Source organism: Chitinophaga ginsengisoli, assembly GCF_003014595.1.
In the GTDB taxonomy this organism is placed as follows: Bacteria; Bacteroidota; Bacteroidia; order Chitinophagales; family Chitinophagaceae; genus Chitinophaga; species Chitinophaga ginsengisoli.
The window spans coordinates 461,371-519,041 of the sequence record NZ_PYGK01000005.1 but is presented as its reverse complement, the minus strand read 5'-3'; the positions used below and the strand labels follow the sequence as shown (position 1 = coordinate 519,041).

52 protein-coding genes (2 of these 52 only partly in view) are annotated in these 57,671 nt (G+C 43.0%); 18 read left to right on the top strand and 34 right to left on the bottom strand.

What is annotated here, in order from left to right; genetic code table 11:
- From CLV42_RS15715 to CLV42_RS15690, 5 genes are all read left to right on the top strand, one after another.
- Positions 1–412: the 3' portion of a DUF2147 domain-containing protein gene (locus CLV42_RS15715; protein WP_106602864.1), read on the top strand. Its footprint begins 23 nt before the window's first position; 412 of the gene's 435 nt are visible here — the last part of the coding sequence; its start codon lies off the left edge, out of view; its stop codon occupies positions 410–412.
- A 219-nt stretch (positions 413–631) separates the two neighbouring features.
- Positions 632–988: a hypothetical protein gene (locus CLV42_RS15705; protein WP_106602862.1), complete on the top strand. Its 357-nt coding sequence runs from the start codon at positions 632–634 to the stop codon at positions 986–988.
- A gap of 8 nt (positions 989–996) precedes the next feature.
- Positions 997–1,905, top strand: a complete 909-nt coding sequence (locus CLV42_RS15700; protein WP_106602861.1) for a helix-turn-helix domain-containing protein — start codon at positions 997–999, stop codon at positions 1,903–1,905.
- 162 nt (positions 1,906–2,067) lie between these two features.
- A complete protein-coding gene (locus tag CLV42_RS15695; protein WP_106602860.1) occupies positions 2,068–2,637 on the top strand; it encodes a Crp/Fnr family transcriptional regulator in 570 nt (189 codons plus the stop codon).
- Between the two features lie 79 nt (positions 2,638–2,716).
- The gene (locus tag CLV42_RS15690) at positions 2,717–3,577 is read left to right on the top strand and encodes an SDR family oxidoreductase (RefSeq protein ID WP_106602859.1); all 861 of its coding nucleotides are present in this window, start codon (positions 2,717–2,719) and stop codon (positions 3,575–3,577) included.
- A 91-nt stretch (positions 3,578–3,668) separates the two neighbouring features.
- On the opposite strand, the gene CLV42_RS15685 is transcribed toward CLV42_RS15690, so the two are convergent.
- On the bottom strand, positions 3,669–7,325 hold the full coding sequence (locus CLV42_RS15685; protein WP_106602858.1) for an ABC transporter permease/M1 family aminopeptidase: 3,657 nt from the start codon (positions 7,323–7,325) through the stop codon (positions 3,669–3,671).
- Entirely contained in the window at positions 7,318–8,199 is an 882-nt protein-coding gene (locus CLV42_RS15680) for an ABC transporter ATP-binding protein (RefSeq protein WP_106602857.1), read from the bottom strand. The genes CLV42_RS15685 and CLV42_RS15680 overlap by 8 nt, the downstream gene beginning before the upstream one ends.
- A 202-nt stretch (positions 8,200–8,401) precedes the next feature.
- Here CLV42_RS15680 and CLV42_RS15675 point away from each other — a divergent pair, with 202 nt between their 5' ends.
- Together CLV42_RS15675 and CLV42_RS15670 are read left to right on the top strand one after the other, a co-directional pair.
- A complete protein-coding gene (locus tag CLV42_RS15675; protein WP_106602856.1) occupies positions 8,402–9,436 on the top strand; it encodes a sensor histidine kinase in 1,035 nt (344 codons plus the stop codon).
- Complete coding sequence (locus CLV42_RS15670) at positions 9,436–10,140, top strand: LytR/AlgR family response regulator transcription factor (protein ID WP_106602855.1); 705 nt, start codon at positions 9,436–9,438, stop codon at positions 10,138–10,140. Before CLV42_RS15675 ends, CLV42_RS15670 begins: the two co-directional genes overlap by 1 nt.
- Before the next feature lie 114 nt (positions 10,141–10,254).
- Here CLV42_RS15670 and CLV42_RS15665 read toward each other — a convergent pair whose 3' ends face one another.
- The 11 genes from CLV42_RS15665 to CLV42_RS15610 form a co-directional block, all read right to left on the bottom strand.
- Complete coding sequence (locus CLV42_RS15665) at positions 10,255–10,500, bottom strand: hypothetical protein (protein WP_106602854.1); 246 nt, start codon at positions 10,498–10,500, stop codon at positions 10,255–10,257.
- Between the two features lie 135 nt (positions 10,501–10,635).
- The gene (locus CLV42_RS15660; protein ID WP_106602853.1) at positions 10,636–11,457 is read right to left on the bottom strand and encodes an alpha/beta fold hydrolase; all 822 of its coding nucleotides are present in this window, start codon (positions 11,455–11,457) and stop codon (positions 10,636–10,638) included.
- Between the two features lie 63 nt (positions 11,458–11,520).
- A complete protein-coding gene (locus CLV42_RS15655; RefSeq protein WP_106602852.1) occupies positions 11,521–12,210 on the bottom strand; it encodes a YoaK family protein in 690 nt (229 codons plus the stop codon).
- A 30-nt stretch (positions 12,211–12,240) separates the two neighbouring features.
- Positions 12,241–12,714 (bottom strand): Dps family protein, encoded by a 474-nt coding sequence (locus CLV42_RS15650; RefSeq protein ID WP_106602851.1) that lies wholly within the window; start codon positions 12,712–12,714, stop codon positions 12,241–12,243.
- Positions 12,715–12,772: 58 nt separating this feature from the next.
- Positions 12,773–14,674, bottom strand: coding sequence for an amidohydrolase (locus CLV42_RS15645; protein ID WP_106602850.1), 1,902 nt, complete (start codon positions 14,672–14,674; stop codon positions 12,773–12,775).
- A gap of 16 nt (positions 14,675–14,690) precedes the next feature.
- Positions 14,691–15,452, bottom strand: a complete 762-nt coding sequence (locus CLV42_RS15640) for a M17 family peptidase N-terminal domain-containing protein (protein ID WP_106602849.1) — start codon at positions 15,450–15,452, stop codon at positions 14,691–14,693.
- Between the two features lie 21 nt (positions 15,453–15,473).
- The gene (locus CLV42_RS15635; RefSeq protein WP_106602848.1) at positions 15,474–16,844 is read right to left on the bottom strand and encodes an alginate export family protein; all 1,371 of its coding nucleotides are present in this window, start codon (positions 16,842–16,844) and stop codon (positions 15,474–15,476) included.
- Positions 16,841–17,278 carry a DoxX family protein gene (locus tag CLV42_RS15630; protein ID WP_106602847.1) on the bottom strand — a complete coding sequence of 146 codons (438 nt, stop codon included), beginning with the start codon at positions 17,276–17,278 and terminating at the stop codon, positions 16,841–16,843. The genes CLV42_RS15635 and CLV42_RS15630 overlap by 4 nt, the downstream gene beginning before the upstream one ends.
- Positions 17,279–17,293: 15 nt before the next feature.
- A complete protein-coding gene (locus tag CLV42_RS15625) occupies positions 17,294–19,060 on the bottom strand; it encodes an amidohydrolase (RefSeq protein WP_106602846.1) in 1,767 nt (588 codons plus the stop codon).
- 102 nt (positions 19,061–19,162) lie between these two features.
- Positions 19,163–19,795 carry a hydrolase gene (locus CLV42_RS15620; protein ID WP_106602845.1) on the bottom strand — a complete coding sequence of 211 codons (633 nt, stop codon included), beginning with the start codon at positions 19,793–19,795 and terminating at the stop codon, positions 19,163–19,165.
- 344 nt (positions 19,796–20,139) lie between these two features.
- Positions 20,140–21,036: a helix-turn-helix domain-containing protein gene (locus tag CLV42_RS15610; RefSeq protein ID WP_106602844.1), complete on the bottom strand. Its 897-nt coding sequence runs from the start codon at positions 21,034–21,036 to the stop codon at positions 20,140–20,142.
- 142 nt (positions 21,037–21,178) lie between these two features.
- On the opposite strand from CLV42_RS15610, the gene CLV42_RS15605 reads away from it, so the two are divergent.
- A complete protein-coding gene (locus CLV42_RS15605) occupies positions 21,179–22,162 on the top strand; it encodes an aldo/keto reductase (protein ID WP_106602843.1) in 984 nt (327 codons plus the stop codon).
- Between the two features lie 144 nt (positions 22,163–22,306).
- On the opposite strand, the gene CLV42_RS15600 is transcribed toward CLV42_RS15605, so the two are convergent.
- The 4 genes from CLV42_RS15600 to CLV42_RS15585 form a co-directional block, all read right to left on the bottom strand.
- Positions 22,307–23,026, bottom strand: coding sequence for an SDR family oxidoreductase (locus tag CLV42_RS15600; RefSeq protein ID WP_245901667.1), 720 nt, complete (start codon positions 23,024–23,026; stop codon positions 22,307–22,309).
- Between the two features lie 64 nt (positions 23,027–23,090).
- Positions 23,091–23,480, bottom strand: a complete 390-nt coding sequence (locus tag CLV42_RS15595; RefSeq protein WP_106602841.1) for a helix-turn-helix domain-containing protein — start codon at positions 23,478–23,480, stop codon at positions 23,091–23,093.
- A 378-nt stretch (positions 23,481–23,858) separates the two neighbouring features.
- Positions 23,859–24,398 carry a hypothetical protein gene (locus CLV42_RS15590; RefSeq protein WP_106602840.1) on the bottom strand — a complete coding sequence of 180 codons (540 nt, stop codon included), beginning with the start codon at positions 24,396–24,398 and terminating at the stop codon, positions 23,859–23,861.
- Positions 24,399–24,736: 338 nt separating this feature from the next.
- On the bottom strand, positions 24,737–25,093 hold the full coding sequence (locus CLV42_RS15585; protein WP_106602839.1) for a winged helix-turn-helix transcriptional regulator: 357 nt from the start codon (positions 25,091–25,093) through the stop codon (positions 24,737–24,739).
- A 162-nt stretch (positions 25,094–25,255) separates the two neighbouring features.
- Between CLV42_RS15585 and CLV42_RS15580 the strand changes: the two genes are divergently transcribed.
- On the top strand, positions 25,256–26,053 hold the full coding sequence (locus tag CLV42_RS15580) for an SDR family oxidoreductase (protein WP_106602838.1): 798 nt from the start codon (positions 25,256–25,258) through the stop codon (positions 26,051–26,053).
- Positions 26,054–26,335: 282 nt separating this feature from the next.
- Here CLV42_RS15580 and CLV42_RS15575 read toward each other — a convergent pair whose 3' ends face one another.
- From CLV42_RS15575 to CLV42_RS15515, 13 genes are all read right to left on the bottom strand, one after another.
- Positions 26,336–27,889, bottom strand: coding sequence for a family 43 glycosylhydrolase (locus CLV42_RS15575; RefSeq protein WP_106602837.1), 1,554 nt, complete (start codon positions 27,887–27,889; stop codon positions 26,336–26,338).
- Positions 27,890–28,430: 541 nt separating this feature from the next.
- Positions 28,431–29,159, bottom strand: a complete 729-nt coding sequence (locus CLV42_RS15570; protein ID WP_106602836.1) for a LytR/AlgR family response regulator transcription factor — start codon at positions 29,157–29,159, stop codon at positions 28,431–28,433.
- A 25-nt stretch (positions 29,160–29,184) separates the two neighbouring features.
- The gene (locus CLV42_RS15565) at positions 29,185–30,288 is read right to left on the bottom strand and encodes a sensor histidine kinase (protein WP_106602835.1); all 1,104 of its coding nucleotides are present in this window, start codon (positions 30,286–30,288) and stop codon (positions 29,185–29,187) included.
- Entirely contained in the window at positions 30,275–33,349 is a 3,075-nt protein-coding gene (locus CLV42_RS15560; RefSeq protein WP_106602834.1) for a lantibiotic dehydratase, read from the bottom strand. Before CLV42_RS15560 ends, CLV42_RS15565 begins: the two co-directional genes overlap by 14 nt.
- A gap of 109 nt (positions 33,350–33,458) precedes the next feature.
- Positions 33,459–34,193, bottom strand: a complete 735-nt coding sequence (locus tag CLV42_RS15555) for a putative HlyD family type I secretion protein (protein ID WP_106602833.1) — start codon at positions 34,191–34,193, stop codon at positions 33,459–33,461.
- Positions 34,194–34,204: 11 nt separating this feature from the next.
- Positions 34,205–36,505, bottom strand: a complete 2,301-nt coding sequence (locus tag CLV42_RS15550; RefSeq protein ID WP_106602832.1) for a peptidase domain-containing ABC transporter — start codon at positions 36,503–36,505, stop codon at positions 34,205–34,207.
- 42 nt (positions 36,506–36,547) lie between these two features.
- Positions 36,548–36,751, bottom strand: coding sequence for a hypothetical protein (locus CLV42_RS15545; protein WP_106602831.1), 204 nt, complete (start codon positions 36,749–36,751; stop codon positions 36,548–36,550).
- Positions 36,752–36,757: 6 nt separating this feature from the next.
- Positions 36,758–36,961: a hypothetical protein gene (locus tag CLV42_RS15540; RefSeq protein WP_106602830.1), complete on the bottom strand. Its 204-nt coding sequence runs from the start codon at positions 36,959–36,961 to the stop codon at positions 36,758–36,760.
- Between the two features lie 35 nt (positions 36,962–36,996).
- Positions 36,997–37,839: a hypothetical protein gene (locus CLV42_RS15535; protein WP_106602829.1), complete on the bottom strand. Its 843-nt coding sequence runs from the start codon at positions 37,837–37,839 to the stop codon at positions 36,997–36,999.
- Positions 37,820–39,145: a radical SAM/SPASM domain-containing protein gene (locus CLV42_RS15530; protein ID WP_106602828.1), complete on the bottom strand. Its 1,326-nt coding sequence runs from the start codon at positions 39,143–39,145 to the stop codon at positions 37,820–37,822. Before CLV42_RS15530 ends, CLV42_RS15535 begins: the two co-directional genes overlap by 20 nt.
- 176 nt (positions 39,146–39,321) lie before the next feature.
- Complete coding sequence (locus CLV42_RS15525) at positions 39,322–39,513, bottom strand: hypothetical protein (protein WP_146154392.1); 192 nt, start codon at positions 39,511–39,513, stop codon at positions 39,322–39,324.
- A 157-nt stretch (positions 39,514–39,670) separates the two neighbouring features.
- Positions 39,671–39,853 carry a hypothetical protein gene (locus tag CLV42_RS15520; protein WP_106602826.1) on the bottom strand — a complete coding sequence of 61 codons (183 nt, stop codon included), beginning with the start codon at positions 39,851–39,853 and terminating at the stop codon, positions 39,671–39,673.
- Between the two features lie 74 nt (positions 39,854–39,927).
- Positions 39,928–42,321, bottom strand: coding sequence for a TonB-dependent receptor (locus tag CLV42_RS15515; RefSeq protein ID WP_211303460.1), 2,394 nt, complete (start codon positions 42,319–42,321; stop codon positions 39,928–39,930).
- Positions 42,322–42,797: 476 nt separating this feature from the next.
- Here CLV42_RS15515 and CLV42_RS15510 point away from each other — a divergent pair, with 476 nt between their 5' ends.
- Positions 42,798–43,424, top strand: coding sequence for a hypothetical protein (locus tag CLV42_RS15510; protein ID WP_146154391.1), 627 nt, complete (start codon positions 42,798–42,800; stop codon positions 43,422–43,424).
- Between the two features lie 54 nt (positions 43,425–43,478).
- On the opposite strand, the gene CLV42_RS15505 is transcribed toward CLV42_RS15510, so the two are convergent.
- Both CLV42_RS15505 and CLV42_RS33940 read right to left on the bottom strand, forming a co-directional pair.
- Complete coding sequence (locus tag CLV42_RS15505; RefSeq protein WP_245901666.1) at positions 43,479–44,603, bottom strand: multinuclear nonheme iron-dependent oxidase; 1,125 nt, start codon at positions 44,601–44,603, stop codon at positions 43,479–43,481.
- 38 nt (positions 44,604–44,641) lie between these two features.
- A complete protein-coding gene (locus CLV42_RS33940; protein ID WP_170117528.1) occupies positions 44,642–44,797 on the bottom strand; it encodes a chryseobasin-related MNIO class RiPP peptide in 156 nt (51 codons plus the stop codon).
- 365 nt (positions 44,798–45,162) lie between these two features.
- Here CLV42_RS33940 and CLV42_RS15500 point away from each other — a divergent pair, with 365 nt between their 5' ends.
- The 3 genes from CLV42_RS15500 (at position 45,163) to CLV42_RS15485 (ending at position 47,962) form a co-directional block, all read left to right on the top strand.
- Positions 45,163–45,444, top strand: a complete 282-nt coding sequence (locus CLV42_RS15500; protein ID WP_106602823.1) for an RNA recognition motif domain-containing protein — start codon at positions 45,163–45,165, stop codon at positions 45,442–45,444.
- A gap of 460 nt (positions 45,445–45,904) precedes the next feature.
- Positions 45,905–46,231 (top strand): hypothetical protein, encoded by a 327-nt coding sequence (locus CLV42_RS15490; protein WP_106602821.1) that lies wholly within the window; start codon positions 45,905–45,907, stop codon positions 46,229–46,231.
- A 225-nt stretch (positions 46,232–46,456) separates the two neighbouring features.
- Complete coding sequence (locus CLV42_RS15485; RefSeq protein WP_106602820.1) at positions 46,457–47,962, top strand: M61 family metallopeptidase; 1,506 nt, start codon at positions 46,457–46,459, stop codon at positions 47,960–47,962.
- A gap of 81 nt (positions 47,963–48,043) precedes the next feature.
- Here the strand turns inward: CLV42_RS15485 and CLV42_RS15480 are convergent, their stop codons facing one another.
- Complete coding sequence (locus CLV42_RS15480; protein WP_106602819.1) at positions 48,044–49,471, bottom strand: alpha-L-fucosidase; 1,428 nt, start codon at positions 49,469–49,471, stop codon at positions 48,044–48,046.
- Positions 49,472–50,175: 704 nt separating this feature from the next.
- The gene (locus CLV42_RS15470) at positions 50,176–50,715 is read right to left on the bottom strand and encodes a DinB family protein (RefSeq protein WP_106602895.1); all 540 of its coding nucleotides are present in this window, start codon (positions 50,713–50,715) and stop codon (positions 50,176–50,178) included.
- 287 nt (positions 50,716–51,002) lie between these two features.
- On the opposite strand from CLV42_RS15470, the gene CLV42_RS15465 reads away from it, so the two are divergent.
- The 5 genes from CLV42_RS15465 to CLV42_RS15445 form a co-directional block, all read left to right on the top strand.
- Positions 51,003–51,980 (top strand): lipase family protein, encoded by a 978-nt coding sequence (locus CLV42_RS15465; RefSeq protein ID WP_106602818.1) that lies wholly within the window; start codon positions 51,003–51,005, stop codon positions 51,978–51,980.
- 175 nt (positions 51,981–52,155) lie between these two features.
- Positions 52,156–52,755 (top strand): RNA polymerase sigma factor, encoded by a 600-nt coding sequence (locus CLV42_RS15460; RefSeq protein ID WP_106602817.1) that lies wholly within the window; start codon positions 52,156–52,158, stop codon positions 52,753–52,755.
- A gap of 80 nt (positions 52,756–52,835) precedes the next feature.
- Positions 52,836–53,996, top strand: coding sequence for a FecR family protein (locus CLV42_RS15455; protein WP_106602816.1), 1,161 nt, complete (start codon positions 52,836–52,838; stop codon positions 53,994–53,996).
- Positions 53,997–54,215: 219 nt separating this feature from the next.
- The gene (locus tag CLV42_RS15450) at positions 54,216–57,494 is read left to right on the top strand and encodes a SusC/RagA family TonB-linked outer membrane protein (RefSeq protein WP_245901665.1); all 3,279 of its coding nucleotides are present in this window, start codon (positions 54,216–54,218) and stop codon (positions 57,492–57,494) included.
- A gap of 18 nt (positions 57,495–57,512) precedes the next feature.
- Positions 57,513–57,671, top strand: partial view of a RagB/SusD family nutrient uptake outer membrane protein gene (locus tag CLV42_RS15445; protein WP_106602815.1) — the start only. Its footprint extends 1,557 nt past the window's final position; only the first 159 of its 1,716 coding nucleotides appear in the window; the start codon lies at positions 57,513–57,515; its stop codon lies off the right edge, out of view.

Genomic DNA, 57,671 nt, shown 5'->3' with positions numbered 1-57,671 from the left:
GTTTATGCTGCTGTTATCATTGGCTTCTTTCGCGCAGCAACTACCTGCAGACCAAATCACAGGGGTGTGGCAATGTGATGATTACAAGATCGAGGTGTTCAAAGCAGGCAACACTTACTCGGCCAAACTCTTATGGTCGAAAGAGATGTTTGAAGCAGATGGCAAAACGTCAAAGAAGGACGTTAAAAATCCTAATGAAAAACTCCGGAGCAGGTCCGTGCAAGGCCTTACGCATATCACCGATCTTGTCTATATGGAAGGCGAATACGTGGACGGCAAGTTGTATAGTGTACAGGATGGAAACATGTATAGTTTCAAAGGTAAACTGAAACGTCCTAATGAACTCGAAACCCGGGGCTACAAAGGTATACCATTGATGGGCAAATCATTTAAATGGAAAAGAGTTCAGTAAATTATAAAAACAATACTCATGAAAGATAATAAAGACACGCTGTCGAGATTTTGGTTCGTCATTTCCAATGCCCTTCCCCCTATAGGATTCTTCCTTTATTTCAGACACAGAAAGACGTATCCAAATAAGGCCAAAAGAGCTTTAACAAGCGCAATGATCGGCGTGCCGATAGCGATACTTGGAGGTTACATCATGAACACCTTTGTGCTTAATTAAACCATGGTAAAAAATATTATTTCAGCCCTGCTACTACTCATTTCGGTGACGCTCAGTTTTAAACATGCCTGGGATACCGTACATTACAAAAACAATCCGGAGTCCGTTAAGATGATGGAAAGTTTAGGGATCAGCGAAGCGTTCATTCCATATCTGGCTTTTGTAGCCATAACGGTCGGCGTACTCTTGCTCATCCCTGGCACCTTTTTCCTGGGCAATATGCTAAATGCGATCCTGATCGTTATCATCATGGGGCTGGCACTGCGAGTGGGAAATTACCGCATGGCGTTGATAGAGATCCCGTTTTTAGTCTTGCCATTAGTTATGATATGGCTAAAGTATCCTTTTAAATTCAAATAACTTTCAATATGGCAAACAGCAAACCCTACCGGATCACCTCCATAACGGAAATACACCGTTTGATGGGACTTCCTAAACCCCATCACCCACTGATCAGCATTGTTGACCTGAAAGGCCTGAGAAATGATACTGGTATAGAGGCTGTCATATTCGACCTGTATGTGATATCAATGAAAAGAGGATGTGACGGCTTACATTACGGGCAACAGAAATACGATTTTGACGAAGGGCTTATGGCCTTTATATCTCCCGGCCAGATCCTGCGTGGCGAAGAGAATGGTGTACCTCCGGACCTGGATGGCTGGATGCTTTTCGTACACCCTGACTTTCTTTGGAACACATCGCTTGCTACCAGGATCAAGCGATACGAATACTTTAGCTACGCCACCAATGAAGCGCTGTTCCTCTCGGATAAGGAAGAAATAGTGATCAATGACCTGGTTAAAAATATTAAAACTGAATATTATTCCAACATTGATAAGTTCAGTCAGGACATTATTATCTCACACCTGGAAACCTTGCTGAATTATGCCAAACGTTTTTACCAGCGTCAGTTCATCACCCGAAAGATCACCAACCACCAGGTACTAAACCAGGTGGAAGAGATCTTAACAACCTATTTGAACGACGAAGCCCTGCTTTCTGAGGGGCTGCCAAGCGTACAATACTTTGCCGATGCTTTGAACATATCCTCCAAGTATTTAAGTAGCCTGTTGAAACAACTGACCGGCCAGACGATGCAACAGATCATCCACGATAAACTGATCGAAAAGGCTAAAGAAAAATTATCTACGACGAGGATGTCCGTAAGTGAGATCGCCTATCAACTTGGTTTCGAGCATCCACAGTCGTTCAATAAATTATTTAAAAGCAAGACTAAGCAAAGCCCATTGGATTTCCGGCAGTCCTTCGACTGAAATGCTCATTCAACTTAGAACAGTACGAAAGCAAAGATCGCAATTCCGTCGGTGTGCAACAGTGCAATCCAAATGCCGTTTGTATGGACCGCCTGTATCCGCCTCACCTCATTTTTTACCATATGATAAATGAATGCCCATGCTATGTTCTATCTTTAAGTAATGGAAGCGCTTATAAATCTTATCCTGCAATTTGGTGACCTGAACAAACAGCAGATCGAGTTTTTGCTGAGCAAGGTTGAAATGCTCGAATTCAAAAAAGACGACTACCTGTCGGAAGCCGGGAAGGTGCCCCGTTATGTGGCCTTCGTATTGGAAGGCGTGTTCCGCTTTTGTTATTATAACTACAAGGGTGAAGAGATAACCAATTATTTTGTGGACGAAGGCAATTTTGTAGTCGATAATCAAAAGTTCGAATCGCAGATCGTGGCGTCCGAATATGTACAGGCCGTTACCGATTGCAAAGTACTTGTTTTTAACAAAAAGAATTGGGACGAGATATCCAACACCATTGTGGGCTGGGAAATGATGAAGGCCAACATGGTAAGAAAGTGCCTTACGCTGGCTATGGAGCGGCGCAGTCCGCTGGTTTCAGAAGATGCCACCACGCGTTATCTGTCGTTCATTGAGGCGTTCCCTAACCTCATCAACCGCATCCCACTTTCGTACGTTGCCTCGTACCTGGGCATTACCCAGCAATCGCTAAGCCGTATACGCCGTAATATCCGTTAACGGCGCTTTTTACCATTTGGTAAATGTTTTCCTGTTGCTATTTTCAACATTTGCTTATTCATTTAAATAACTAAAAAAGATGAGCAAAAAGATTGTATTGATAACAGGAACAAATAGTGGTTTTGGCTGGCTTACCGCCCATACTGTGGCTGCCTTAGGGCACCACGTGTACGCTACGATGCGTGAAACCAAAGGGCGTAATGCCGATAAAGCCCAGGCCCTTGCAGCCGTGGAGAACGTGACCGTTTTGGACGTTACCCTGACCGACGACGAGAGCGTGAAGCAGGCCGTTGAAACCATTTTGGCCAAAGAAGGCGCTATTGATGTGCTGGTGAACAATGCCGGTTACGGCATGACTGGTGTAGCCGAGAGCTTTACCACGGCCGATGTGCACACCACTTTTGATATCAACGTTTATGCCCCCTGGCGACTGATCAAAGAAGTGTTGCCTGCCATGCGTAAACAGGCCGAAGGACTGATCATTAACGTAACCAGCGGCTTTGGGCGGGTATCGTTCCCATTCGCTACCATTTATGCGGCCTCGAAATTTGCGCTGGAAGGAATAAGCGAAGGCCTGCATTACGAAGTAAAACGTCTAGGCATTGATGTGGCACTTGTGGAGCCGGGTGCTTTCCCTACCGAAATGCAGCAAAAGAACAACCCGGCATCTGATCAGGGTGTGTTTGAGGGGTACAGTGCCATTGCCCATATACCCAACAAAATGATAGCAGCGGTGGGCGGAGAGATGCAAGCTAAAAACCCTAACCCGCAGGATGTTGCCGACGCTATTGTAAAACTTATCGGCACACCAAAAGGCACCCGGCCATTACGCACCGTGGTCGACCCCATAACCGGACAATATATTGAAGCCGCCAACCAGGCTGTAGCCGAACAATTTGCCAATGGATTAACGGTGTTCGGCATGAGTGAGTTATTGTAAGTGGAATGGATTTAATGTGAACGGCAGTAGCGTGGGCTACTGCCGTTTTTTGTTTCTGGCTGTTGGAGTATTGTATAAAAGACATTATCGACTATAGACCAGACGCTGAATAAGTGATCGTTTTCAAATTATCATTTCCATTCCGGTCCATCAAAATGGCAAAGGGGTCAATACCTGCATATGCTGGCTTACCATTGACAAAAAAAGCAAGTGTATGTTGTCCTGCACACAGCTTATAGGTTTTTAAATAAACAGGATTGGTTTGCCAGCGGCCATTTTTATCTAGACTATTGTTGCCGAAAACACCAATAGCAATCATGTCGTTCATATGTTTTGCAGGCACATCGTTGCCGTTGCTGCTGATGTGGCTTTTAGCACAGTTCACCGTTACCATGACTTTGTATATGTTTTTATTTGCTGTTGGAACTGCATTTGCCCGGATGATCTTGTTATCATAAAAGGTGATGTTTTGCCAGTTATCGACCAAGTAATATTTCAGGGAATCCGGCACCCGTTTTTGCAGATAATAAAGGAGATCATTGTTTCCTGCAAAGGGCGGCCTGGTTTTTAATGCATAGGCGTTTTTGAAATCCCGCAGTGCCGCATTGATACTGTCTTCACCTATCAGACATTTCAGGCCGTATAAAACCACGCCGGCTTTGCCGTCCAGGTAAGGCTGGTTGATGCCGGCCAGCGGCTGTTCGCGTTCTTCAAGTCGCGTCCGGCGGAATAAATACTCACCTATCTGGTCACGCAGAATGTCGCGCATATTCTGCGGCCCATATTTTTTTTCTACCAGCATCAGGGCACTATAAGCAGATAAGCCCTGCGAAATTATTAATGACCCCAGCGTGTTGTTAGGCGCCACCTGGAAGCGCCACCATTGCTGCGCTAGCGCCCGGGCAGTGGTGAAATAGCAATAATCGAACTGGTTGGGGTTATTAAAACCTGCGTTCCAGCCAAAATCTTCGTTATAGCCTGTTAAAGTCGTAAAACTTGTCATCTTACTTTGATAAATGCTAGTTTCCGTCAGACGGATCACTCCAAACGGGTAGCGCCCGAAGGTTTTGCTAAAATAATGAAGGCCATCTTTATAAGCTGCCAGAAAACGATGAATGTTGGTGTTATGCTGGGAAAGATAATAGATTGCAATATCAACCGGGTGATTCAGCATCGCTGTATCATGCAGGATCGCATACCTGGCAGAAATAATTGTAAAGGGCATGTAGGTACCGGGATTACTTTGGCAATAATGAAAATAAGTACGCCCATGCCGGTGCCATTGTTTTTGCAGTTGACCAGGAGCGATGGCTGTTTGATCACTATCTGTACTTACCGTTATATCCAGATTAAACAAATAAGCGGTAGGGCCGGCTCTTAGCGTGTTGAATCCCGCAGGATCATTTTGCGCGAACACTGCATTGCTTTTTTCCGGTAAATGGTTCTTCTTTCTCTCAAAGGGATCAGCCAGTTCATCGCCCGGATCATACCCCAGATTCGGGAGTCCGCCATTGAAGCACGTGCCGTTATGCAGTATATCCTGCGCATACACATCGTTTTGGAAGCCTGTGTACATGGTTGTTGAACTAACTTCCAGTTGCAGTGAATCCCCGGGAACCAGCGGCCGGGCAAAACGGTAAAGACGAAATTCGGCGGGTTCACTTTCAGGGCGGAACAAGTTGAATGCACCGCGATGGTAATTTAATGGATAAGTAAAAGCGATTGGCTTGCCATGTAATTTGACGCTGAAAGCGGCCAGTTTTTCGCCATCAACCAATAACTGTGTTATAGGTTTGTCTGTCTTATTGGCAATTGTAACCCAGGCCCTGGTGAATGCCTGCTGCCTGCCCGGGTACAGATCAACAAAAAGTCTGATGGAAGTTATTTTGGGCAACGGCAGGCGGGCTAAGGGTTTTAAAGTTTTTTCGTACATCACCTGCCGTGCTTCGGTTTCGTTAGCAGTGAGGTAATTATTCAGATAGCTGATGTTGTAGTAAATAAAGCCTCCAACGCATAGGAAAGCAATAAACAAAACAACTGTTATTAAACTTATTTTGGCACTGAACCGCTGTGATACTAATGTAAGCCGTTCTTTAAAGGAACTGGTTACTCCACGATAAAAGAATAACGCAGCCAATACAATTAGCAATGCTGCACAGATCAGCCAATAAAAATTAAACCAGGCAATGGGTTTGAGCATATGACCGAGGCCATCCATTTCGGATATTTGATATCCTGGTGTGTACGAATACAACAACAAATGGTAATTCAGCATACCTGAGCGCTGCAGGAAAAACAATCCCACCCATATCAAACCTGCAATGGCATGTGCTGCGAATTTATGGTTAACCAATACATGTACAACATAACAAAAAACGACCATCTGCAGCATACGCGGGATCAGCAGTATAAACAATTCCTCAGCATAGCTATAATAATCAAACTGATGAAACCCTTTTGTGATCTGTACGAACAATGCACCAAAGGCAGGCATTAAAGCGATACCGGTGCCTAATAGCAACAGGGTAACTAATTTAGCACCACCCAATACCCAGTTAGGCGGCGGCAGGGCATCGTTGATGGCAGCAAAGCGGGTAGCCCGTTCCCGATAAAGGATCTCGCCGGTATAGAACAGGATAAAAATAAAGAAGTAAAAGGGAAAGGTATCGTTGAAAATGCTGAACAACAAAACCGTACGTGGAAGTTCAGGCACGCCAAAGGGCGCAACACCCAGCCAGAAAGAAAATAGCAGGAAGAACAGGCCACTGGCTAATATGATCCAGAAATAATGATCACGAAGCAGGTTTGTTAGTTCTATCCTGATTAATTTCAACAGGATCCTGCGATTGTCAACTGCTGAAAATCGGATACCTGCGCTTGATACCAGGCTGGCCGGTACTAATGCAGGCGCATCATCCTCCATCACTTTGCCTCCTTTAAACCTGAAAAACGACTCGAACTTAAATTGGCCATAGGCAAATAACAATATTCCCAGGCCCAGTAAAGTCCATATTATCCTGTTGATAAAAAAATTCCCATTAACAGTAATGACCGAAGTGTTTTTTTGCAGTGAGCTGGCGTTATGCGATTGTAACAGCACCCCATTGATGGTAAAAGGGTCTGCCAGGTCAACCACCGTGCCACTGTGGTCATTAAACAGGAAAAAGAAGGAAAGAAAATAGGTCAGGAATAAAATCACCCCACCACTGTAGATCACTTTTACATTACGGGTAAGCGCTACCAGTCCAAAAAATAAAGAGGAAGTAAATAACAAATTGGGTACAGTGATGCAAAAGAAAGGTTGAAGAAAATAACTCAAATGATCAGGACCGTATTGATGGCTATCCTTCCAACCGGCCAGCGGACCTAATTTAGTACCCAAATATATTCCTCCGGGAATAGCGCCGGCGATAAAGAGCATGCAAAGGAGAGCTCCAAGATAACGGCCCCAGAAATAACCCGCCGGGGTGACCGGGTAAGTGAGGTAATAATCTTTGGTGCGGTATTCAATATCCCGGTAAAGAGGAAGGCCCATGACCGATGAACCGGCTACTGAAATAACCATGCTCATTACGGCGCACCATAACGCAATCGCGTATGGCGCGTTAATATGCTCCTTTTCCGTTAATGGTAAGGAACCGGTAGCAAAGGTGAATATGGTAAATAGCAGTATTGCCAAAAAATATATATAAAGCGTTGGCCTGCGGAACTGGCAGCCGATCTCGAATTGCCAAATCTTATTAAACATTGCTTATTGGTTTAGTGATTTGGGAAAAATATACATCTTCAAGGCCAGGCGCAGCTGTCACGAATTCCCGTCCGGGCTCTTGGTCCTGCACAACGCGAATATGCAGTTTACCGTTTTTCAGCTGTGTGGAAACAACGTTCAATGCCGACTCGTAACGCCTCAAATCGCCTACACTGATAACCTTGCTGTATACCCTACCCCGCATGCCTGCTATGGCCTCTTCCGGGCTTCCCGCATAAATGATCTTACCTTCTTTAATGATGGCAAAACTGGAACATAGCGTGCTTACATCTTCAACGATATGCGTGGAAAGGATCACAATGATATTTTCCCCCAGCAGGCTAAGCAGGTTGTAAAAACGGTTTCTTTCCATAGGATCAAGGCCTGCGGTAGGTTCATCAACGATCAGCAGTTTGGGGTTCCCGATCAATGCCTGCGCAATGCCAAAACGCTGCTTCATGCCCCCTGAAAATGTTCCCAGGTATTTTTTCCTGTCCTGGTAAAGGTTCACCTGTACCAATAAAGCTTCTATCTGTTCCTTGCGCTCTGCAGCATTTCCCAGGCCTTTCAGTCGGGCGATGTGATCCAGCATATGCAGTGCTGATATTTTAGGATAAACGCCAAAGTCCTGTGGCAAATAACCCAGTAGTTGCCGCACAGCAGTTTTGTTTTTTAACACGTCAAGGTTGTCCAGGCTGATGCTACCGCTGTCTGCTTGCTGCAAGGTGGCAATGATACGCATCAGGGAAGATTTACCGGCACCGTTTGGCCCTAACAAACCAAACAGACCATGGCGAATCGTCAGCGAAACGTTCTTTAACGCCTGGACACCGTTGGGATAGGTTTTAGTGAGATTACTGATAGTTAGTTTCATATATTCGGCTTTTAGCAGCACAAATATTTGTTTGGAGAAGTGTAGCAGCAAGCAATAAGGGCAGACGACCGGTTAGGCAAATTGAACAGACAAAAAAACCTGACGAAAATTTAGACACCGTTTTTAAGCTATACGACCGGGTAAATCTGCATTTCAAAATGCCATAGCTAAAGTTTAGGCTTAATTTGACGATATTTATCCTATGAAATTATCAGCATTATATCCGGATGCATTTTTTGAAAAAGGCAAACGGATGCACCTGTTCTTCTTGCTGACTTTATTTTTCCTGTTGGTAGTTATACTGCTGATAAGCCGGACTTTAAGTTATATCGCCACCGGCCTGTTTTGCTATGCCTTTACCTTATGCGCGATTTATGCCGGCCGCTGGATCTGCAAAAAATGGTTAGCAAGCAACAAATGGAGCCATTTAATCTTCGCCGTTGTGAATGCGCTGGTCGGATTTACGCTGGTTGGAACAGCCGGTTTTGTATATCTTTTTAATCCCGGGATGCCAATCAACCACATCCTGGAATCGGCGATCAATATTTCCGTACTGAGTTTCTTCTTACTTTTTTCGGGGTTCTTTATAACGATCACCCGCAGCGCCCTTCGGGAGAAAATGAATGGCCTGGTGTTAGCGGAACAAAAAAAGGAAAGTGAACTGAACTTGCTCCGTTCGCAGGTAAGTCCGCATTTTTTATTCAATACTTTGCATAACATGTACAGCCTTTCAGTTAACCGGCCAGCCCAATTGCCGCCCCTGTTGCTTCAATTATCAGAGCTGTTGCGCTATTCGGTTTATGAAGCTGACCAGCCACTTGTTACCCTTCAGGAAGAAATGGCTTACATCCGCAATTATATTGCCCTGGAAAATATCAGGCTGGCTGACCGGCTGAAATTAACCGTAAATATGGATGATAATCCCGACGATATCAAAATAGTACCCATGTTGCTGATCGTATTCGTTGAGAATGCATTTAAACACGCTCGCAACACGAGCGAACAGCAGATCTATATAAACATCCACCTGAAAGTAAGGGGCAACACGATTTACTTTATGGCAGAAAATAGCTGTAGTAACCACTCCAATGAAGATGGCGCCGGGAAACGTAATTCCGGCCTTGGGATAGCAAATGTGATTAAACGCCTTGAACTACTTTATCCGGACGCTTACGGACTAAAACAAAACCGTACCAACAATCTGTTTAAAGTGGAACTTTGGCTTAAAGAAAAATAATGGAACCGATCAATTGCCTTATTATTGATGATGAACCGCTGGCCAGGGACCTGCTGGTTAACTATTGCAGCCTGCTTCCGACCTTATGCGTAGCGGGAATTTGCGGGAACGCGTTGGATGCTAAAAAACTGTTACAGGAACAAAAGATTGACCTGATATTTCTGGATATCAATATGCCGATGCTGGATGGCATTGGATTTTTAAAAACAGTTACTAACCGTCCGGAAGTGATCATGACCACTGCCTATAAAGAATACGCGGTTAACGCCTTTGACCTGGCTGTTTGTGATTACCTCGTGAAACCCTTTTCCCTGGAGCGATTTATCATCTCGGTAAACAGGGCCGAGGCGAGGCTGAATAGTACAAAGGGAATAGTTCAAAAAGACACGAACCGTGACAATTTCATTTTTCTTAAAACAGACGGAAAGATTTACAGGATCGAATTCGACACATTATTGTTCGCAGAAGCGAATGGCAATTATACCCGGGTTGTTACGCTTACCAATACACTAACGCTGACGATGCCATTCTCCGGCCTGGAAAAACTACTACCGGTAAACCGGTTCATAAAAATACACCGGTCGTTTATCGTTAATAAGGCAAAAATAGTAAGTATTGAAGGCAACCGGGTTTTTATAAACCAGCATGAGATCCCTATCGGCAGAAATTATAGGGACGATTTCTTAAACCGATTAGAGATTTGACCAATATCCAAATAAAAATCCCTTCAAATTCAATCATTTGAAGGGTTCATGTTCCAGTCGGGGCAACCGGACAAATTTCTAACCTGTTAATCCAGGATTTAAAGGAGTACTCCTTTACTGCTTAATTTTTGTATCTACATAAAACTCTATGTAACTTTTGAAATCTTTTGAAATTTCTTCCAAAGCTCCATTTTCGTCTCCATTAAAAAACATAACTACTAATTCATTTTCCTCATTTACTACGAACAGGAAATAATTTGCGTCAGAATCACCTTGTTGAAATACTATTGCTCTTTCCAATAAATTTAATGTCTTTAAATTTCGATAATCATCTCTGACTATTTCTTTTAAATCAGCCATTACTGATAATGCATAATTTGGATGGAAAAAACTGTTTGTCTTATACCCGGTTTTTGGATTTTACATAAGCAGTTTAATGGCCGCAGGCAGCAGATAAATGCCCGCGGCCAATATTTTGATTAAAGACGCCTCCTCTTAAGACCTGATGAAGTCAAGGATATCCCTGTTAATAGTTGCCGCTTCCGTCGTGGGCATTCCATGCGGGAAACCTGGATAAGTGATTATCTTACCATGTTTGAGCAGCTTGATGGCTTTCAAAGCCGTAATTTGGTAGGGAACAATCTGGTCATCCTCCCCGTGCAGTACCAATACCGGGATATCAACCGTTTTCAGGTCTTCTGTGAAGTCGGTTTCGGAGAAGGCTTTTATACATTCATAATGAGCTAGTATACTCCCCATCATACCTTGCCGCCACCAGTTTTCGCGTACACCTTCTTTAACAGTAGCGCCTTCCCGGTTATAGCCATAAAACGGCAATGGAAAGTCCTTGAAATATTGTGGCCTGTTTGTGGCCGTTTGCAGGCGAATCTCGTCAAAAATACCCATTGGGACTCCGTCAGGGTTATTTGCATTTTGTACCATGACAGGTGTAACGGCGCTTACTAATACGGCTTTTGCGGCCCGGCCCTTGCCATACCTGTTAATATAGCGTATCACCTCGCCACCTCCGGTGGAGTGACCTACATGCACCGCGTTCTTCAAATCCAGGGCTTCGACCAGCTGAGCAACATCCGACGCGTATGTTTCCATTTCATGACCGGACGAAGATTGTGTGGAACGTCCATGACCTCTTCTGTCATGCGCAATTACTCTGAAGCCCTGCTGAAGAAAGAATATCATTTGTGCATCCCAGTCATCGCTGGAAAGAGGCCAGCCATGATGAAAGACAATTGGTTGACCGGTGCCCCAGTCTTTGTAATAAAGCTCAGTTCCGTCTTTTAGTTTTAATGTACTCATGTTTTTTTATTATTTAAATGTTTAAAAAATATGCTATCCAAAAGTTAATATGTCTTGCGCTCATTAGTCCATTTTCTGGGCGGCCGATTCACCCTGCAAATAACACAGTACAATGGCTGCACCGGGTAAAATAACAGCGCTAAGCCCCACCCATTTAGCAAGGACGGCCCCTAAAATACAGCCGCCAAGAAATCCGCCAATGGTAATTAATTGATTGCGGGAATTTATAGAAGAAATAGCTGCTTTATCCCCCCTTCTTAGCAAGAAAGTGCACAAGTCTAATGAAATTTGGGTCACATTCCCAGTCATCATTGTCGTCGGGCCATAAGTCTCCTTGCCAAATAACTTCCCAAACGCGTTTTGCAGTCCCATTGCAAAAACGGTTGTCATTACAATCAGGTAAACGCTTATCTTTTCATTGACGCCAGGCATTGCTGAAATGAGCATAGCGGTTATTCCACAACAGACCAATATAATTCCTTCTATAAGGAGTATTTTGTATTTTCTACCGGTCTTTTCCGCGAGCCAGCCGCCCACCATTACAGCCAGAACAAATACAGGAAAAGAGATCAGTTTGATCCAGGACTCAGTACTGCTGCCGCCCGAGGCAACCTGCGCCGCAAAAACAATAAAGTTTCCGGTAACATGCGCCGAGAATATCGCATCACCGGCAACAAAGGTTGCTGTATCACAGAATCCAGCTACAGCCGCTAGTAAAAAGGTAACCCAGCCAATACTATGTTTCTGCTCCATTATAATATTTATTTTTTTTACACAGACATATTATTCAAGATGCGCCCTGAGCATCCAGGCCATTTTTTCATGGGTTTCCATCAACCCGGTGATATAATCGCTTGTCCCTGCGTCGTGTAAAGCAGTAACATAACCATTAATATTTTCCCGCAGATGAATTAAGATGCTTTCATGGTCTCCCAGTAATTCCTTTATATAACCCATTGAATCATTTTTTTCCCTGGATTGTTCCGTGAGGTGCGTCAGCGCAAGAAACTCTTTGAGTGTAGCAGGCGGAAAATGTCCCAGGGTCCTGATCCGCTCGGCAACGTCGTCAACAATTTCTTCCAGCTGATTATACTGGGATTCAAAAAATAAATGTTTGCTATGGAAATCAGGACCGGTAACACACCAGTGCGCCTTTCGTGTTTTTGTATATAGTACAAATTCGTCGGCCAGAATCTTACCAAGCGAGTGGGCCACTTCGGCCAGGAATTCCTGTTTAATTCCTATAGTTGTCTTCATAATTATTAGTTGAAAAAATGATTAACGATAAAAGTATTATTTCACTCATACATTCCTTTTAAAAAGCGAAACAGGAACATCCGAAAACACCCCAGAAAGCAGTGTAATTATTAACCGGGATATTGCTCGACCGCGCACGTTCATGCGCGTGGCCATGAACATCACAACTGCCTGCGCAACAGTGTACATGTGCAGCAGGCGATGCAACGGGCCCCCGCTCATCCTGATGACTCCCGATAGAATCCGCATAACCAGATTTCGATGAATAGTAGCCGCCGTTTGTAATGATGGGTGACCAGTCCGGAAGGATAGGAATTGAAGGTGGAGCAAAGCTCGCAAAGTCATCTTTCGCATAGACTATTTTTCCACCGACAACAGTTAATACTGATTCAATAGACTTGATAGCCTCATCATTTACCTGAAGGTAGTCATTGTCCAATACGGCGAGATCGGCAAAATACCCTGCTTTGATGACGCCCTTCACCTCTTGCTCGCCGGAGAACCATGCGCTTCCCCTGGTATACAGTTCCAGCGCCTTTTCCCGGCTTATCACATTGGCATCCCCGTAAAGCTGAAGCCCACCGACCGTTTTACCTACAGCAAGCCAGTACAAAGCGACCCATGGGTTATAGCTACTCACACGGGTCGCATCTGTTCCGCCGCCAACGGGCACTCCGGCGGCTATCATTTTTTTTACCGGGGGTGTTTGCGCTGCCGCAGACGGGCCATACCGGTCTGAAAAATATTCACCCTGGAAAGCCATCCTGCTTTGTATGGCTATCCCTCCGCCAAGCGCTTTTACCCTGTCAATATTCTTCTCATCGATGGTTTCTGCATGATCAAACATCCAGGTCAGTCCGTCAAAAGGAATTTCCCTGTTCACTTTTTCAAATACGTTCAGGAACCTGGAGATACTCTCATTGTAAGTGGCATGTAACCGGAAAGGCCATCGGTGCTCTACCAAAAGTCTTACTATCTTTTCCAGCTCTTCTTCCATCGTATCAGGAAGATCCGGGCGTGGTTGTACAAAATTTTCAAAATCCGCGGCGGAGAAAACAAGCATTTCCCCCGCACCGTTATGGCGGTACATGTCATCACCCTGATGAACCTTAACGGAGCTTGTCCAATGTTCAAAATCTTCGAATTCCTGTTTAGGACGCTGCGTAAAAAGATTATAGGCAATCCGGATAGTAAGCTGCCCGTTTTCATTCAACTCATTAATGACCTTGTAGTCATCCGGATAATTCTGGAAACCACCACCGGCATCAATCACACTGGTTATCCCAAACCTGTTTAATTCGGTCATAAAGTGCCGGGTCGAATTGAGTTGCTGCTCATAGGGAAGCCTGGGCCCTTTAGCCAGCGTGGAATATAAGATCATGGCATTGGGGCTCGCCAGCATCAGGCCTGTTGGCTCTCCGTTACCGTTTCTCTGGATCATTCCCCCGGGAGGCGCCGGCGTGTTTTTCGTAAAGCCAACTGCCCGCAGCGCTGCGCGGTTAAGAAAGGCGCGGTCATACAGATGCATGATGAATACCGGCGTGTCAGGGGCAATTTCATTGATCTCATCAAGCGTAGGCATGCGTTTCTCTGCAAACTGATGTTCTGTCCAACCTCCGACCACCCTCACCCATTGGGGAGATGGAGTAATCGCCACCTGCCTTTTCAACATGCGTAAAGCGTCGGCGAGTGAAGGAACTCCATCCCAACGAAGTTCAAGGTTGTAATTGAGACCTCCCCGGATCAGATGGGTATGCGAATCAATCAAACCCGGGATAACTCTTTTACCTTTAAGGTCAATTTTTGTCACATCACTCTGGCCATATGCATTCAGCAAAGAGGCATCATCTCCCACAGCTATAAATTTTCCATCCTTAATAGCCACTGCGGTGGCAGATGGATGGTTTTCATCTGCTGTATGTATTTTTCCGTTGTACAAAACCGTTGCTGCCTGAATCATAATTCACCATTTGTAATTAATTGCTAAAGGAGGCAACCGCTTCCTTTATTCCTTCCCCGGCTGTGTTGAAAAATGCGGGTCCTGCCAGCAAGGTCACTTTAGTCAAGGGTTTACCATTCGCATATTTTTTACCCTGCAGAAATAATTGCGTCCGGTATGCTGCAATAATACCTTTGGTGACATTGGACGCAACCAATGCTGTTGGTGAGTCAATACCAGCATCTTTTATATCACTGGCAAAGGCGAAATGCGAAACGCCAAGCCTCACCGCTTCCCGCAATGCAACGCTGCCAACAGAGGTCATCAGGTCTGGGGTAAATTTCGACCGGTCGCCTAAACCGATGAGCAGTATTCGTGTAGCTTTAGTAGTTCCCTTTGGAGGAGTTATCAGCAGTGTTTCTAATGCATGCCCGGCAAACTTCCCGCTTTTGCGCACTTCAGTAATTAATCCTTTCAGCGCTTCATCCAGGTGTACCATCCCATTGAGGGCTGCAGGAAGTGCGGGAGGATTAAAGATATCTCCTTCGGTATACTCAAAAACACAGGCTACCTGTAATGGGACGGCCACCGCAGCGGGGCCCTGCACCAACCCTTCAATTGCAACGCCATTAACGGTTCCCCACACTTTAGATGTCCCTATGGCTGTGGTTTTGACCTGGTTCTCCACTGGCTGTTGTGCATACACAGAAGAAAATAGTAAAACGGTGGCGAGAATGATCAGCACTTTTTTCCCGTGTCTTTCAAAAGATCTGGCATAGCCGACATTGATACTGTTCATGTGTTAAATTTTTATGTGTGATTAAAATTTTACTGCTAACCTTGTATTCATAAACAGGCCGTCTTTGGGCGTGGAAATCAAATCGCGTACAAACGCACCTGTTTTGAAATACTGGATACCGGTGTTAATGCTGACGAACTTGTTAATTGTGTATGCTATACTGAATAAGTAAGCAGTTCCTATATACCTTTTTGAGGAGGACGAACCGGCCAGGTTAAAATTGCCGCTTGGCCGGTAAACGCCATCGCTGATGGAATAACGCCAGTTCATGACCACGTCAGCCTGGACAAATACTTTTTGCCAGGGATTTAGCGTGGCGTATGGGTGTATATCAATCAGGTTTACGGGTCCGATCTGGGGGCTGAAACCGAAGTAACCTCCTTTAGGGTAGAGTGGATTAAACGATTGCAATTTCCCATCACCCCGGTGTCCGTCACCTGAAATATAATCATTGCGCAAATTAATGGAAGGTTTCCCATTTACATGCTCAAATAGATACCCAATATCTGCAGAAGCAGTCCAGGCACTGATATCTCCACTGCCAAATTTTCCAAACTGGTACAAGCCTTCAAAATTGTAAATGAACCCACCACCATAACGAAAGAACCTTCCGCCAATGCTATGTCTTGTCTCGTCGGCCATTCCTTCTTCAAAAACTGAATTCTTTCGCCGTATACCGAGGTAATACAGTTCGAGATTGCCGCTTCTGGGGAAAATGATGGTGTTATAAGTTCCCCACAGATTAACCGCTTTACTGGATCTATTATCAAATGCGCCGGTATTAACCGTATCAGCCATCAGAACAAATACATCCGACTTAAAATTTCCTTTTTGATACATTAACCTGGCTCCATCAAAATACAGGCGTAAGTTGGGGCCTTCCCGAACGGAAATAAGCCTGCCGCTGCCATAATCCAGTTCCTGCCTTCCTGCACGTACCGTCAATTTTTCTTTTTCATTTTTGACAACATCCACATCGACAAACAGGTTCTGTATATTGAGGTGATCTTCATCGATAGGCCTTGGGCCATTTTTCCGGCCGCTTTCCCAGGCGCTCCTGATCTGCCCGAAAACCCTCACTTTGGGGCCCAGGTGAACATCTGCATGTACATCGTAGCGTTGCAAAAAGAATGGGTTGCTGCCTATCCCCAGCCGTCCCCAATCCTCATTGTTGAAATAGACAAATTCCATTCTTGCTTCCCCGCCTACAGACATATAAATATTATTGCCGGAGCGGGCAAGCGGGATATATTTAATGCTGTTATAAAAACTGCGTGCCGAATCCTTATAGCCTGAATAGTTTTCATCAAACCGCATCAACCTGAACTGGGCGAGCCCGATCACAGGATGAATAAACAGGTATAATAACAACAGGATGGTTGTCCTTCTCATAAATGACCACTTCTTTTAAAAATATATGCGTCGAGAGAATACCGGCCAGGCCCCATAACCAGCAGTAGCAGGTAGTTCAGGCTATATATGTACGGTGTGTCTTTTATAAGAGGAGCGTCGTGAAAATGCAAAACAAAATAACCGGTAAGCGTAACCGCCAGGATGGGCAGTATAGCGATTCTTGTAAATAATCCCACAATTACAAACAGCGGAAATACCAGGTTGGCCGCGTCAGCAAATAAGGAATTAAATGCTTCGGGAAGATGTAGTGGGTTAGGGATTACTTCTGCCTCAGCAACACCTACGCCCATTTTTTTTAAGCCGTGGGCGTATATCAGTTCCGCGGAAAGTAATACCCTGTAAACCAGCAACACCCAATGTTGCGCTTTGTCTGAAGGGTTCGTGCGGGTAATGATCTGAAATATTTTTTTCATTGCCTATACTTGCGTTTAGTTTTGTTGATATCCGCCATAATATTTTACCGGCGACCAGTTCGGAATAACAGGTAATGCGGCAGGTGCGACAGCCTTGTATTCATCAGTGCCATACACCACTTTGCCATCCAGGATGGTGAGTTTGGAAGTGATACTTCTGATCTCTTCATCACCCACCTGGAAATAGTCTTTATCCAACATCACCAGGTCAGCATAGTAGCCTTTCTGAATCCTGCCCTTGTATGCTTCTTTGATCAGGTTGTAACCGCCGTAGGTATACAGGGCCAGGGCAGTTTTCCTGTCCAATGCATTTTCCTTTGCCATTGCCTGGGTACCCCCGATCGTTTTGCCAGTAGTAATCCAGTACAGGGCTACCCAGGGATTATAGCTCGCCACCCGCGTTCCGTCAGTTCCCAGTCCTACAGCCAGGCCCATTGCAAGCATTTTTTTCACAGGCGGTGAGGCCAGGGCTGGTTGCCTGCCGTACCGGTGAATAAAGCTTTCACCCTGGTAGGCCATCCTGTGCTGGATGGCGATACCGCCACCCAATGCTTTAACGCGCTGCAGGTTCCCGTCGCTGATGGTTTCAGCATGATCAAAGAACCACACCAGGCCATTGAGCGGTATTTGCCTGTTGATGTCTTCGATAACATTAAGGAACCGTGTAATGCTTTCATTGTAGGTGGCATGGATACGGAACGGCCAGCGGTTCTTCACCAGGAGTGTCAGCACCTCTGTCATATTCTTTTCCATGGCAGCAGGAAGCTCGGGCCGTGGAAACAGGAAATTTTCAAAGTCAGCGCCATCCAATACCAGGTTCTCTCCACCGCCTTCCACATAGTAGTCCACCTGATTGAAACTATTGTGGCCGTGGTCATCAATTTCTACCATACCAAGCCATTTAGTATAGTCTGCCAGCTCCGCCCCCTTCTTTTGTGCGAAGAGAAAATAAGGTAGCCTTACGGTGATTTTCCCTTGCCGGTTCAGTTCATCTGTGACAGCATAATCATCCGGAAAATTCTGGAAACCACCGCCTGCATCCATGGCGGCCGTAACGCCAAGGCGGTTCAACTCCGTCATATACTGCAGCGTAGAGTTTATTTTTTCTTCCTTGGTCAGTTCCGGCAGTCTGGCTAATGTGGAGTAGAGGATAAATGCATTGGGCTCTGCCACAAGGAAACCCGTCGGATTGCCATCATTATCTTTTTCAATGAGCCCCTGCAGAGGATTCGGCGTATTGCCGGTAATGTTCAATGCCTGTAATCCTGCCTTGTTCAGCCATGCTTTGCCATACAAATACATAATCAAGGTGGGAACATTACCCGTTGCTTCATTGATCTCGCTGATGGTAGGTAATCTTTTTTCCTCAAACTGGTATTCATTCCAGCCGCCGATCACCCTCACCCATTGTCCCTGTGGTGTGCGCAGCGCCTGTTCCCTTAGCATTTCCAGCGCTCTTTTCAACGACTTCACACCGTCCCAACGCAGCTCAGTATTGAAAAAACGTCCGGCCCTGATAACATGCAGGTGACTGTCAAACAATCCGGGAATAATACGGTTTCCACGCGCATCTATGATCGTCGTTTTATTTCCTTTGAGGCGTAACACCTCTGTATTGGAGCCTGTCTCAACGATTTTGTTTCCAGCGATAGCAACAGCCTGCACTTCGCCTTTTGCATCGTCCAACGTCGTGATCCTGCCATTGGTAATAATTATATCGGCCTTTTGCGCCAACAGACTGGTCATCCAAAATAGCAGGAAGACAGTCAGCGAAGTTTTCATTTTATCGAATTTTAAAAGGCAGATACGTTATCTGTCCTGGTGGAGAATTATTTTCCTTTTGCGGGATAATGGCGGCCGGAATCTATACCGCTACCACACAAATCAGTGCTGTAGCATCGTGTGTGCATACTGGATGCCGATACCATAGGAACCACCATATTTTTTCATCAGGTTGGTTACCGCTACGTAGGTTTCCTGCCTTGCCCAATCGCGTTGCAATTCCAATAGATACTGAATGGAGGTGATGGGTTTTACACCAGCCTGCACCATCCGTTGAACGGAACGCTCATGCGCCTCCGGACTAACATCACCGCAGGCATCTGTAATGACATATACTGTGTAACCCTCTTCGATAGCTGACAGGGCCGGCCCAACAATACATACACCGGTCCATAAACCAGCCAGCACTAATTTATTTTTACCCTTTCCAACAATTGCCTTGTATGCGGCTTCATCTTCCCAGGTATTCATACTGGTCCTGTCCAGGTAACCGGACGTAGCCTGCGGATAGAATTCTTCAATTTCAGGGAATACAGGTCCGGAAAATGTTTGCTCTGCAACAGTCGTTACAATGGTTGGTACATTAAAAATCCTTGATGCCCCGGCGACGATAGCGGTGTTGGTACGCAGTTCACTTAATGCAATGCTTTTGGTTGCAAATCCCATTTGGCCTTCGAAATCGATAAGAACCAATGTGTGATTGGAAGGAGATAGCAGACTTGGTGATGGTTTCATAAAAGAAATTTTGTTTCCCCATGAAGTCAATTAAAGTGCCATCTGATAATTAGCTGAATATCAAATTATTACAAGAAATTCATTTTGAAATCCTTTTACGGCATTTCGTAATTTTATGAAGGTGGCAGATATTTGCGAGGTAACAGGCCCGTAGGATATATCGACGGGCCAAATGATATGGATTATCCGATTTTGGAAATTCTACTTTATAACCTTCGACATACCCAACATCATACTGCACAGCTAAATATGCTGATACGACAAGATATTGGCAAACATATGGAATGGTCATTCAGAGCAGGCGACATAATTAATGGAGAATGACAATGTCAGCAAAAAACTATTTAATTCAACGTCCGGTAATCATTCGGCGTAACCCCAACTTTTTGTTTGAATAAACGGGTGAAATGCTGCGGGTATTTAAAGCCCAATTCATAGGCAATTTCACTCACAGATTTATTCATGTCAAACACTCTCTCTTTCGCCAAATCTATCACTTTTGATTGAATGTATTCCTGAGCAGATCTGCCGGTTTCTTTCTTCACCAGGTCACCAAAATAGTTGGGCGATAAATGTAGGGCTTCCGCGAAATAAGCTACGGAAGGTAAGCCTTCGTTCTGCGGTTTATCGGATGAAAAATAGCCTTTCAATAAGTATTCAAACCGTTCCAGCATTCCTTTGTTTGCATTGTCGCGCGTAATGAACTGGCGGTCGTAAAAACGGATGCAGTAATTGAGCAACAACTCGATGTTTGATGCAATCAGTCCTTTGCTGTACTTGTCTATATTTTGATCGAGCTCATACTCGATCTTTGAGAAGCAATCAATCACAATACCCCTCTCCTTATCCGACAGATGAAGCGCTTCATTTACATCATACGAAAAGAAGGAATATTCCTGAATGTGTTTGCCCAACGGAGTGCCGTTTATCAGGTCGGGATGAAAGAGCAATGACCAGCCTTTCGGGGCAAATGATTCAACGCCAGGTTGCACACCTACCACCTGTCCGGGCGCTACAAATACCAGACTTCCCTCCTGGTAGTCATAGTGCTTTCTTCCGTAACGCAACTGGGCGGAGTTCAGTTCTTTCAAACCAACCGCATACAAACCAAAGTTGAATGACCTGGCAGGCATCGGCAGCGCTTTCGAGTGGTCAATCACTGTAACCAGAGGATGCTTGGTAGTTATGCCCCGCATGGTATTGTATTGCGTAATGCTGTCAATTCTTACAATGTCTTCCATACCTTATTCTTTTATCGCTACAAAATTACAGATCCCTTTTGATACCGGCCTTCCCAATCAGTAATATTGGTAGGAAACCCAGTAATCTGTATACAAAACGGCTCCCCCATCCTTCACAATTTTGTAGCTAAAAAAATACAACATGAAAACACGACACTTAGGAGCCTCAGGACTAGAAGTGTCCGAACTTGGCTTCGGCTGCATGGGATTAAGCCATGGTTATGGTCCGGCAACAAATGAAAACGATGCCATTGCACTCATTCAAAAAGCATATGAATCGGGAATTACTTTCTTTGATACTGCAGAAGCATATGGACAAGGCGCCAATGAACAATTGGTAGGAAAAGGATTGCACCATGTACGTGATAAAGTAATCATCGCTACCAAGTTCGGCTTTAAAAACGGCAGGAATACAGACGGATTGGATAGTCGCCCGGAACGCATCAGGCAGGTAGCGGAAAACTCGCTGCGTTATATGCAAACCGATTATATCGACTTGTTTTATCTACACCGCGTGGACCCGAATGTACCTATTGAAGATGTTGCCGGAACCGTAAAAGATTTGATTGCCGAAGGTAAAGTAAAACACTTCGGTATGAGTGAAGCTGGAGAGAAAAGTATACGCAGGGCGCATGCCGTACAACCCGTAACGGCCTTGCAAAGCGAGTACTCTATGTTCTGGCGCGAACCTGAAAAAGAAATCATTCCATTGCTTGAAGAATTGGGCATTGGCTTCGTTCCGTTTAGCCCGTTGGGCAAAGGATTTTTAACGGGTAAGATGAATGCGGACACCGAATTTGACAAGTCCGATTGGAGAAATGTCATTCCTCGTTTTACCAAAGAAAACCGCGAAGCGAATCAAACCATTGTTGACCTTGTAATAAAAATTTCGGGAGAGCATAACGCAACGCCAGCACAGATTGCATTGGCATGGTTGCTGGCGAAAAAGCCATGGATTGTACCGATTCCGGGAACCACAAAAATGACTCGCCTGGAAGAAAATATAGGCGGTGTAAACATCACCTTGAGCGATGATGATTTAGCCAATATCAATAAGGCTTTGGACAGTATCAGCATTCACGGAGAACGCTATCCCGCAAGCCTGGCAAACCTGCAGGGTAAGTAACCGCTACCGGGCACTAAAAAAGGAAGAAGCCGTCTTCAATAATAATTAAGACGGCTTTTTCTTTCAACCAATAATCTTTAGTCCAGCAGTTACTGGCTACACGTCAATAACCATGCTAGTGAAAATGCTTCTGCCTGTAGTTTTTTACCAGGCAAATTCGCCTTCTTTCCAGAAAAACTTTCCTGTTGGTGCATCGTGACCCAGGGTTGCAGATTTGACAATTATACCAACCGCTTCTTCTACGGTTTGTGTGCCCTGATATTGATTGAGGTTTGTTGCTGTATAGCCCGGCTCAACACTGTTTATTTTGAAATTTGTATTCCGAAATTCCTTCGCTAAACTTACAGTAAAGGCATTTAATGCTGTTTTGGAACATCCGTAGGCATAGAATGCAAAATCATGAGAATTACTAAACTGGAGAGAACCTAATCCGCTTGAAACATTTACTATTCGTGGCGCTGCAGATTCTTTTAGTAAATCAATAAACTGTTGTGTTGTTTGTACCGCTCCAAAAAAATTAGTTTCAAATACTTTTCGCAAATTTTCCATTTCGTATGTGGACATATTTTGAGGGCTCCCCCCTGAGATGCCTGCATTATTGATCAGCACATCTAATTGTTGTGTTTTTGCTGCTAATTCCTGCTTTGCCGATTTTATTGAATTGATGTCTGTTACGTCTATCTCAATAAACTCCACATCACTAAGTCCTGATTCATTTAATTTTTTCTGCGCTGCTATTCCTTTGGATCTATCACGACTTCCCATGTAAACATAATAACCAAGTTCAGCTAGTTGTTTCGCTGTCTCAAATCCAAGTCCCTGATTGGCGCCTGTAATCAGGACTGTCTTTTTTGTTGTCATCATTTTATTATTTAATTGATGACAAAACTAGAAAGCCCCGAGAAAAATAAATGGTGAGCTATTCTGTTTAAATGGTGAAGTGTTCTGTTTTTGATTTCCTGTATTTTGAGGGCGTTAATCCTGCATAACTCTTAAAGAACTTGGTAAAATTAGAGGGGTCGTAATCTAAAGTTCTCGCGATTTCGTTGACTGGCTTGTTTGAATTTTCAAGCATATCTTTGGCTATTTCTACTAATTTATTCTCGTAGATTTCGCAAGGCGATTTGCCTAATACTTCTCTCACGGTGTCGCTCATATGATTAGGAACTATAAACAATCGTTCCGCAATTTCATTGAGTTCGATCGACTTTTCTACTTGTCCCGTTTTTAGTTCAGTTAGATGTTTATCTAGCTCAAACAAAAACTGCCTGGCAATTTCTATTTTTCTGGGTGAGATATCTCTTTCTTTATGCCTCATTTGTTTCATTTTAAAAGCGTCGCTTTAAAATTACCAAATTGCCAAAATAAACGAACGTATTTTATTCACTGCTATCTAAATGTCTTAGAAGTTGATAATCATGGGTTTCTTTTCATAAATGCATATCATCCAATCAAAGTAAATTCGATTCCCGCAGTAGCATCATCTTTCAAGCCCCGTTAAGTGCTCAAGGATTCGACCTGATCCATCAAGGATCAAATTGAAAGCCTGTGGCAAGGCTACGCCTGCCCACTTTCAACGGGGGAACAAAACGTGTCAAAATAATTCGCGCAGGCGCGCAAATGGGAGATTATTTCAGCTATACAGGCAAAACTCCCCAACCAGGAAGAAGCCATGCGTAAACAGTGAAGACGTTTTTTATGTAAGCAGCAATTCCTTCACCGTTAGTTTCTCGGGCAGACTTACCACCTCCACGATGACTTTACCGCCTGCAGGCAGCACAGTTGCCTTATAATGCCAATCTACTCCGTTCCAGCCCAGGATAGCCTTCCCGCGCTCCTTAACAACACCCTCAGCGTCTACTACCGTTACCTCCACTTCTGCTACACGGAACTCATTTTTAGCAGTCACCACAACTTCCTCTTCTTCTAATCTGATACTTTGAACCTCAGGACTGCGGTAAGCGTCTTTCACTGCTATATTATAGGCATTTTGTCCTGGCCCTGCCAGCGACGCATAGTAGGCTTTTACCTCCGGATCGGCCAGCGCCCGCTGTGCACGTCCCGAAGCAATAGTCATCTTAAGCCTTGCTTCTAACTGCTTTTGTGTAGGCTTTTTCTTTGATGGACCGCGTTTCGTCGCCATAATGATCTGCCCATTCCGTTCGTAGATCGTGAGTTGCTTACCGAGGGTGCCCCGTACAAGCTTCAGGAGGATATTGTCTTTAACAATGGCCATAAAAAAGGTTTTTTGAGGTTATAGATTACAAGTTTACAGTCTCAGTATCTCTAATATACGAAGAACTTACCAATAGCTTATCAAATGGAGACTAAAATAGTATTTAAAGGTCACTTCAATATCCATTTGATATATAGATATCCTTTTTATATCCTTTTTATATCCTTTTGGTATCCTTTTGATATCCTTTTGGTAAGTTTAAAGTAAGCCATAGGTAGTACTGCCTCACCGAGAAAGGATGAAGCATGCCAGGGGGTCATTTTGATACGTTGGACTCCCGAATGGCTAAAGCCATCCGGTACAGGATTGAGATGAGAGGGCAGGGGAAATAGCAATCACTAAGCGCCTGTAGCAACACGCTTATGTCTGGTTATAGCTTCATGCATTTTGCTCCCCAGCTCTGTCATAGCCAATAAAACAGGAATAACCGTTTGGCCTATCTCGCTTAATTCATATTCAACACGTGGCGGCTTCTCGTTATAGCTATGCCGGATAATCAGTCCATCTTCCTCTAACTCCTTCAGTTGTTCAGTTAATATTTTACGTGATATATCCGGTATTTGTACCGCTAGCTTACCAAACCGAACAGGTCCCTTTAAGAGCCGTCCCAGGATAATAGGTTTCCATTTCCCGCCTAAATAGGTCATCGTGTAAACAATCGGGCAGGCGGGTATATCTTCTTTCAATTTCTTCATTGGTTACATGAATGTTACCACTTTTCGGCTTTTAGTTACATAAACGTCACTACCAATTAGTGCTGTGAGAATAATTACAAGCAACAGTTTTAGTTACTTTATGAAACTAAAATAAATCTATTTTTTCGGTAAACGAATAACACGCAATTAAAAACATTTAGTATGGAAAGTAGACAAACCACTAATGGGATATTACAAGGTAAAATCGCCCTGGTGACAGGAGGAACAAAGGGAATCGGTAAAGCTATTGTTAAACGATTAGAGCAGGCAGGTGCAACTGTTATTGTCACAGCCCGAAATCCACCGGATGAGCAGGGTGCCACATACACCTTTATTGCCGCAGACTTATCAAAGGCTGAAGAAGTGAACAAAGTAGCCAATTTCATTCACGAGCAATTCGGGCACATAGACATACTGATCAATAACATGGGAGCAAACACCTATCCAGGTGGAGGATTTAGTACCCTGACGGACGAACACTGGAACCAGGCCCTGCAAGTTAACCTGCTCTCGTCTGTTCGCCTCGATAGGGCTTTACTACCCAAAATGCTGGAGCAAAAAAGTGGCGTGATCATTCATATCTCCACCACTAGTAGTCAGTTTCCTATCTGGGAGTCTACTATGGCTTATAGTACCGCAAAAGCAGCATTGAATACCTATAGTAAAGCATTGGCCACACAAGTTGCCGATAAAGGTATAAGAGTAGTGACCGTATCTCCTGGCTTAAATAAAACGGAGGCTATGACCGCTTTTCTGGAGGATTATGCAAAACAGGCAGATATTACTGTGGAGAAAATGACTGAAAAGCTTTTCGAAAGAGTTGGTGGCGTACCGCTGGGAAGAATGGCCGCTCCGGAAGAAACAGCTGAACTGATCTACTTCCTTGTTTCACCCGCCGCCTCCTATATCACTGGCGCGAATCTCGCTATCGATGGAGGAAATTTCCCGGTAGTTAACTAAAATGAGTTCTGTGTCGCAGAAGTGAAGGTAACGGTAGTAGACGCTGTCCAAATCGGTATAGAAAACCTATTGAATAAAAATTACTTTACTATTCCTTCTCAATGGATGTCTGATAACCTTGGCTATGTGAAAGGAAATGGTGCCAGGCTCACAGTAAATTATCTTTATAAATTTTAAAAGAGATCCAGCAAAAGTACCGCTACCGGGCACTAAAAACAGGGCCGACCCAAAAGCAAAAAAGCTGCTTTTAGGTCGGCCCCATAAACAACCCTGATAACCTTATCAGTCACCTATCGGAATAGGAATATCAACACCTGTAGCTCCGGCTACGCCAAAGTTTGGTGATCCATCTGTATTCCAGGTTAGCTTTTGTATTCTCGCCGGTCTGCCTCCATTTGTAGTGGCGGCTACACTGCGCGCATGATATACAAACCAGTTTTCGGTATGCAACACATCGTTTGCGTCGGTATAACTACTGGTAAAAAAGCCGTTGTGCCCTGGTCCATAAACACTGTTAGCATCATTTCTGACAAACACCTGTTTCTTATTTATCCAGTCGGCGGCAACGGTGGGATCACCTCCGCTTCTTAACTGTATCTGTGCCAGGCAATAATTGTCACTCGTATACCGGCTTGCGGAATATATAATGAATACCGGACTACTGGCATCTTTCTGCAGCATGATAGGACCTTCATTAACGCCAAGTCCTAATGAACTGGGCTCATATTTTTCCCAGGTATTGGTAGGCGATGATACAGCCACCCTGGCACCGCTGATGGTCCATGGGTTGGACATCGGAGCAAGGTATATATACTGTTTATATTTGGTAGCCACATTCTCCCAACCCGACCATATGAAGTAATTTTTAGTGCCAATGGTCAATACCGAACCATCAATAGCCCATTGATCAGTTGAATCAAATATCTTTCCTTTGAATGTCCATGTTCCGGTTGTTGGATCTGCATTGGGATTCTCCAGTACGAACATGCGGTGATTATCATCTCCACCTGCATCATCAGCAGCGAAATAGATATACCACTTGCCTGACAGGAAATGTAATTCAGGCGCCCATATATTAGACGAATACGCCGTACCAGTGGGAGGAGTCCAGACGATGGTCTCAGGCATAGCCGCCAGTAATGATACGGATGGAGTTTTCGTAATGCCTATCTTATTACCTTTAGTATACAGGAAATAATAATATCCATCTTTCTGCGCTATGAAGGGATCAGGACGGCTGCCAGTAATTAAAGGATTCTGAAAATTGAGGTTACGGAATTCAAAGAGATCCTGCGTGCCTGTTACACTACTTTTCTGTTTGATTTTTCTGCCTGGCACACTATCTTCAGGATCAACAACCATTTTCATACCTGTTTGCTTGTTGGTCAGCGAAAAAACATTGTTATTGCCGGAATAGGCAATTGCCCAGCGTTGTGCATCAGAGCCATCATCGGTTCCCTGCTGTAATATCTCTCCCGAAGTTGCCGATGGCGACTGGAGACATTTATTACTCGTAACATTGACCAGCTTATAATAAGTGGCATCGATTTTTATAAGCTTCCATTTCTGTCCGTTATTAGGAAACCATCCCCATTGCTGAATTTTAGCACCTGCAGCGGTTGAGTTTCCAGTTACTTCAACTACCGGGCCTGCTGGTAGCGAAGAGAACGCCCTGATGCGATAAATAGCACTATCCAGCAATGTTCCTAATGCAGGTGCGACGCTTAACGTTGTGGGTGGACTCAACTGAGTAATACTTTCCGATTGCTTTTTCTGGCAACCGGCCACCAGCAATGCGATGACAACAGCAGTTCCAGTAAATAACTCTTTTTTCATGGAAAATTGTGGTTAAAATGATTTGATTAGTATCATTCAAATAAACGAATAGATACTGCATAATCTGTTCAGCGTTTTGTCGATTTATCTCAACCTGCGGCTTTTTACTTTTCTATAAAATCCTTCAATTTCGGGCATAACGGCAAACGCCGGAGGTATTATCTCCGGCGTTTGTCGTTATACCTTTCCAAGGCAGGCGATAGCATCTTAAAGAAAAGCGGTTGTCCGTAGCTGTTGGAAATAATCGTGTAAATATCGGCCTGCTCAGCAATCAAAAAGTAGTAAAACCAGTAGGGGGAATAGTAACGGTGGTGTCAGGTGGTGTTTTAGCGTCGCGGTTATTTTTAAGAACTACAGGTTGCTCTTCTGCTTTACACTTACAAACGACGCGTTTTTTGATTTGAAGTTTTTGGGTCGGCATAGAGTTAGATTTAGGATTAATAATAATGTAATCCCAAGTTTATCTTTTATAAAAAAGAAACATAATTCTTTCGACCAAACACATGCGTTTTTCGACAGAGAAGCGCTCTTACCTCTTATATTAAAATAATTCCACTATATGCTTTTTCACATCTTCCCAATAGGTTGGGCCTATGGGAATCCTTTTTACCGTAGGCAGGTTAATTTCTATATGCATGTCCTGAATGTATTTAATAGCGCTTTTACGCACAATGCAGGAACGATTAACACGTAAAAAAGAAGGAGGAGGCAGCAATTCCTCTATTTTGTTCATAGTGATGTTTAAAATAACCTTCCCGGTTGGCAACTGTAATTCCATATAATCTTTTAACGCCTGCACCAGGATAATGTCTTCTATACATATCTGCACCCGCTTACGCCCCTCCTTAGCCCATACGTAATTTTTGGTCTCGCTATTTTTAGCGGCGTTGATGGAAGACTGTTGTATTTGCTTCAATTTAAAAAGCTCGTTGGCTTTAGTGACTGCTTTGAGGAAGCGCTCAAATGCCACTGGCTTAAGCAGATAATCTACCGCATCCAATTCATAACTCTCGAGGGCATATTCATGAAAAGCAGTTGTAAATATAACCAGGATATTCTTTTGACGGAGAATACGCAACATCTCCAATCCCGTCATCTCCGGCATTTGTATATCCAGAAAAATCAAATCTGGTTGCATTTCCTGTATCGATTCCAATGCAACGATCGCATTGTCACAAATACCTACTATGTCTAAGTAACTTACTTTCCTGGATAGATTCTCCAGTATTTGTTGGGCTATGGGTTCATCGTCAACTATCAGGACTTTCATCGTAAAAGGGTAAGGGTCATATAGGTTATAACTTTAGCACCAGCGCCACCTCATAGACATCGTCTGTTTCTTTTATGTCCAGGCTGTAGCGCGTTTGATATTCCAACTCTAGTCTACGTCGTACATTTTTAAGTCCAAGACCACCGCTGGATTCATGATTCCTTTTGCCATTGGCTGCAATGGGTTTGTTGTTTGCAGAATGGAAAGTCAAAATACCATCTTGTTCTGTCATAGATAACTTTATCCATGCGTTCTTTATAGTGGCATTTATCCCATGCTTAAAGGCGTTCTCAATAAAGTTAATTAAAATTAAGGGTTTAATAATTTTTTCTTTGTTTTCAATTTGCTCAAAATCATATTCTATTTGCACCCGGCTCTCTTTATACCGCATTTTTTCAAGTAGCAGGTAATTACTTAAAAATTCGATCTCTTCTTTAAGTGTAATATGCTCTTTTGCACTATCATATAAGGAAAACCGTAGTAAATTGGACAACTGTATGACCACTCTGCTGGCTTCCTCATTATGAATAATCAACCCATATATGCTGTTTAAGGTATTGAATAAAAAATGTGGCTGTATCTGTGCACGCAGAAAGCTTATTTCCATGGAATTCTTCTCCTGGGCAATAGCTAATTTCTCCAGGGAACTTTCATGAAAATCTTTACCTATTTTAATAATAATTCCAAAGGTATTAAACCATATTATTAAGGAAAATATCCACAGGAGCAATTCACCATTAAAAGCCTTCCTGAAACTGTTCACAGCAAAATTCTGATACAACCTGCCAATAACTGCATTTTCAGGATACAGATATTTCAACAGGTTCAAAGAAGAGGTTGTTATTAATAAAGATATAAAGTATATAGCCAGGATATCCACGATAATTAAGGCCCATCTCTTTTTCCTTATATGCTGAAAACCAAAATAACACACAAAGTAATGAATCAGGATAGCATTCAACAGTACACTGCAGGAAAAGAGTACGCTTTCCGTATAAAAAATACTGGCCTTGAAAGAGTATGATGTAATAGCCATGATAAAAAACAACATCATTGACCAGTACAAAATATGTAACAGCGGCTTTGCTGATCGATTAGGATATATAGAAAACTCGTTACTGCGCGCCATTTTTCTGATGCACTATTTGATTATAATACTTTCCGCAAAAAGAATATGCCATATATTCCATAAAACGTTGTTCCGTAGTAAACCACCTGTTCATGCTCATGTGTATGTAGCTTGAGATATTGTCTACAGGCAATGCCACACGCTCTAACCTGATGGCCCTTTCAACAAAGATGTCATTAAATCGCTCTCCACTTAAAAAATCAGCCATCGGCTTTCTCCATTCCTGGTATTGTGCATTTAACTGCTTTTTTACATCACGCCCAAATTCAAGGGAAAAAGCGTCAGACATCTCAGTACAGAAAGTAATTCTTTCCTCCAATGACATTCCATACAAAGATAGCCAGTTATCCATATTTTTGATGGAAGCTAAAAATCTTATCTGCTGATCATCTTCGAAGTCTTCCTCATCCATACAGGTGAGAAACGAAAGACTATCATGAAAAAAAATCTCTTCAGTTAGCAACATAGAATCCTCTCCGTATCGTTCTATCTCTCTCTGATAAGTATCCTGTTGTACCTTCCAAACCAGCTTCTCTTCTAAATATGGATGCAATATATTGTAAATATGCTTTGTGGTTACAGAATAATCCTCACCTCCCCCACTATCAACCAAATGTAACCGGAACCGGATGTGGTAATGCGGATCAGTATAACGAATGAAAAAAGCCCGATCGATCACCTTTTCCTTCAACAGAAAGTCGATACCCGGCTTTATCACCTTTAATAAAATTTTATCTGACGCTTGCGCGCCACAGAATATTTTAAAATACACCCATTCGCTACCAGGCTCAAAAACACGTTGAGTTTTGCCCTCCCCTTTTTTCGCAAATGAATGCATCCTCACTGGTTGCTGCTTGGCTAAGGGAAGTATAAACTGTTGTGCGAAAGGTGCCCCATACCCGCCATGATCAGACGTACTGTTATCAAATAACCACTCCACCAGTTTTACCGTATTACATCCCCGCATCTCTCTTAGCAATACCTGCAAATAAGTGTCATTCTCTGTGTCAATGAACAGTTCATTATCGCCTTCACAGAAACACACCATTTTTGCAACTTCCCACCTGGATAGAAAAAGCCTGAGTGCTGCCAATTGGTCGTCAGCGCGCATGATATCCTGTATATCAGATTCCCGCAAAAACCAGGTAGCGCGATGCAAAATGAAATGCTTATAACTGATACGAGGTAAAAAACGCTTATGCTGAGCAAGCGATCCCCAGCTGATTTCAAAACCTGACTTTCCCTGGTGCTGCAGTGCGGCTAAAAATTTATATACAGCTATGGAGCTGTTTGCATGATTATGGGCATTAGATAATCTTGGCACTACACGTTGATTCCATTTACGCGACCGCAGAACAATTTCGTCCCGTTGAATGGAAACCATTAGATCTTCAATAGTCAGCTGCCTTTCGCCATCCACGGCACTAGCACCCAGGAATGGAATTTCATAGTCAAAAAATTGCTCCCTTCGCGCAACATTACTTACCCTGCCTTCAGGAATATGTATGATCTCTGCAAAGGCTATATGCTCATTCGCCCTTATTTCGTCTACGGCAAGCTCCTTACAAAAAGCACTCATCTCCTTTCCCAGATGTGCGAACCTGCCCAATAATATATTGGCATGTGCACCACCTACATGCTGTAGCAACATATCGCCGGAGGGTAAGCAGGCGCCCATCACAGTAAAATAATTGGCAAGCTGGTCTGATTTATCCTCCAGTTTCTCAAAATCTTTATCCTGTAGCTGGATTCCCTTTCTCAAGGTACCTCTATCCCATGATTCCATCCTATCCAGTAACCAGGCATTACATTCATTGCCTTTTTTACTAATTTTTTTTCTGGCGGGCAAATTCATTCTCTCGGCTAACGAGTTATGCGCCACATTGCCAATATTGTCAGTAGCAGGAAATCCGATGCCAAACTCAGGGTCTAACACCTCGGCCAATGGGACCTCCAGCGTTTCATATTTCTCAGTAAACTTTTTTTTAAACCGGTCCAGCTGTACTTCCAAAGGCGAAATTGCATGCGAAAGTTTGCCTAACAGGGATATTGCTTTCCCCATTTCCTGTAAGCCTGATCTGGGGAAAACAAATGAAGCAGGCGCCGGTTGCTTCAGGTCTGCATGAAAAATATGACGTTGCGCCACCTCAATATCCAACTCCTTCAACGTCATTTCCAAATGTCTTATATCATCGATCGGCAAAGCGCCAAGGGGGAGCTCTTCAAATTTGTTTATTGTTGCCTGGATCTCTTCGAATAAATCAAAAAAGGGCACAGCTGCCGCAACAGGCAGTTTTGCCAGTCTATCCAGTGCGTTTTGGATACGCGCTGTTTCCTCTTTAGCAGTCAATCTTATCTGCAACTCACTAACCAATAGTTGCGTTTCTATAAGTTCCCCTATAAAAACTTCAAACTCTTCATAAGTGTTGCCTTCACCAAGCTCCGTATACATATCGGCAATAGTAAGGGTCTTCTGTTGCCGAATCAGAATAATGAGCCTTTCCAATAGATCTGTCTGATCAATAGAACTGATTTGATACTGGTATTTACCTTCTTCTACGATCGTTTCTACAAAACGGTATTGACCAGCAATATGATATAAAGAGTCGTTTACCTGGTACCGAAGATGCATCCACAAGGCAGGGTGTTTCTCTATCTTTTTTACAATCTGCTGAAGTAAACCTATGTCAATACGCACCTTTCGCCCGGCGATATTATCAGCCAGCTCCCTACGATTATCCATGTCAACTAAAGCACATCCTGCATAAATACCATAAGGCGTCGACCGTGTACTTGCACGAATAGCATACTTTTTCAAAGTATGCATTAGTTTGTGTTGCCTGGAAGCATCAAGATGTCCGTTTTTAAACTCCAGTACCGTTTCATAAAGTTGCGGCGAACTCCAATAAAGGCCTTCAATAAATACGGGATCTTCCAACATGGAAATAACGACCTTATCGAGGTCCAGTGTGCTATTCTGCTGATCAAATAAACACTGATAAGAGTATAGAGGGGTTCTTACAACAACTTTACCGTAGTCTTTTAAGCATCCTTTCTGCATATTATTTATTGAGTACTGGATTGCAGATGATATATTTGATAGAAATGGGTTACGAACAACCAATATATGCAAAAAATATAATTCCTCAAAAAAAGGCTACTAACCAGGATCAATTAAACATACTTCCAAAAATTCTCTGAAAAATGCTTCTGTTACTTAACACTATCTCAGCACTACCTTCCATTACCGGCAATAGTGGTATTTCCCTATTTTCCGACGTAATGATCTTCTTCTGATTCAGCTCAACATAAGCCAGATGCTCCCCATCCATTTGCACCGGAAGAATGGAGGAAATAGTTCCCTCTAAAAATCCATATTCATTACTTGGAAAATCAGACAGTTCAATTTTAACCGACTGACCCACCTTCACGTTACCGGCACGCTTGCTGTTATACTTTACTTTTATTTCAGCTCTGGATGATTTAGGCACCACCCATATAATCTGATCTAATGTATTCTTCTGATCGATCCCCTTCGTTATATAAATTTTACCTCCCATAGGGGTGATTGTATAATAATTCTGATCTGTCTTGGGATCATATCGTGTTAGCAGTGTATCACCGGGAACGACCTGATCCCCGCTTTTCACCAGGTAATTAAATTTGAAGTTAGCATTTTCATCCGTCCTCCTTATCGTTACTTTTCCCGGCTGATTTTCGCTCTGCATCAGCACTGTTGCATGAAGCATATCAGGATAGCGAACTAAGTTAGCAATCAGCAAACCTAATACAGCTACCGCAAATAAAACAGTTATCCCCCAACGGATAATCCATACAGGGATATTTCCCACCACCTCCTCCATCTCATTACTTCTGATTTCTAAAGATTGGTTATTCTCTGGCATATCTTTATTATTTATGCGACATCCAATTCCAGCTGATTCTTAACTAATTCAAAATAATACCCTTTGACTCTTGTCAGTTCAGTATGATGACCTTCTTCTACTACTTCTCCATCTTTCATCACAATAATCTGATCGGCATTTTTTACAGTACTTAACCTATGCGCTATCACCACTACCGTTCTTCCCTTGTAAAACTGGTTCAGGTTCTCCATGATCACTTTTTCATTGTTTGCGTCTAGTGCACTGGTCGCCTCATCAAAAAATAAATACTTCGCATCCTTATATACTGCCCTGGCTATAAATAACCGCTGCTTCTGGCCACCGCTTAAGCCGGATCCGGAATTGCCGATCCGGGTAGTGAATCCTAAAGGCAACTTCGCAATAAATTCATGCATGTTGGCAATCCTAACCGCCTCATAAAGTTTTTCCTCCTGAATTCTTTCTCCATCAACAGCAATATTTCTTGCTATGGAATCGGAAAAAACGAATCCATCCTGCATTACAGTGCCTACGTTGTTACGCCACAACTGAGCAGATATATCCTGAAGATTCACTTCATCAACTAAAATCTGCCCCTCTGAAGGTGGATAGAACTTCAACAATAATTTTAACAAAGTGGTTTTCCCACTTCCACTTGCCCCTACGATGGCAGTAACTTTACCCTTCGGAATATGCATACTGACATTCTTCAACACAAGCGGACTTTTAGGTGATCCATATCTAAAGGAAAGATTGGAGATAGAAATGCCATCGCCCGTATTTCGCCGGATGCTTTTGGTAAAAAGCTCATGACTTAAATACAGTGCATCCGAACCATTTTCTGGTTCCCTCGGCCACTTATTCTCGTTATACCCAATAAGGTCTTCACTTGTTTCTTCCTCAGGCTTGCTGTGAATTTCATTAAGCCTGTCAAGACTTATTTTTGCGTCCTGAACGCTTTTTATAAATGAAATGATCTGGTCTAAAGGACTGTTCATCTGCCCTACTATGTAGGATATACTGAGCATCACACCAAGCGTGATCTGTTGCTCAATAACCAGCTTGGCTGCCAGATAACTTATCACAATATTCTTAAGCTGCGTGAAAAAAGAAGCGCCTATCCCCTGGTATTGCTCTAATGCGAGGCTCTTAATATTCACCTTGAATAATTTAGCCTGAATACGCTCCCACTCCCATCTTCTCGCTCTTTGGCTATTGTAAAGTTTAATCTCCTGCATGCCTGTTATAATTTCAAACAAGCTGTTTTGATTCTCCCTGGCTCTTTGAAAACGGTTATAATCAATATTCTTCCTTCTCTTCAGAAAAATAGAGATCCAAAAAATAGATAACGCACTTCCAAGTGCAAATACCACCAGCAATTTTGTATTGTAAAGGGATAGTACAAAAGAGAAAACAAAGAGATTAATGATAGAAAACAGGGTACTAAGGGTCGATCCCGTCAGGAAAGATTCAATCCTTTTATGGTCATTGATACGCTGTGTAATATCTCCCACATTTTTCGACTCGAAGAAATTAATGGGAAGTTTCATCAGCTTAATCAGGAAATTCGAAATAATGCTGATACTAATGCGCGTACTTATATGCAACAAAATCCAGTTTCTTATAAGATCTACCGCTATTCCTCCGAGGAAAAGCAGTAACTGAGAAAGCAGGATCAAATATATAAAGTCCATCTTCTTACGGCTCACGCCGAAATCAACCAGGCTTTGCGTAAGAAAGGGGAAACACATACTAATAAGACTGGCGAGCAACATCCCCAGGATCAACTGAACGAAATAACGCTTATAAGGCCTTAAATAGCCCACCAGGAAGCCGAATCCGCTCCTTACTGCCTGTTCTTCTTCTGAGTTACGATAAAACTCAGGAGTAGGCTCCATCAATAGCGCAATTCCCCTTTTGTCGGCCGAACTAACCCAGCACTTCTCAAAAACATCCCGCTCTACCCTTACCAGATTATGCCCCGGATCTGCAATAACAATCCTTTCTACCGGGCGAAAAACATTTTTCTTCTCCACCGCATACAGTACCACATAATGTTCCTGATTCCAGTGCAACACACAGGGAAGAGGAATTTGCTGGGTAAGCTGATCGTAACTCAGTTTCGCTGACAGCGTTTTGAATCCAATCTTCTCTGCTGCCTCACTCAATCCTAATAAACTAACGCCATTCTTGGTAATATATGAATTTGCCCTCAGGTAATCCAGCGAATACTCTTCCCCGTAGTAGGCAGCAATCATGCGCAAACAGGTGGGGCCACAATCCATGTAGTCCAACTGTTTATAAAACTTGTATTTTTTACTAAATAAAGCCATTGCATTGGAGTTTAAAAATCTGTTGCCACATCCCGTTATGCATTACGCTCCTGTAGTCGGCCAGTGCGTATCGACAGTGGTATCATCATCTGTTTTTCCTCCCGAAATATCACCCCCATCAATCTCCTCTATATCGTCATCACCTTCACCCTTAATAATTCCAAATGACTTCAGTTTATCAACATCCACGATGTTGTCTTTTTTGTCTTTTGGTTTTTCCTTTTTGTTCTTTTTCTTCTGTGACATGATACTTTATTTAGTTTGATTAATATCGATTAACAACTCGGTAGTTTTGAACGAATAATTAGTAGAATCATCCTGTTCATAAATAGGCGGCTTATATTCCTTAAACCCACCATACAACACATCCGACTCTTCCTTTTTTATCTCGAAAGCCGTGCATTTCTCCAATGCAGGCTTACTCTTTTTAGCAAATAAATCTTTTAGCTTCTTCATTTTTAACTGATTTATTGTGTTAATATTACTCGCAATCAATAGAATAACTTAATAACTCTTTCAGTATTAGGAAACATGTCCTTTGAAGTTTGTAAAAAATGATTAGCGGCATTAATATAACGGCTCCGGTCGTGAAGATCTATGCCCGAGAATACAATCAGAAAATTCCTGAGCGTATGCTCCCTTTCGTTACACACATTGAAATGCTGAATAAGCTCTTCCAGGAAAATAATCAAAGACTTCAGATAGAGCGCCACATTATTCTTCATCCTGGCCAGCACACCTAATAATTCAAACAGCACCTGGTAAGTCATTGCACACCTTAGTTGCGACTCTTCCTCCTCTACAGGAAGCGCTATTTTATCCAGGTACTTTACTCCAGCCGATTCTTTGGTCAACAGGAACCATATCAACCGGTAACTCAACCGAATTCCTTCTTTTACATTTGATTCAGCAAAAAAGATCCTGGCGAGATTATGATATTGTTGAGTCTGAACAAATACCAGGAAATTAAATCCCCGGGATATCTTCAAACCTTCATTCGTAATGATTGACTTATAAGTAAGCAGCCGGGCAAGTGACATCCGTTTTAACTTATAGTACAGATAAGCTTTTTTAGGATACAAACAATCAGACAAAACAGCGTTCAGATCTGATCCTTTCTTTTCTGCACTAAGCCTCTCCTCTCCCTTTTCAAACTCCCTGACACTCTCCTCTATTTTCTTACCCTTAGCCAGGTTCAAAGCATGCTGAAAAACCGATTCATAGTAATCATATTTCGCCAATTCTTCTCCGCATGCCACTTTTGCCAGGACTTCCCTGGAATATATACCGGAGAAAAAATCCTCACTGGCTATATTATAAGCGGCTGTATTCATTACTATTACTTTTATCGATTATATTCATTAGCTTCTTCATCACTATTTCCTTCTTTTTACTCTCATCGAAATCATATACACAATAGTCCTTCCCTGCATTCTCCATAGCATGTTGCGAACAACCTCCATTACACAATGGCATAATAGGGCATTCCAGGCAGGGTTTATTTTTGAACTTAATGTCCATTCTCTCATGGAACTTGGAATTCCATTCAATTTTGCCATCATCATTCAATACCCCTTCCTTAGCATCAGGTGAAAAGTTTCGTGCAGTACACTTATACACATCACCGTTATAATTAATTGTTGCGTTGTTCACTTTATCTGCATAACAGGAGTGCCTTACGCTATCCGGGATGGCGCCTTCCGCCGATACAAATCCGATGTCTCTTACTAACCTGATCAGGCTTCTTACCCTTTCAGACATTACTTTGTCATCGCTTACCTGCCAGACTTTGTGAAAGGATATGGTGGCGAAATGCCTTTTCTCATTGGAGATCATACACAGATCGTCAAAAACCTCTTCAAAACCATCCATATTAGTGGCAGTATAATTCACTCTTATACCCACGTGAAAATCGTTTTCACACAACTTCACGATATTACTTATAATGGTATCGTACGATCCCCTTGTAGCACTAACATACCTCACGGTATTATGCGTTTCTTTATTCCCGTCCAGGGTAATCTGGAGACCGGTAATTGTATATTTCTTCAGCGACTCAATAATCTCATCTGTAAGTAAAAAGCCATTAGTAGTAAAATGGCAGGAAAGATAAATGTTATGAATGGCACAGAAGTCCTCTGCAAAATCCATGATAGGTTCTATAACATCACGATAATACATTAAGGGTTCTCCTCCAAACCATGCAATATGAAAAGATTTAAGGTTGGGGTTAGATTCAATTATATTTGCAATTAAAGAACAGGTTTTATTGACTGTCTCCTTATTCATCTTCGACCCTTTCACGTGCGACTCGTAACAATACCAGCATTTAAAATTACAGTTCATGGTAGGATTAACGATCAATTCGAAATGCGTATCGTTCTTATCAACCTTCGCACTTAGTTCCTTTACCTTTTCCACTTCGTCCACCTCATCATCCACAAAAAAACCATTTTTACAAAGGGAACTATACAATGTTGGATGATACCCCGAAAGTTCTTCTATATTCTCCGGCGTTCTGATAGCATCAAGAATGTCAGAAATGGTCGGATCTACTGCAATAAATTTATTGCTGAATGCATTATAGATATAATTTTTGTTTTCATAAACCAGACTGGTGTTAAACTGACTTTTCTTCATAATACAATCTTTTAAGTATAGTAAAAAATAAAACAAGATTATCAGTAGCCGGACAATTAGCAGATCATAGCTTAAAATGAATAGCCCGCCCTTTTTTAATCCGACAGGCTATTCATTTATTAAGTGTAAGGAATGCCTTGCAGAAATTTATACTAACGGCTTCACGCCATAGATATTTATTCTGTGGGTTTCGTAGGGTTAGTAGTACAATGGCATTTTGAGATATTAATATCACCTGAGCTAAGGCTTTCAGCATCCAATGCGTCTGAAAACCCACCAGCTAACTGACCGGCTTCATTTTCGCTCAGTTTTTCAACATCGAGTGATTTAGCAGCTTTCTCAAGGCTTGATTTTTTTTCTGTAGACATAACGTTAATTTTTTGAAATTTGCGCCTACTCTTTGCAATGGTTTTCGGCATCCCCATATTGCTGCAACAAGCATTTCAGTTTAGCCTGCTTTTCTTTTCAGCATTGCTATTTCTTGTCGCTTTTGAATGAAGAACTTCTACCTGATCAAAACTGGCCTCAGGTTGTTTCAGGTGTAGAAGTACAATGGCATTTTGAAATATTAATTTCAAATCCACCATCATCGGAGTCACTTTCGGCAATAGCATCGGAAAATCCACCTGCTAACTGGCCTGCTTCATTTTCACTCAATTTTTCAAACTCAAGAGCTTTTTCAACTGCTGATTTTTTTTCTGTAGACATAGTGTTAAATTTGAAAAGTTGCGCCTACTCTTTGTAATGGTTTTCGGCATCCCCATATTGTTGCAACCAATATTTTATTTTAGCCTGCTTTTCTCATCAGCATTGCTACTTTTTATCTCTTTTGATTTAAAGGCTTTCCCCAGATTGAAATTGTACACCGATGAAATTGAAATGATGCGACTTTGTTCCTTCTGTCTTATTCTGATAACTGATTCATTATAATAGCTGGTGGCCTTGAAGTTATTAGTGTAAAAAATATCGCTTATAGATGCTTTTATGGTGAGCTTATTTTTCAGGAGTTTCTTCTGTATGCCTAAATCGACACTTGCGATACGTCCTGTAACGATATTACCGGTAACCACCTTCGGTGTATAAAATCCATTCAGATTTATACCAAATCCATTTGTAAGACTGATATCCTGCTCTGTTTGCAATACCAATGATCCTTCCTTAATAGAAAACTCAGGAGCTTTGGATTCTGTGTAGGTTAGCAATAGATTATTACTGGTATTCCACCATTCAGTTATTCTGACAGGAATGCTGAATGTGCTGGTATAGACAGTATTACTGCCTGTATTCTTCCGCAATATTGTCATCTGCTTAAGCGCGGGATCATTCTCAATGACCTGGTTAATTACATCTTTTGTATGAGAATAGCTTAAGCCGATATAATACTGACTCTTAAATGTATAGCCCAGCTCAACAGCATTAGTGAATTGCGGGTTCAAAAAGGGATTACCTGTTTGTATAGTATAGTTGTCAATAAAATATTTATATGGGTTTAACTCAAAGTAGGAAGGCCGCTTAATTCGCCTGTTATAAGAAAGCGTAATGGCATTGCTTTCATCCTTATTAAGATTCTTCTTTAAAAAGATTGAGGGAAAAAGATTAAAATAATTCCGTTTTACAATGGTATCCTGCCCACCACCCGTTAGGGTGCCTGTTATATCACTATTTTCACCTCGTAGTCCGATTTTATACTCCATACCTGCTGCGCTTCCACTAAAATTCACAAAGCCCGCATATATCTTCTCACTGTATTTATAGTTGAATCCAAGCCCCGGAATATGCCCCCATTCACCGTTTTTGTAATTTTCATAACCGTTATCATTATCAATATCAGTAACAGTAGCCTTTCCCCCGAAAGACAGTGCCATTCCCCGCTTAAATACTTTGTTATACTTAACATCTGCCGTAAATATTTTCGCAATACTGGGGTACAGAAAATTAAAAACGGTGTCTGCAATCAACGTCTTGTTGAAATCAAATGTCTTGCTATAGGTTCCACTTATCCCATTTCTATCGTTATAGGTGTAGTCTGATACAAGGGTAAATTTAGACCCCAGAGAATCTGTAGTGATACCATAGTTCAGGCCTATATTCGAAAACTTCGTTTTTGTAAGAGAAGGGAATATCCCATCAGAAAGGGTATTATTCTGCTGAACAGGGTAGTTTATAGTTGTTACTGAGCGGCTGGTGTCCTTGTACCACCCAAACTGACCGGTATAGTCAATAGCAAGGTATTCCTTATTGCTGATATCATAGGTGACACCCAGTTTTACGTTATTTGAATTTCGCCACCCGGTGGATGATGTAACGGCATGATACTGTCCATTATCGGTAAAACTCCTATCCTGGGTAATATCCTGAAAATTCTTCTCCCATCCGTAAGAATAACTTCCACTTAGTCCCACTTTCTTCTTTCTGTAATTCAGACTCAGATAAGGCTGATAGGCAGGGTATTTTCCCACTCCAATGGAATAATCTGCACCTACATAACCATTCAGACCACTATTCAGATTTTTCTTCAATACGATATTAATAATACCTCCACTACCTTCTGCATCATACTCTGCCGGAGGATGCGCAATAATCTCTATGGATTTAATATCGTTCGATTTTAAATTCGCCAGGTAGTTCTTTAAATCATCTCCTCTCAGATTAAGCATTCTTCCATTCACCATCACGCGGGTTCCCCATACGCCATTAATAGAGATATTGCCGTTATTTACGAAGACACCCGGGGCCAGGCGGAATAGATCCATAGAAGATTTCCCTGTCGCGATGGCATTGTCCTGCACATTCATTACAACCCGGTCTATCTTTCTCGTTACAAATGGTTTACTGGCCGTTACTGTTACTTCGCGTAATTGTTTCTCACTTTTCTTTAAAACAAGTACTTCTGAATCCAGTGAGGCCTGCAATTGTATTTCCTTCGAAAACGCTGCGTATGAAGCATGTCTGATTTTTATTTCATACCGGCCGGCACTGTCAATCATTAACTTAAAGCTGCCATCTTCAGCCGAAATTTTTTGACCAATGATCGAAGAACCTTTTAGTACAGCAACAGAAGCAAACGCCACCGGCTGCCCGCTTTCATCAATAATTCTTCCTCCAACAGAAACTGCCTGGGCGCTAGCCCCTAAAACAAAAAACATACCCACTAAAAAAAAGACGACAATTTTCATAAGTAAAGTTTGTAATGACCATGTCATTTGAAGCAGTTATCCTTATCTGAACTGAATTTCTAAAACATTCCCATGAATAGGAAACGACTTCGATGAGTATAGGCGGTTTTTCGACGAGGAGGGGGTAGTATTTCGATGAAGCTTGTTTTCCAGGAGATAATCTTTCGGCGCCGATGCTGTTCCGGATTCCAGGCAGCGGTAATATTAGGAAGTTGCTTAAAAGTCTGTGTATATGCTAATCAACAAACGTTAATAGTGAGTTTATTTTTTTAATACGAGTTAAAACGAGGGGGTAAGCTCTCAGGGCACAGACGATCAATTTAGCTTAAAATAACTCAGCTCACCACAGATAGGTGGCATAAGTACCAGGTGCTTCGCGAAGTACCGATAATACAGGAACCGTTCACTGCAACATTTTATATGAGTTGTGTATATTTGAGCGTTTAGCCACATTTCTAAATGAGCAACCCATTTTAATGAAAAAGTTATTAATCGCAATCTGTATGCTGGCAGTTTCATGTACCGGCAGCCATACCAGCAAACAAGCCGACAGCCCAAAGGCAACACTTACCCTTTTGGACAGTATATTTTTAACAGAAGGTTTTGACACAACAGCTGCTTACACGGATCCTGTTTGCTTACAATATAAAGGCAAACCCTTATTAACAATTGGAGAAAACGTAAAAAAGCTCGATACAACTTTTTCCTATCGCTATGATCCAAATGGGAAATACGACAGGCATTTTCCGACGATTACAGATTGCTTGTCGCTGGACGACTATTATAGTGTTACCTTGTCCACTGGTTCGATATCCGGGGCGCTGTATTTTTCTGCCGACAAGCAGGGAAGGGTATTCAGGTTACATGGTCAGTGGATTATCGACGCGGAACTGGTTGATACATCCGGGATGGAGATAATGAACTTTTTGACTACTAAATATTTTCACTGTCTGCCACCTGACTTTAAAGGCAGGAAAAATTTTGAGTTAACTCATAAAAACTATACCGAAAAGTTCAAGCTGTATCCTTCGCCGGAGAACAGTTCAATATCGGGTTGGAGACTGGACTATAGCGTAGTACTGACAAAAAAGGAAGGCTTGTAAATAGTTTTACTTATCCGTATTTGCGTGCTGTCTGCTATCTTTCTATGGCGCTCGCTACTTCTTCCACTTCTGCGCAATCTTAACAGCCGTTTCAATCATATACGGCTCCCATTGCTCTATTCTCCAATCGGAATTAGCCAGGGAGGACTGCCTAAGCGCATGCATAGCCTCTGTATAAGAAGCAGACGATTCCAAGATAGCAGAAAGTTCCAGCTGCTGTTGATACAGGGTCATATCTTCGACAGCAGTACCTGTTAATAAAGATGATAGAGGAAGAAAGGGATCGGAGGAATCAGCATCGTTTTCATCACTGTTCTTACGAACAATCTCCTCCATCTGCAAAAAATCATCATAAAAGCAACGTTTGCTTTCTTCTGTTACCAATCCATTACCCAGTTGCTCCAGCACGACATATTTAAGATGCGGACATCGTGCTATGGTCATTTCAAGCAACTGAAACACCTCAGGAGGGACTGTATCATCATGTGTATCCCTTCTTATACTACGATCAGGGGCCGCAGCAGAATCATCCCAGCTGCCACCGGAGATATGGATCTCGCGGACTCTATCTAATGGGTACAATGCAATCATCTCATCAAATGAGATATTAAAATTCTGAAGCTGGCAGTAAAGATTGTGGAGATCAAGAATAATGAATCCGTTTACCGGCTCAAGTAGCTGTTCCAAAAAGGCGCCATGCCGTTTTACTTCATCCAATGAATAGGAAAAGGCCAGGTTCTCTAAACCTACCGGTCGTTTACAGGCTTCGTAAATCCGTTTCAGTCTGTCCCTGCCAATATTGAGAGTAGCGGTAGTATAAGGAATATTCAGGGGAGCTCCACGGTGAAAGTCCTTGCCAGTCATGAATCCGAAGTGTTCCGTGATGTGATCAAACTGGAACTCAGCGGCCGTCTGCTCCAGGTGCTTTAACCAGTTCTCCTGCTCAGGTAACCACTTACCTGAAAAAAGGGAAAAGAAGACGCCATGACCGATGAGCCGCTTTTCATTGCTGAAGGTTGTCAGTAGCTCCCGGAACCAGGCTGGTACTTCTTTCACCTTATATAATGCATCAAAAGACCACTCTATGGCTTCTATCCTGGACTCCTCCATCAAAGGCAAACATGCGGCGAGAATGTTCGCATCCAGATTACAGGCGACGGCTGATAATACTTTAGGCACCTTTTTGAAATTACAGCGTAAATGTCAGATTTTAGTTATCAACCCATACCACAGGCTGGGCAGTTGTCCAGCGGTTGATTCTGCTTGGGCTTTTCTTTCGGTTTTGGTTGGTCGCCCTTTCCACAGGAAACGACAGTTGTTTGAATGGCAATGCCAATCAGGATGGCGCTTAGTAGAGATTTTGATAGCTTCATTCTTTTGGTTTTTAGATGAATGAGGAAATAGGTTATTGTCCCGGCTACGGCTACTAATCAATTATAGGTCTTGGGAATTGTCAACTGTTAAACGATGCAGCCCCAAAAAGGTTACAGGGAACCTGACGATTTATTAACATTTAACCGGTCCTCCTTGTATCCTCTCTTTGTTTTATACTGTGAGAAATTACCGGCCCTAACAATAGCTCAAAGAATTAATTTAGGCAGACTGAATAATAATGCATACCTTCAGTAAGGTTAAATGTTTGAGTCTACCCGCACTTAGTAAGCAAGTTTCCTTTCCAGCCTTTTTTTTACCACCTGCGTTACCTCAATCAATTAGTTTTCAAAATAAATTTCAAGACATGGATATTTATGTATCTAATCTAAGTCCTACTGTTTTAGGCGAGGATTTAAAAAAACAATTTTCCAAATTCGGAGTTGTAAGTTCGGTAAATGTAATCATCGACAAATACACGAATCGCAGCAAAGGATTTGGTTTTGTCACAATGCCCAATGATACGGAGGCAGAAAAAGCCATTCAGGAAATGAACGGATCTTCCCTTGACGGCAAAGCAATAACTGCTAATAAAGCCAAACCTCGGGAAGAAAAAAATGATAGGTCATCCCATAATAACCGTTGGTAATTTTTTGAGGTAAAGGGGTAAATACCCCCTTTACCCATAACCGCAATATCGAGCTATGACAATAAGTGACATATATGAAAAGTTATATAGCAGGTCCTATTATGAAAAAACAGGACAACATAAATTCAGATTTCTGAACAGCTCCCTTTTCTTAGATCGTCGCGCTAATATTCCGATTGTTATTCACATGTTAGATGGGGTCTTTTATTTGCAGGCATCAAAACAAATTGCAAACGAAAGTTTATTTAGACTCGAAATGAATGGTGATGAGATCATGTTATATGGTGAAAATAGAGCTAGTCCGCTGTGGGTCCTGGAATAACCTATGCATTTAATAAGATCACATTCCCCGTTTATGTCACACCTACCTTATCCCAATAATAATGATATCTGCCAGTTAGGTAAATGTTGCATCCACTTTGAGAAATACCAATCTTTACATAAATAAAAATCGAAGTATATGTATAACCAAGAAGAAAATCTGCTAAATAATTTTGACGTGACAGCACTTGCCTCTGTCAACTCAATCTATACGGAATTCTTATTTTCAATTAAAGACGTAGACAGGCAAAAAAATGAGAATACATTCCAATTGTGGCTACAGAAATATGTGGATAAGCTAAAACAAAGTCTGGAGGGAAAAGCACTTGAGTATATTTCGATAAACAGACATCTGCCAACACTTGACTGGTTTCATAAAAAACTTACGTATATGATCAGTCAATATCTTCAGGAATTTTTACAACGAACCAACACATTTAATCGCCACACATTGCATACATCTTGACAAAGATCATCCTATATACCATCGTCAAAAAATAAGCATATTGTCCGTCTAAAGATCGGCACGGGAGCATTATTATCAACCTACATTCTCCCATATACCATACCCCGTCCGGTTATACTTTGCCGGTATACTACCCAAAGCCTCTCTACTACCAGTTCAAAGAACAACAATGAGCACATAGGTAATGTCATCGACAATTCATAAATTGTCAAATAAACACCTATTATGCACCTTAAACGAACAGCTATCCTCTGCCTCCTTTTCCTGGTAAAGAAGAATTTCGTCTTAGCGCAGGAAATGACCTACACCGTTAGCCCGGTGCTATCAGACACCTCATACTTTCATGTTGAATTAACCTGTAAGGGGTTTTCTGCTGATTCTCTGCAATTTTCAATGCCCGAATGGACACCTGGTTATTATCAGCTGATGTATTACGCTTCCTCGGTGTGTAACATACGTGCAACAGATGCTAAGGGGAACACTTTATCCTGGAAAAAAGCTGACAAGAATAGTTGGTGGATATACAATAAGTCGGCTGACATATTCCATCTGCAATATGATGTGCTCTCTACAAAATCATTTGTAGCATCCAATTACCTGGAGGCAGACAAGGGGTATATTTCTCCTGCAGGAATGTTCATGCACCTCAAAGCGCATATTGAACAACCGGTCACCCTTGTAGTAAAGCCAATAAATGGCTGGAACGTTGCAACAGGTCTGAAGCAATTGCCTGATCAACAGTATACCTATATAGCGTCTGATTTTGATGTACTTTATGATAGCCCGATCCTGATGGGAAAACTGGAAACATTCCCTTCTTTTGACGTGCAGGGTAAACCACATTATTTTATAGCCTACCGCCCCCGGGAATTTGATAGAGCTGCTTTCATGAAAGACCTGCAAAAGATTGTCAGCACTGCTGCTGACATTATCGGTGATATCCCCTATGACAATTATACCTTTCTAGGCATCGGGCCTGGCATGGGAGGTATTGAGCATTTAAACTCTACCACCGTTTCTTTTACCGGCAGCAATTTAAATAACAGGGAAGGAAAGATCGGTATATACAATTTTCTCGCACATGAATATTTCCATCATTACAACGTGAAACGTATCCGCCCCATAGAACTGGGACCCTTCGACTATGATCATGGCAGCAAGACCCGTCTATTATGGGTATCTGAGGGTTTTACCGTTTACTACGAATATATCATCCTCCGCCGGGCAGGGCTTACAACGCCGGATGATGTCTTAAAGGAACTACAGGATAACATCCGGTCCTACGAATCCAAACCCGGCCGCCTTATCCAATCACTCGCAGATGCCAGCTATAATACATGGAGCGACGGACCGTTCGGCGCCGGCGACAGTAGCATTTCCTATTATGAGAAAGGCCCTGTGCTGGGTGCATTACTGGACCTGAAGATCCGTCACGAAACACGTAATAAGCACTCTCTTGATGATGTAATGCGTGCGCTATACCGGGAATATTACCAGGATAAGAAAAGAGGCTTTACCGAAGCCGAATTTCGATCTGTTGCTGAACGTGTTGCTGGCGTATCGTTGGCAGAATGCTTTGACTATGCTAACACGGTCAAAATGCCTGATTATAAGAAGTATTTCGGCTATGCAGGCCTGGATATAGCTGTTAAGGACGGCAGTTTTGCGATTACCAGAAGAAAGTCTATGAATGCATTGCAGCAAAGTATATTGAGAGATTGGTTGCGATAAGCACATAATCTTTATCCTGCCGGAAATAAATCTCCGGCAGGATAAATTGGTATAACTAATACAAAGACGCTGAAGAATAGGCTAGTCAATCGCTCCTGCCTTCATCTTTTCCTTCTGCTGTGGCAATGTACTTTCTACCCTTCCCTTTACTTCCACTTTTATCACCGTAGCAATCTTATCCAGTGCGTTGGCAGGTACCTCGATAGCCAGCCCTTCACCGTTGGCGTTTGTTTTCAATGTTTTATTGTTGGCCACCAATTTAGCCGACGTCACTTTATTCTTTAAACCTGGTATCACCAGCTTTCCATCTTTCGGCCATTCAAATACTGAGAAGTAAAGCGTTGTATTGTCAGCGTTCTCTTTTTGTGTACAACGTCCCCAGGCAAACAAACCAAAGGGACTGGCTTTGGTATCATAGATAGCATCGCCGTTCACCTTCATCCAGTCGCCTACCTGTTTGAGCAGATCAACGCTCTCCTGTGGGAAAGTACCGTCCGCCTTAGGACCTACATTCAACAAATAATTACCACCCTTGGACGCAATATCCACCAGGTTACGCACCAGGGTTTCAGGGCTCTTCCAATTGTTTGCATAACTCTTGTATCCCCAGGTTTCATTCATCGTCATACAGGTTTCCCAGTCCTTTCCATCCAGTTCGCCGAGGCTGGGTATTCTTTGTTCGGGCGTTTTGTAATCACCGGGATAATTAGGCCGTTTGAGGCGGTCATTGGTGATGATATTGGGTTGCAGCTTCAAAAGTTCATTGAACTTTTCTGCATATTCATCGGTCATGTTAGTAGGCGTATCCCACCAGAGAACAGCCACATCACCATAATTGGTCAACAGTTCCTTTACCTGCGGTACTGCTACCTCATTGATGTATTGCGACATTGTTTTAGTTGTCTGAGCAGGATCCCAGTGTCCATTGTTGGCGGCTGTGTATGCATCAATGCGGGCCGAATCAGGATTGGCCCAGCCTTCTGATGTTATCTTGCGAGAAGCTGCACCACCGGGGTTATTCCAGTCCTGTGCCTGTGAATAATAAAAACCGAGTTTGATACCGTACTTACGGCAGGCTTCAGCTAATGGCTTCAAAAGGTCTTTATGATAAGGGGTAGCATCCGCAATATCCCAGGTACTGGCCTTTGAATCAAACATGGCAAATCCATCATGATGTTTGGCGGTAATGACAATGTATTTCATACCCGCGTCTTTTGCCATTCTTACCCATGCATCGGGATCATATTTTACAGGATTGAACTGTCTGGCAAAATCCTGGTAATCGGCCACCGGTATTTTACCCCGGTTCATGATCCATTCGCCAATGCGGTTGATGCGCTGGCCCTTGTACGTACCGGCAGGAACAGCATATACACCCCAATGGATAAACATACCAAAACGCGCTTCGCGCCACCATTGCATTTTCCTGTCATGGCCGGCGTCCTGCTGAGCAGTAAGCAGCATGGGTGTCAGGGAAAGTGTGAATAAAAGGATAGCAAGTTTTTTCATTTTAAATTTTCTACGATTGATTAATATAGGTTACTCAGAATTTTTTCTCTGTTACATACTGATACACCGGTTGCCAGGAGAACAAAGCATTCCCTGCAGTAGTGCAATATCTTTAATGATCACATCAAGATAGTGGCCCTACTGAACCAATTAAATACTGCCGTAAACGAATTATACGCGCCCTTGCTGCTGGTTATTCCTGCTTTTCTTTCTCTTCTTTCAATCGTAATGCGCTGAAAAATTTCCCGGGTTTGTGAGTTGACGTTTATTTATGCAAACGTTAGCATAACATTTCAAAAAAAACGTGGACTATTGGCGTTCAAATTATGGATAAATCCATGATATTAAATATTCAATTTTCACAAAGGCTGATTGTTTTTTAACAAAACATCAGAATGAAATACATTTTAAGGTTTATATAAACTAAAAGAAGATCATTAGGTGGTATTTGCTTGCAGTTCTCGCAGACGGTAAAAAAAGGGGGAAATTCAAGTAAAAGTAAGATCAGATTGTCGCCATATTATCGCTGGCATACCACTCAGCATAAGAAGTATCTGTCTCATACAACTTCAGACTGCAGAGTTCCACCCGTTCAGGTAGCTTGCTGATAATACACCGGGAAAAATCCAGCACCATATTCTCACAGGTCGGCTGCCAGGGTACCCATACAATCTACAGCAATTAAACACTTATATAAATGCGATCTACTTAACGCCTTTCTCCGCATTCCAGTTCCCCGCCTGTTTCCGGATATAAAGGATCTGCCCCGTATGATACGCGTTATGCACATTCATATTCGCAATATTGCCATACCATTCCTGTAGCTTTGCATCATCAGCTGCTGCAATCGCCTTTTCCCAACCTTCCATCACCTGACTCAATTGCTCAACGGTAGCATTCCACGAAGCTTCTGTAAAAGCATCGAAAGTCTCATTATTGTTTCCGCTGAATGTCCCCTTGTCTTTTCCGTTAAAATCATTGAGCAGCCGTTTATTCCAGAACAGCAGATGATACGCCAGTTCACCAACGGAATGACTGGAATCTGAAGGTTTCCACGAGGCCTGTTCGGCTGTAATGCCTTCTATTGCTTTGGCAACTGGTACAAACCACTCCTGCTGATTCCAGGTGGTTTTAAACTGCGCTAATAAGACAGATTTCAGGGTAGCGGGTGCTTTGGTTTCTTTCACCTGCGCAATGGCTTGTTGAAAGCCTAAACAGCTAAGTAGCAGAATAAGTCTGTACATAAGTGAGTTTTTAGGGTTGAAGTTGCAGCAAATATAATTTATATAATGAACATCTGTTATGCTGTTGTTCCATCTTCCTGCTGGAGAAACATTCAGCATATACCAACTTTTATCCCGCTCCGAAAACGCCCAACGCTGCTGTGTTTGGTTCCCACATAAATTGTTAATAATGACACATTTCATTCGCCATATTTATAAACTCATTAACTTCAGTTCTCGAAGTAACCATCAGACCACGTAGAAAACCTTTTTTAATCCCCATTTTTCATCTCCAAAAAACCATAACTATGGGAACTACCACATCTAACAGCAATCAACCTGCAAATGCAAAAATTGCTGTACAACTTTGTTCTGTTGCTACTGCTCCTCACCCGGTTTCAGACATTGGAAAACTTGTGCCGGGCTGGAAAATCGTCTGGAATGGCATCCCGACGCTCGACGCTAACTACGCATTTATTGCAGTAGACACTACCGGAAACAATTATGCACTCATCATCCGCGGATCAGTTACTCCCGGCGTTTTTAGTGACTGGGATGTTTTTGCTAACTGGGTACTGGAAGATATGGGTGTAGTAACAATGGCAAACTGGCCTTATGCCAGTACACCAAAGCCCCTTATCAGCACTGGCGCCTATCTTGCCTTCGGTAATATGATGTATATGCAGGACTCATTGGGCTCTGGCTTGCACATACATGAATATCTGTTAAAAAATACGGTTGGGAATGGTAAACAACTGATTATTGCAGGACATAGCCTGGGGGGAAATATGGCGAATGTATATACGTCATTTTACGTACATACCCTTCAGCAGCTGCAAAAGCCTGCCGACAATATTTCCCTTATCACCTTTGCAGCGCCTGCTGCGGGAAACAGCGATTTTGCCAATGACCTGGATGGCAAACTGCCTTTAGCAAACGCATGGCACTATCAGAGTCTGAATGATGTTGTCCCCAATTTTCCGGTTTTTTACGGGATGTATAATATAGTAGCCAATCTGTATGACCCGAGCCCAGAGGCTTCTGCTGTTCCAGTTAATTTTGAAGGCCTATCAATGACACTGAAGGAAGCTATTCAACTGCTTGCAGGCGTATTCTACCTGTATGACTACCAACAACCACAAAATAACTACACAACCTTTAATACCGAGGTTTACCCGGTCGACGACTGGTTTAAACAAGGAGGTATCCAGCATCAGCTGTTCAATTACGCAAACTATCTCGGTGTAAAGCTGCTGACACAGCAACCAGTGATACAAGCCGTTTAAACAGATCGCTTGAAGATATCAATAAAAAGAGGCGACTTGTTTTACAAGCCACCAACATAAAAGTTTCAAAAGAATTTTCAAGGCTGATCTCCATAGACCGGCCTTGAAAATTCCCCACCACTTGCCAAATGCAAAAAAAAGCCCTATATAGTGCCTTATTTTCGGGTGCTAACTATTGGACAATAATAATAACATAGATAAGGAATTGTTGCGGCTTGTGGCGGATGGCGACAGGCAGGCCTATCAGTACTTGTTTGAAACTTATTGGAACCAGGTATTCGGCGCCTGCCTGCACCTGACAAAATCTCCGGAGCAGGCTAAAGATCTGACCCAGGATATTTTTCTAAAGATCTGGGATCACCGGCAAAAGTTGCCCGCCGTCAGAAATTTTGACAGTTATTTATATACAATCGCACGCAATCTGGTGCGCGACCAGCTGAGAACCACTATATTCCGGGAATCCAACCGGGAGTTCCTGCAACAATATTTTTCCAGTAAAGGGATTTCTCCACAGGAAATACTGGAGGAAAAACAATTAGCAGAAAAAATGAAAACGGCTATCAGCAGCCTGCCACTGAAACTACAGCAGGTATTCACACTCAGCCAGCTGGAAGGGCTTAGCCATAAAGAAATTGCCGGGCGCCTGGAAATATCCCCCCTTTCCTCCAAAACCTATATGGTGCGTGCCTTGCTGATATTGAGGAAATTACTCATAAAAGAGACTGATAGCCTATTGATCCTGGCACTACTACACCTGGGACGTACTTTTTTCTAATTTTTTTTTAAAACCATGTTTTCCTTTTTCCTGCTCATCCGTCTATTACAAAGAACGGGCATGTCCTGTGATAAAATACAATGAACAAGGCTGAATTTGAACAGTTACTGAAACGATACCGGGATGATACCCTGCAGGATGGAGAACTGGAAAAGCTGTATGCATACATCGATGAAGGTACCTATCCGGAAGTCATAGACCAATGGCTGGATGAAACATTCCAGGATCCGGCTTATGCCGTTCATTCAAAGGACTATGATCCTTCGGCTGTGTTTACCTTGCTGGAAGACAGACTGGAAAAGAAAAAACGGGTATTCGGCTGGTGGAAAGCGGCGGCAGCAACTGCAGCAGCGGCAGTGATCCTGCTGCTGGTGAACATTTCACTGCAGCAGCGTAATAAGCCTGTACCGATCAATGTAACAGCAGCCGCAGATTTTGATGCACCACCCGGAAAGAATGGCGCAGTACTGACTCTCGCCAACGGCAGCCAGATACTATTGGACAGCTCCTCCAATGGCGTGCTGGCACAAGAGGGCAATGCCCGTCTGTTGAAAGAAGAAGGACGACTCAATTATCATAAGAACGGTATTGTAAGAAATGCAACACCCGTATATAATATGGTGACCACCCCACGGGGACGACAGTTCAAACTGGTACTATCCGACGGCACACAGGTATTGCTGAATGCTGGCAGCAGTATCAGGTTTCCTACTGTATTCACAGGTAGGGAAAGAAGGGTGGAGATATCTGGTGAGGCTTTCCTGGAGGTGGCCCAAACTGCAGAAATGCCGTTTGTGATACAACTTAACAAATCAGAAGTAGTAGTACTGGGTACACAGTTTAACGTGACTGACTACAGTGATGAAGATAATGCCAGAACCACACTGCTGGAGGGCGCTGTAAAGCTCCGCACGGCTATGCAGGAAATGGTACTGAAGCCGGGTCAGCAGGCTCGTATGGAAAGAAACAACGGGCGCCTGTCTTCCAAAACTGTAGATACTGACCAGATCATTGCCTGGACAAGAGGCAGGCTGTCTTTTGACAATACGAATTTTGCAGACCTGATGCGCCAGATATCCAGATGGTACGATGTAGACATAGTTTATAAGGGAGCGATCCCTGACATCCATATCGGAGGTTCTCTTCACAGGGACGTTAATTTATCAATAGTAATGGAATTTTTAGGGACAAATGGGGTACACTATAATATAAGCGATAGAACGATAACAATACTGCCTTAGGATCAATATTGTCCGTAGGGTTACATTTCCACGAATATATTTTTTCCACAATTAAACCGAACCACGTATGATGTATTAGCCAACTTTTTATCCAGCGGACGGAGAACAATAAAAAGCGGATCCCGATTGCCGTCAGGACCCGCGTGAATGGACTTTCCGTTATCCAACCAAGATTGCTTGAATTGACTGTTTAACTTTTAAATCCACTTTCACAAAAGTATGGAACTACTCGCTTGCGGCAAAGTAGCTGCCAGGGGAAGGCGTTTGCCTGCCAAACTGCTATTGATTATGAGAATTACTGCTGTTCTGCTTCTTTTCGGCTCATTGCATGTATGTGCCACCGGCTATTCTCAAAACCTGACCATATCATCCAAAAGGATCACACTTGAAAAAGTATTCAGGTATATTGAGGCCCGCACAGACTATTCTTTTCTATGGAATGAAACTGTATTGGATAAATCCACGGTTATCAGCATAGATATTAAGGATGCTTCGCTCTCCACCGCCCTGAACGAAAGTTTAAAGGGCTTACCGGTTACTTACCATATCCGCGACAAAGTGGTGCTGATTGAAGCCACCCACCGGCCGCAGCAGGCTGATACAACGGCGCCTGCCAGTTTTCTTCTGCGGGGCAAAGTAACTGACGAAGACGGCGTTCCATTGGTCGGGGCTACGGTTGCCATAAAAGGTACATCCAATGGCGCCATTACCAACGATAAAGGTGAATTTACCCTGCAACATGCAGCAGCTAATATTACGATATTAGTTTCATATATCGGGTATACTGAAAGATCTATTGCCGTAGGTAACAGGAACCAGGTCACTGTAGCCCTTTCTGCTGCAGGCACAACCCTGGGTGGCGTGAATGTGATAAGTGTTGGTTATGGTACCCTGAACAAGAAAGAAGTGTCCAGCGCCATTACCCATCTCTCATCCAAAGAGCTGTTATCAGTAGGTGGTAACGGTGCATTGATGTCCATGCAGGGTAAAGTGGCTGGTCTAACCATCGCCAACAGCGCCGCAGCGGATCCTAACTCTACTCCCAGTGTACAGTTACGTGGTGTTTCCTCCCGTAACGCAGGACTTGGACCTTTGTATGTCATTAATGGCGTTCCTGGTGGGAATATAGATAACCTGAACCAGAACGATATTGAGTCCATCGATGTGTTGAAAGGTGGTGCTGCTTCCGCTATATACGGTACACGTGGTAGCAATGGTGTAATCGTTATCACCACCAAGAAAGGTACTGGCGACTCCCGTCTGTTCTACGACGGCTATATGGGACTGGATTTCATCACCAATAAATTGTCCGTGCTTTCAAGGGATGAGTTCCTGGCACATAACCGGGGAGTGGACCATGGCGGTAATACCGACTGGCTGAAGACTGTAAGCAGGAACCCTACCCTGTCACAGAAACATACACTGCAGTTCTCCGGTGGCTCAGACCGCACCAATTTTATGGCGTCTGCCGATTACCGGAAGGCCAATGGTATTGATTACCGGTCTTCCAAGGAAGAATATGGCGCACGTGTCAACTTGAACCACACTTCCGCCAATGGTCTGTACAGCGTAAACCTGAATGTCGCACCCAGAATGGCGAAAACCAATATGGCAGATTATTCAGGCTTCAATTATGCCCTGACGCTAAACCCAACATTGTCTCCCTATGACAGTACAGGCAAATACGCTTATATCAGAACAGGCTTCTTTTCCAATAATCCGTTGGAGGCAGCCAAAACGGTATTGGCACAACAGGACATCAAATACCTGGACATCAATGGGTCCTTCAAGATCAACCTGTTGAAGAACCTGAATACTATCGTCACTGTAGGTCAGGTGAATTCCGTTTTCCGCGAAATGCATTTTACGCCTAACACCAATACCAACGTAGCGGCTATCAATGGAGGAACGGGTAGAAATACTGCTTCTCAAAAATATGACGAGAGTGACCAGAAGAGCTTTGAGTGGATTGGCAACTATTCCCTGAATTTTGACAAACATGCTATCAGGTTACTTGGTGGTTATTCCTTCCAGCAGTTTACCTACTCCGGCCTGTCCGGTTCCAATGAAAACTTCCCTTCTAACGTGCTGACCTGGAATAACCTGGGCTCTGGTTTGTGGAACCTGGAAGAAGGCCAGAATAATGTTGGTTCGTATAAAAACGACTCCAGGCTGGTGGCGTTCTTTGGTCGTGTGAACTATGACCTGGACCAGAAATATTTCCTGGCTGCCAGCATCAGAAGAGAAGGCTCTTCAAAATTCGGACGCAATAACAAATGGGGATATTTCCCGGCGGTATCAGCAGCATGGAGAATCAGTCAGGAAAAATTCATGCAGGGCATTTCCTGGTTGAATGAACTAAAGCTCAGGGCCGATTACGGAGAAACGGGCAACCAGGACTTCGACAACTATCTGTCGCTGGATACCTATAGCGGCTACGGATATTATATATTCAACGGTGTTACCTACCAGGTATGGGGTCCAAGCCAGAATACCAACTACGACCTGCACTGGGAGAAAGCGCTCAACTTTAACCTGGGCATGGATTTCGAAGTGCTGGATAGCCGTATTACCGGTAGCCTGAACTATTATATCCGTACCAATAAAGACCTGCTGGGATATTACGCTGTATCAAATCCGCCAAACATCCAGGGTCAGACCTACGCCAATGTGGGTACTATGAAAAATTCGGGTATAGAATTACAGTTGAATGCCAGCGTTATAAAGAGAAAGAACTTCAATTACAACCTTTCCTTTGCCGGCGCCAGCAACAGCAATAAATTCGTTTCCTTTTCCAATGAGCTTTTTAAGGGACAGAAATATATAGATGTAGTGGGCATGCCCGCGCCGGGTAGTCCTGGTAACCTGCAACGTTTACAGGAAGACAAGCGTATTGGTAGTTTTTATGCACTGAAATCAGCCGGTGTAAATGACAATGGTGCACTGCTGGTATACAATAAAAAAGGAGAAGTTATCACGGCAGATAAAGCCAATAATGATGATAAACAGTTTGTAGGCAATGGGTTGCCGCAATTCACTGCCAGCCTGGGAAATACGTTTACGTATAAACACTGGGACCTGAACATCTTCCTGCGTGGCTCCTTTGGATATAAGGTATTCAACACGGTAGCATTCTATCTTGGTACACCTGCAACACAGTCAGACGCCAATGTACTGACAACCGCCTATGACGGCAGCAAATATTCAAAGCTGACCAGCGCTTCCACCAGTTCAGCCCTGTCTGACTACTTCCTGGAATCAGGCAGTTTCGTGAAGATAGATAATGTGTCCCTGGGATATACACAGCCTGTAAGGTTCAAGTATCTCAGTACCCTGCGCGTATACTTTACGGCCAGGAACCTGTATACCTTCTCCAAATTTACCGGTGGAGATCCCGATCTTATTCCGGTGAATGGCTTGTATCCGGGGGTCAACAGCAGCCTGAATTATTATCCGGCTACTACACAGCTGCTCTTTGGTCTTCAACTTAATTTCTAAAGTCTAATCCGTCTGAAAATGCTACGCAATATAAAAAGCTGTTCCATCCTGCTGGCAGGCTTACTGCTAAGCGGCAGCTGTACTAATCTCGATGAAAAACTATATGATAGGATCACCTCCGATAACTTTCTGCAAACAAAGGCGGATGTGATACGCGACTTTCTCCGTCCCTTTGAA

Excerpts from the sequence above, each read along its gene's own strand:
- CLV42_RS15635 (WP_106602848.1), bottom strand. The coding sequence starts at position 16,844 with ATGAGAAGGACAACCATCCTGTTGTTATTATACCTGTTTATTCATCCT.
- CLV42_RS15665 (WP_106602854.1), bottom strand. The coding sequence starts at position 10,500 with ATGGCTGATTTAAAAGAAATAGTCAGAGATGATTATCGAAATTTAAAG.
- CLV42_RS15540 (WP_106602830.1), bottom strand. The coding sequence starts at position 36,961 with ATGAAGAAGCTAAAAGATTTATTTGCTAAAAAGAGTAAGCCTGCATTG.
- CLV42_RS15675 (WP_106602856.1), top strand. The coding sequence starts at position 8,402 with ATGAAATTATCAGCATTATATCCGGATGCATTTTTTGAAAAAGGCAAA.
- CLV42_RS15660 (WP_106602853.1), bottom strand. The coding sequence starts at position 11,457 with ATGAGTACATTAAAACTAAAAGACGGAACTGAGCTTTATTACAAAGAC.
- CLV42_RS33940 (WP_170117528.1), bottom strand. The coding sequence starts at position 44,797 with ATGAAGCTATCAAAATCTCTACTAAGCGCCATCCTGATTGGCATTGCC.
- CLV42_RS15500 (WP_106602823.1), top strand. The coding sequence starts at position 45,163 with ATGGATATTTATGTATCTAATCTAAGTCCTACTGTTTTAGGCGAGGAT.
- CLV42_RS15695 (WP_106602860.1), top strand. The coding sequence starts at position 2,068 with ATGGAAGCGCTTATAAATCTTATCCTGCAATTTGGTGACCTGAACAAA.
- CLV42_RS15645 (WP_106602850.1), bottom strand. The coding sequence starts at position 14,674 with ATGATTCAGGCAGCAACGGTTTTGTACAACGGAAAAATACATACAGCA.
- CLV42_RS15630 (WP_106602847.1), bottom strand. The coding sequence starts at position 17,278 with ATGAAAAAAATATTTCAGATCATTACCCGCACGAACCCTTCAGACAAA.
- CLV42_RS15465 (WP_106602818.1), top strand. The coding sequence starts at position 51,003 with ATGGGAACTACCACATCTAACAGCAATCAACCTGCAAATGCAAAAATT.
- CLV42_RS15690 (WP_106602859.1), top strand. The coding sequence starts at position 2,717 with ATGAGCAAAAAGATTGTATTGATAACAGGAACAAATAGTGGTTTTGGC.
- CLV42_RS15575 (WP_106602837.1), bottom strand. The coding sequence starts at position 27,889 with ATGAAAAAAGAGTTATTTACTGGAACTGCTGTTGTCATCGCATTGCTG.
- CLV42_RS15670 (WP_106602855.1), top strand. The coding sequence starts at position 9,436 with ATGGAACCGATCAATTGCCTTATTATTGATGATGAACCGCTGGCCAGG.
- CLV42_RS15680 (WP_106602857.1), bottom strand. The coding sequence starts at position 8,199 with ATGAAACTAACTATCAGTAATCTCACTAAAACCTATCCCAACGGTGTC.
- CLV42_RS15455 (WP_106602816.1), top strand. The coding sequence starts at position 52,836 with ATGAACAAGGCTGAATTTGAACAGTTACTGAAACGATACCGGGATGAT.
- CLV42_RS15560 (WP_106602834.1), bottom strand. The coding sequence starts at position 33,349 with ATGCAGAAAGGATGCTTAAAAGACTACGGTAAAGTTGTTGTAAGAACC.
- CLV42_RS15685 (WP_106602858.1), bottom strand. The coding sequence starts at position 7,325 with ATGTTTAATAAGATTTGGCAATTCGAGATCGGCTGCCAGTTCCGCAGG.
- CLV42_RS15485 (WP_106602820.1), top strand. The coding sequence starts at position 46,457 with ATGCACCTTAAACGAACAGCTATCCTCTGCCTCCTTTTCCTGGTAAAG.
- CLV42_RS15545 (WP_106602831.1), bottom strand. The coding sequence starts at position 36,751 with ATGTCACAGAAGAAAAAGAACAAAAAGGAAAAACCAAAAGACAAAAAA.
- CLV42_RS15590 (WP_106602840.1), bottom strand. The coding sequence starts at position 24,398 with ATGGCCATTGTTAAAGACAATATCCTCCTGAAGCTTGTACGGGGCACC.
- CLV42_RS15510 (WP_146154391.1), top strand. The coding sequence starts at position 42,798 with ATGAAAAAGTTATTAATCGCAATCTGTATGCTGGCAGTTTCATGTACC.
- CLV42_RS15555 (WP_106602833.1), bottom strand. The coding sequence starts at position 34,193 with ATGCCAGAGAATAACCAATCTTTAGAAATCAGAAGTAATGAGATGGAG.
- CLV42_RS15580 (WP_106602838.1), top strand. The coding sequence starts at position 25,256 with ATGGAAAGTAGACAAACCACTAATGGGATATTACAAGGTAAAATCGCC.
- CLV42_RS15570 (WP_106602836.1), bottom strand. The coding sequence starts at position 29,159 with ATGAAAGTCCTGATAGTTGACGATGAACCCATAGCCCAACAAATACTG.
- CLV42_RS15550 (WP_106602832.1), bottom strand. The coding sequence starts at position 36,505 with ATGGCTTTATTTAGTAAAAAATACAAGTTTTATAAACAGTTGGACTAC.
- CLV42_RS15535 (WP_106602829.1), bottom strand. The coding sequence starts at position 37,839 with ATGAATACAGCCGCTTATAATATAGCCAGTGAGGATTTTTTCTCCGGT.
- CLV42_RS15515 (WP_211303460.1), bottom strand. The coding sequence starts at position 42,321 with ATGAAAATTGTCGTCTTTTTTTTAGTGGGTATGTTTTTTGTTTTAGGG.
- CLV42_RS15595 (WP_106602841.1), bottom strand. The coding sequence starts at position 23,480 with ATGAGGCATAAAGAAAGAGATATCTCACCCAGAAAAATAGAAATTGCC.
- CLV42_RS15530 (WP_106602828.1), bottom strand. The coding sequence starts at position 39,145 with ATGAAGAAAAGTCAGTTTAACACCAGTCTGGTTTATGAAAACAAAAAT.
- CLV42_RS15700 (WP_106602861.1), top strand. The coding sequence starts at position 997 with ATGGCAAACAGCAAACCCTACCGGATCACCTCCATAACGGAAATACAC.
- CLV42_RS15490 (WP_106602821.1), top strand. The coding sequence starts at position 45,905 with ATGTATAACCAAGAAGAAAATCTGCTAAATAATTTTGACGTGACAGCA.
- CLV42_RS15650 (WP_106602851.1), bottom strand. The coding sequence starts at position 12,714 with ATGAAGACAACTATAGGAATTAAACAGGAATTCCTGGCCGAAGTGGCC.
- CLV42_RS15640 (WP_106602849.1), bottom strand. The coding sequence starts at position 15,452 with ATGAACAGTATCAATGTCGGCTATGCCAGATCTTTTGAAAGACACGGG.
- CLV42_RS15705 (WP_106602862.1), top strand. The coding sequence starts at position 632 with ATGGTAAAAAATATTATTTCAGCCCTGCTACTACTCATTTCGGTGACG.
- CLV42_RS15625 (WP_106602846.1), bottom strand. The coding sequence starts at position 19,060 with ATGAAAACTTCGCTGACTGTCTTCCTGCTATTTTGGATGACCAGTCTG.
- CLV42_RS15610 (WP_106602844.1), bottom strand. The coding sequence starts at position 21,036 with ATGGAAGACATTGTAAGAATTGACAGCATTACGCAATACAATACCATG.
- CLV42_RS15600 (WP_245901667.1), bottom strand. The coding sequence starts at position 23,026 with ATGATGACAACAAAAAAGACAGTCCTGATTACAGGCGCCAATCAGGGA.
- CLV42_RS15585 (WP_106602839.1), bottom strand. The coding sequence starts at position 25,093 with ATGAAGAAATTGAAAGAAGATATACCCGCCTGCCCGATTGTTTACACG.
- CLV42_RS15480 (WP_106602819.1), bottom strand. The coding sequence starts at position 49,471 with ATGAAAAAACTTGCTATCCTTTTATTCACACTTTCCCTGACACCCATG.
- CLV42_RS15525 (WP_146154392.1), bottom strand. The coding sequence starts at position 39,513 with ATGTCTACAGAAAAAAAATCAAGCCTTGAGAAAGCTGCTAAATCACTC.
- CLV42_RS15620 (WP_106602845.1), bottom strand. The coding sequence starts at position 19,795 with ATGAAACCATCACCAAGTCTGCTATCTCCTTCCAATCACACATTGGTT.
- CLV42_RS15520 (WP_106602826.1), bottom strand. The coding sequence starts at position 39,853 with ATGTCTACAGAAAAAAAATCAGCAGTTGAAAAAGCTCTTGAGTTTGAA.
- CLV42_RS15450 (WP_245901665.1), top strand. The coding sequence starts at position 54,216 with ATGGAACTACTCGCTTGCGGCAAAGTAGCTGCCAGGGGAAGGCGTTTG.
- CLV42_RS15565 (WP_106602835.1), bottom strand. The coding sequence starts at position 30,288 with ATGGCGCGCAGTAACGAGTTTTCTATATATCCTAATCGATCAGCAAAG.
- CLV42_RS15470 (WP_106602895.1), bottom strand. The coding sequence starts at position 50,715 with ATGTACAGACTTATTCTGCTACTTAGCTGTTTAGGCTTTCAACAAGCC.
- CLV42_RS15605 (WP_106602843.1), top strand. The coding sequence starts at position 21,179 with ATGAAAACACGACACTTAGGAGCCTCAGGACTAGAAGTGTCCGAACTT.
- CLV42_RS15655 (WP_106602852.1), bottom strand. The coding sequence starts at position 12,210 with ATGGAGCAGAAACATAGTATTGGCTGGGTTACCTTTTTACTAGCGGCT.